Annotated in this window: 51 protein-coding genes; 15 read left to right on the forward strand and 36 right to left on the reverse strand. The window is 31.7% G+C overall.

Going from position 1 to position 55,300, the window contains the following annotated elements; all coding sequences use genetic code 11:
* Positions 1-112: 112 nt before the first annotated feature.
* The 4 genes from FOF46_RS20570 to FOF46_RS20585 all read left to right on the forward strand — a co-directional run bounded on the left by FOF46_RS20570 (position 113) and on the right by FOF46_RS20585 (position 2,949).
* Positions 113-490, forward strand: coding sequence for a hypothetical protein (locus FOF46_RS20570; protein WP_143917740.1), 378 nt, complete (start codon positions 113-115; stop codon positions 488-490).
* Positions 480-980 (forward strand): hypothetical protein, encoded by a 501-nt coding sequence (locus FOF46_RS20575; RefSeq protein WP_143917741.1) that lies wholly within the window; start codon positions 480-482, stop codon positions 978-980. The genes FOF46_RS20570 and FOF46_RS20575 overlap by 11 nt, the downstream gene beginning before the upstream one ends.
* On the forward strand, positions 968-1,873 hold the full coding sequence (locus FOF46_RS20580; RefSeq protein ID WP_143917742.1) for a tail fiber protein: 906 nt from the start codon (positions 968-970) through the stop codon (positions 1,871-1,873). The genes FOF46_RS20575 and FOF46_RS20580 overlap by 13 nt, the downstream gene beginning before the upstream one ends.
* Positions 1,874-2,124: 251 nt before the next feature.
* Positions 2,125-2,949, forward strand: a complete 825-nt coding sequence (locus FOF46_RS20585) for a DNA adenine methylase (protein WP_244299686.1) — start codon at positions 2,125-2,127, stop codon at positions 2,947-2,949.
* A gap of 415 nt (positions 2,950-3,364) precedes the next feature.
* On the opposite strand, the gene FOF46_RS20590 is transcribed toward FOF46_RS20585, so the two are convergent.
* The 3 genes from FOF46_RS20590 to FOF46_RS20600 form a co-directional block, all read right to left on the reverse strand.
* Positions 3,365-3,925 carry a TlpA family protein disulfide reductase gene (locus FOF46_RS20590; protein WP_143917743.1) on the reverse strand — a complete coding sequence of 187 codons (561 nt, stop codon included), beginning with the start codon at positions 3,923-3,925 and terminating at the stop codon, positions 3,365-3,367.
* A 266-nt stretch (positions 3,926-4,191) separates the two neighbouring features.
* On the reverse strand, positions 4,192-5,610 hold the full coding sequence (locus FOF46_RS20595; RefSeq protein WP_143917744.1) for a hypothetical protein: 1,419 nt from the start codon (positions 5,608-5,610) through the stop codon (positions 4,192-4,194).
* Between the two features lie 72 nt (positions 5,611-5,682).
* Complete coding sequence (locus FOF46_RS20600) at positions 5,683-6,351, reverse strand: Crp/Fnr family transcriptional regulator (protein WP_109438078.1); 669 nt, start codon at positions 6,349-6,351, stop codon at positions 5,683-5,685.
* A 213-nt stretch (positions 6,352-6,564) separates the two neighbouring features.
* Here FOF46_RS20600 and FOF46_RS20605 point away from each other — a divergent pair, with 213 nt between their 5' ends.
* The gene (locus tag FOF46_RS20605) at positions 6,565-6,747 is read left to right on the forward strand and encodes a hypothetical protein (protein ID WP_143917745.1); all 183 of its coding nucleotides are present in this window, start codon (positions 6,565-6,567) and stop codon (positions 6,745-6,747) included.
* A gap of 131 nt (positions 6,748-6,878) precedes the next feature.
* Here FOF46_RS20605 and FOF46_RS20610 read toward each other — a convergent pair whose 3' ends face one another.
* The 7 genes from FOF46_RS20610 to FOF46_RS20640 all read right to left on the reverse strand — a co-directional run bounded on the left by FOF46_RS20610 (position 6,879) and on the right by FOF46_RS20640 (position 18,713).
* Positions 6,879-9,146 (reverse strand): aconitate hydratase, encoded by a 2,268-nt coding sequence (locus FOF46_RS20610; protein WP_143917746.1) that lies wholly within the window; start codon positions 9,144-9,146, stop codon positions 6,879-6,881.
* 204 nt (positions 9,147-9,350) lie between these two features.
* Positions 9,351-12,128 (reverse strand): bifunctional aconitate hydratase 2/2-methylisocitrate dehydratase, encoded by a 2,778-nt coding sequence (locus FOF46_RS20615; protein ID WP_143917747.1) that lies wholly within the window; start codon positions 12,126-12,128, stop codon positions 9,351-9,353.
* A gap of 628 nt (positions 12,129-12,756) precedes the next feature.
* Positions 12,757-13,188, reverse strand: coding sequence for a hypothetical protein (locus FOF46_RS20620; protein WP_143917748.1), 432 nt, complete (start codon positions 13,186-13,188; stop codon positions 12,757-12,759).
* A 187-nt stretch (positions 13,189-13,375) separates the two neighbouring features.
* A complete protein-coding gene (locus tag FOF46_RS20625) occupies positions 13,376-14,332 on the reverse strand; it encodes an AAA family ATPase (protein WP_109438073.1) in 957 nt (318 codons plus the stop codon).
* Position 14,333: 1 nt separating this feature from the next.
* Complete coding sequence (locus FOF46_RS20630) at positions 14,334-15,812, reverse strand: peptidylprolyl isomerase (RefSeq protein ID WP_244299688.1); 1,479 nt, start codon at positions 15,810-15,812, stop codon at positions 14,334-14,336.
* The gene (locus tag FOF46_RS20635) at positions 15,805-16,653 is read right to left on the reverse strand and encodes a peptidyl-prolyl cis-trans isomerase (RefSeq protein ID WP_143917750.1); all 849 of its coding nucleotides are present in this window, start codon (positions 16,651-16,653) and stop codon (positions 15,805-15,807) included. Before FOF46_RS20635 ends, FOF46_RS20630 begins: the two co-directional genes overlap by 8 nt.
* A 104-nt stretch (positions 16,654-16,757) precedes the next feature.
* Positions 16,758-18,713, reverse strand: a complete 1,956-nt coding sequence (locus FOF46_RS20640) for a peptidylprolyl isomerase (protein ID WP_143917751.1) — start codon at positions 18,711-18,713, stop codon at positions 16,758-16,760.
* Positions 18,714-18,881: 168 nt separating this feature from the next.
* On the opposite strand from FOF46_RS20640, the gene FOF46_RS20645 reads away from it, so the two are divergent.
* The 4 genes from FOF46_RS20645 to FOF46_RS20660 all read left to right on the forward strand — a co-directional run bounded on the left by FOF46_RS20645 (position 18,882) and on the right by FOF46_RS20660 (position 20,660).
* On the forward strand, positions 18,882-19,334 hold the full coding sequence (locus FOF46_RS20645; protein WP_143917752.1) for an SRPBCC family protein: 453 nt from the start codon (positions 18,882-18,884) through the stop codon (positions 19,332-19,334).
* Positions 19,335-19,355: 21 nt separating this feature from the next.
* Positions 19,356-19,784, forward strand: coding sequence for a GNAT family N-acetyltransferase (locus tag FOF46_RS20650; protein ID WP_143917753.1), 429 nt, complete (start codon positions 19,356-19,358; stop codon positions 19,782-19,784).
* Positions 19,785-19,813: 29 nt separating this feature from the next.
* Complete coding sequence (locus FOF46_RS20655; RefSeq protein ID WP_109438067.1) at positions 19,814-20,053, forward strand: hypothetical protein; 240 nt, start codon at positions 19,814-19,816, stop codon at positions 20,051-20,053.
* Positions 20,054-20,141: 88 nt separating this feature from the next.
* A complete protein-coding gene (locus FOF46_RS20660) occupies positions 20,142-20,660 on the forward strand; it encodes an OmpH/Skp family outer membrane protein (protein WP_109438066.1) in 519 nt (172 codons plus the stop codon).
* Positions 20,661-20,741: 81 nt separating this feature from the next.
* Here the strand turns inward: FOF46_RS20660 and guaB are convergent, their stop codons facing one another.
* The gene (guaB, locus tag FOF46_RS20665; protein WP_109438065.1) at positions 20,742-22,217 is read right to left on the reverse strand and encodes an IMP dehydrogenase; all 1,476 of its coding nucleotides are present in this window, start codon (positions 22,215-22,217) and stop codon (positions 20,742-20,744) included.
* 290 nt (positions 22,218-22,507) lie between these two features.
* Here guaB and FOF46_RS20670 point away from each other — a divergent pair, with 290 nt between their 5' ends.
* From FOF46_RS20670 to FOF46_RS20680, 3 genes are all read left to right on the forward strand, one after another.
* The gene (locus FOF46_RS20670) at positions 22,508-23,275 is read left to right on the forward strand and encodes a phosphatase PAP2 family protein (RefSeq protein WP_143917754.1); all 768 of its coding nucleotides are present in this window, start codon (positions 22,508-22,510) and stop codon (positions 23,273-23,275) included.
* 164 nt (positions 23,276-23,439) lie between these two features.
* On the forward strand, positions 23,440-23,775 hold the full coding sequence (locus FOF46_RS20675) for a hypothetical protein (protein WP_109438063.1): 336 nt from the start codon (positions 23,440-23,442) through the stop codon (positions 23,773-23,775).
* 379 nt (positions 23,776-24,154) lie between these two features.
* On the forward strand, positions 24,155-26,992 hold the full coding sequence (locus FOF46_RS20680) for a T9SS type A sorting domain-containing protein (protein ID WP_143917755.1): 2,838 nt from the start codon (positions 24,155-24,157) through the stop codon (positions 26,990-26,992).
* Between the two features lie 79 nt (positions 26,993-27,071).
* Here FOF46_RS20680 and FOF46_RS20685 read toward each other — a convergent pair whose 3' ends face one another.
* On the reverse strand, positions 27,072-27,722 hold the full coding sequence (locus FOF46_RS20685) for a hypothetical protein (RefSeq protein ID WP_143917756.1): 651 nt from the start codon (positions 27,720-27,722) through the stop codon (positions 27,072-27,074).
* 224 nt (positions 27,723-27,946) lie between these two features.
* On the opposite strand from FOF46_RS20685, the gene FOF46_RS20690 reads away from it, so the two are divergent.
* Positions 27,947-29,023, forward strand: coding sequence for an acyloxyacyl hydrolase (locus tag FOF46_RS20690; protein ID WP_109438060.1), 1,077 nt, complete (start codon positions 27,947-27,949; stop codon positions 29,021-29,023).
* A 238-nt stretch (positions 29,024-29,261) separates the two neighbouring features.
* On the opposite strand, the gene FOF46_RS20695 is transcribed toward FOF46_RS20690, so the two are convergent.
* The 4 genes from FOF46_RS20695 to FOF46_RS20710 form a co-directional block, all read right to left on the reverse strand.
* The gene (locus tag FOF46_RS20695; RefSeq protein ID WP_143917757.1) at positions 29,262-29,912 is read right to left on the reverse strand and encodes a PQLLE family protein; all 651 of its coding nucleotides are present in this window, start codon (positions 29,910-29,912) and stop codon (positions 29,262-29,264) included.
* A 285-nt stretch (positions 29,913-30,197) separates the two neighbouring features.
* Positions 30,198-32,837, reverse strand: a complete 2,640-nt coding sequence (locus tag FOF46_RS20700; protein WP_167571902.1) for a carboxypeptidase-like regulatory domain-containing protein — start codon at positions 32,835-32,837, stop codon at positions 30,198-30,200.
* Between the two features lie 108 nt (positions 32,838-32,945).
* Positions 32,946-33,713: a GLPGLI family protein gene (locus FOF46_RS20705; RefSeq protein ID WP_143917759.1), complete on the reverse strand. Its 768-nt coding sequence runs from the start codon at positions 33,711-33,713 to the stop codon at positions 32,946-32,948.
* Positions 33,714-33,949: 236 nt separating this feature from the next.
* Positions 33,950-34,144, reverse strand: a complete 195-nt coding sequence (locus FOF46_RS20710; protein ID WP_143917760.1) for a hypothetical protein — start codon at positions 34,142-34,144, stop codon at positions 33,950-33,952.
* 348 nt (positions 34,145-34,492) lie between these two features.
* Between FOF46_RS20710 and FOF46_RS20715 the strand changes: the two genes are divergently transcribed.
* Entirely contained in the window at positions 34,493-35,449 is a 957-nt protein-coding gene (locus tag FOF46_RS20715) for a sensor histidine kinase (protein ID WP_167571903.1), read from the forward strand.
* Entirely contained in the window at positions 35,449-36,162 is a 714-nt protein-coding gene (locus FOF46_RS20720; protein WP_143917762.1) for a LytR/AlgR family response regulator transcription factor, read from the forward strand. Before FOF46_RS20715 ends, FOF46_RS20720 begins: the two co-directional genes overlap by 1 nt.
* A gap of 104 nt (positions 36,163-36,266) precedes the next feature.
* Here the strand turns inward: FOF46_RS20720 and FOF46_RS20725 are convergent, their stop codons facing one another.
* The 20 genes from FOF46_RS20725 to FOF46_RS20820 form a co-directional block, all read right to left on the reverse strand.
* The gene (locus FOF46_RS20725) at positions 36,267-36,917 is read right to left on the reverse strand and encodes a DUF6624 domain-containing protein (RefSeq protein WP_143917763.1); all 651 of its coding nucleotides are present in this window, start codon (positions 36,915-36,917) and stop codon (positions 36,267-36,269) included.
* A gap of 82 nt (positions 36,918-36,999) precedes the next feature.
* The gene (locus tag FOF46_RS20730; protein WP_143917764.1) at positions 37,000-37,623 is read right to left on the reverse strand and encodes a DUF6624 domain-containing protein; all 624 of its coding nucleotides are present in this window, start codon (positions 37,621-37,623) and stop codon (positions 37,000-37,002) included.
* Positions 37,624-37,673: 50 nt separating this feature from the next.
* Entirely contained in the window at positions 37,674-38,972 is a 1,299-nt protein-coding gene (locus tag FOF46_RS20735) for a nuclear transport factor 2 family protein (RefSeq protein ID WP_143917765.1), read from the reverse strand.
* 50 nt (positions 38,973-39,022) lie between these two features.
* A complete protein-coding gene (locus FOF46_RS20740; RefSeq protein WP_143917766.1) occupies positions 39,023-39,934 on the reverse strand; it encodes a hypothetical protein in 912 nt (303 codons plus the stop codon).
* 365 nt (positions 39,935-40,299) lie between these two features.
* A complete protein-coding gene (locus tag FOF46_RS20745; RefSeq protein ID WP_143917767.1) occupies positions 40,300-40,773 on the reverse strand; it encodes a hypothetical protein in 474 nt (157 codons plus the stop codon).
* 354 nt (positions 40,774-41,127) lie between these two features.
* Positions 41,128-42,366, reverse strand: a complete 1,239-nt coding sequence (locus tag FOF46_RS20750; RefSeq protein ID WP_109438052.1) for a DUF3999 family protein — start codon at positions 42,364-42,366, stop codon at positions 41,128-41,130.
* A complete protein-coding gene (locus tag FOF46_RS20755; RefSeq protein WP_143917768.1) occupies positions 42,356-44,764 on the reverse strand; it encodes a DUF2339 domain-containing protein in 2,409 nt (802 codons plus the stop codon). The genes FOF46_RS20750 and FOF46_RS20755 overlap by 11 nt, the downstream gene beginning before the upstream one ends.
* Positions 44,765-45,078: 314 nt before the next feature.
* Positions 45,079-46,356 (reverse strand): RNA polymerase sigma factor, encoded by a 1,278-nt coding sequence (locus FOF46_RS20760; RefSeq protein ID WP_143917769.1) that lies wholly within the window; start codon positions 46,354-46,356, stop codon positions 45,079-45,081.
* 4 nt (positions 46,357-46,360) lie between these two features.
* A complete protein-coding gene (locus tag FOF46_RS20765) occupies positions 46,361-46,705 on the reverse strand; it encodes a YciI family protein (RefSeq protein WP_143917770.1) in 345 nt (114 codons plus the stop codon).
* A gap of 32 nt (positions 46,706-46,737) precedes the next feature.
* Positions 46,738-47,082 (reverse strand): YciI family protein, encoded by a 345-nt coding sequence (locus FOF46_RS20770; protein ID WP_109438048.1) that lies wholly within the window; start codon positions 47,080-47,082, stop codon positions 46,738-46,740.
* 492 nt (positions 47,083-47,574) lie between these two features.
* Positions 47,575-47,949: a hypothetical protein gene (locus tag FOF46_RS20775; RefSeq protein ID WP_143917771.1), complete on the reverse strand. Its 375-nt coding sequence runs from the start codon at positions 47,947-47,949 to the stop codon at positions 47,575-47,577.
* 132 nt (positions 47,950-48,081) lie between these two features.
* A complete protein-coding gene (locus FOF46_RS20780) occupies positions 48,082-48,465 on the reverse strand; it encodes a hypothetical protein (protein WP_143917772.1) in 384 nt (127 codons plus the stop codon).
* Positions 48,466-48,476: 11 nt separating this feature from the next.
* Positions 48,477-49,058, reverse strand: a complete 582-nt coding sequence (locus FOF46_RS20785; protein ID WP_143917773.1) for a DinB family protein — start codon at positions 49,056-49,058, stop codon at positions 48,477-48,479.
* Between the two features lie 30 nt (positions 49,059-49,088).
* Positions 49,089-49,976 (reverse strand): TolB-like translocation protein, encoded by an 888-nt coding sequence (locus FOF46_RS20790; protein WP_244299690.1) that lies wholly within the window; start codon positions 49,974-49,976, stop codon positions 49,089-49,091.
* Positions 49,976-50,542, reverse strand: coding sequence for a YdeI/OmpD-associated family protein (locus tag FOF46_RS20795; protein ID WP_143917774.1), 567 nt, complete (start codon positions 50,540-50,542; stop codon positions 49,976-49,978). Before FOF46_RS20795 ends, FOF46_RS20790 begins: the two co-directional genes overlap by 1 nt.
* A gap of 103 nt (positions 50,543-50,645) precedes the next feature.
* Positions 50,646-51,080 carry a nuclear transport factor 2 family protein gene (locus tag FOF46_RS20800; RefSeq protein ID WP_143917775.1) on the reverse strand — a complete coding sequence of 145 codons (435 nt, stop codon included), beginning with the start codon at positions 51,078-51,080 and terminating at the stop codon, positions 50,646-50,648.
* A 323-nt stretch (positions 51,081-51,403) separates the two neighbouring features.
* A complete protein-coding gene (locus FOF46_RS20805; protein WP_143917776.1) occupies positions 51,404-52,243 on the reverse strand; it encodes a bifunctional helix-turn-helix domain-containing protein/methylated-DNA--[protein]-cysteine S-methyltransferase in 840 nt (279 codons plus the stop codon).
* Between the two features lie 419 nt (positions 52,244-52,662).
* Positions 52,663-53,166: a ferritin gene (locus FOF46_RS20810; RefSeq protein WP_109438042.1), complete on the reverse strand. Its 504-nt coding sequence runs from the start codon at positions 53,164-53,166 to the stop codon at positions 52,663-52,665.
* Positions 53,167-53,437: 271 nt separating this feature from the next.
* Positions 53,438-54,304: an ion transporter gene (locus FOF46_RS20815; RefSeq protein ID WP_143917777.1), complete on the reverse strand. Its 867-nt coding sequence runs from the start codon at positions 54,302-54,304 to the stop codon at positions 53,438-53,440.
* A 113-nt stretch (positions 54,305-54,417) separates the two neighbouring features.
* On the reverse strand, positions 54,418-54,930 hold the full coding sequence (locus FOF46_RS20820) for a PAS domain-containing protein (RefSeq protein WP_109438040.1): 513 nt from the start codon (positions 54,928-54,930) through the stop codon (positions 54,418-54,420).
* Positions 54,931-55,300 lie beyond the last annotated feature (370 nt).

Genomic DNA, 55,300 nt, shown 5'->3' on the forward strand with positions numbered 1-55,300 from the left:
TACAAGTTATTTAATACACACACTTTTGGGGGTGGGTCAATTTAAACAAGAATAGGTGGGTCAGTTTAAATAGGATTTACTGGGTCAATATAATAGGAATAGGTGGGTCAGTTTGGCAAGAATTTCCACCTATATACAATACATTTCTTTACCTCATGATAACCTGAAACTGGTATTGGAAATCTGGTACGACCCACAACTGTTATGGCAAGATGGAAGCCGTAAAGATGGTACCGATAATACCCCGGTCATAACAGCAATAAATGAGTTTTTATACACCCTTGAATTTAACGGGGAATTGATACTTACCAAGCTTATCGATTATCTGCAAAATGTAGAAGGGGTGAAAATTCCTAAGTTACGCCAGGCATATTCCAAATATGGAAGTTTTGATTATCAGGTTATAGATGAAACTTACATCGCCAGAGCCGGGTATATGCGTTTGGATTTGGATACTACTCAAATAAACTACCTGCCCCGTGAACTTTGATAAAATATACATCATAGACTATAACAAACTTATCGTTTGGTTATTACCGACTTTTTTAAGACAACCTAAACGTTTTGCTTGGTTAGAAGTATTGATAACCCCTGTAAAGGTACTTCATGTTGACTTTTTAAAGTATCGTAAACAGGTAAATTATAAGTTAAGTCATAATTCACAGGTATGCTATTTGCAAAAAGTGTTGAACGATGCCTTTGATAACGAATTAAGACGTATTTATATTGAAAATGGGGTGTTTTTGAAAGCTTTATATGTATATACTCCTGAAGAGGAGTTACCTGTTTATATCGGTACAGAATACATATACAGCGATGAAGATTTAATTGGAGGACAGGACGATTTTATAGTAAATGTGCCTATCGATTTAAAACCATCTTCCACTATAGCTTTAGAGGGGATTTTAAGTGATATGAAAGGATTAATTAATGAATATAAACTAGCATCAAAAACATATAGTATAACATGGACAGAGTAGAACTATATAGTGGAGGGTTTCCCGTGACAACTACCACTTTTAATTTTTTACAAGAAGCTTATGGAAAGGCTATAAGTGCATTAACAGCATTAGGAGGTGAAACCTTTATTTTAGAAGGTGTCCAGGTAGTCGGTGATAATATTACCGATGGTACCATTGTATATAATGGTGAATACCTTCCGTTTTCAGGAGGGACGTTCAATGAGACGGTAAGTATATATGAGGATGTACAAGAAGTGGCCTATAACCAGGACAACGATAATGACGGTAATTTAGACCTGAAACGAGCATACGTTAAACGATATGCAAAATGCGGAACTGATGGCATAGAGTCCTTTAATTTTGATTTATTAAAAAGCTTTACACCACTTACAGGGTTATCCATGCCAATAGGCTCTATAATGATGTGGAGTGGTTCAGTTGCTAGTATTCCAAAAGGATGGGCGCTTTGCGATGGTGCAAATGGTACTCCTGACTTAAGAAATAGGTTTATAGTGGGCGCAGGAAGTTCTTATAATGTTGGTGCGAAAGGTGGGGCTGATCAGGTAACATTGACTCAAAGCCAAATGCCATCTCATAATCATACAGGGAATACTAATAATGCTGGAAATCACAGGCATACAGGATCAACCTACTCCGGAGGTAGTCACAGCCATTCTGTACCAAATGAAAATGGTGTAAATGGAGGATCAGGGGTGCATTTTAGAATAGAAGGACGTAACAGAGCTAGACAATCAGGAACAGTTGCAGGAAGTCACTCACACACTTTAAATATGAGTTATGCAGGCAATCACAACCATGCTTTTACAACTAACTCAAAAGGTGGTAATGCTGCTCATGAGAATAGACCACCATATTATGGATTGGCTTTTATAATGTTTAAAGGATTATAGCTTACTTAAGGGGATGGTAAAAAAGTCCTCCAGTTTTAAAAAATATCTCACCACTTTTTAAACCAAGCGCACCAAGCGACTGGAGGACTAAAGTCTTCTGGTTCCTTGGTGTGTTTGGTTTGTGGTGAGATGTAACAAAAATAGGGATATTAATTAAAAAAGTAGACAAAAAAATGAATTGATATTAAGTAAAAAAACAGAGGAAAACAAAAGGAATAATAATGGGAAAATGTAAACAAAAAATGACAAAGATGTACACAACGGCACCGTTGCCGTTTCAAGGGCAAAAACAAAATTTTATCAAGCAATTTAAAGAAGAACTTTCAAAACAAAGGGCTCCGGCCTTATATGTTGATTTGTTTGGAGGTAGTGGTTTATTAAGTAGAACAGCTAAAGACATACATCCTGAAGCAACAGTAGTTTATAATGATTACGACAATTTTAGAGAGCGATTACAGGCAATACCCAAAACAAATGAACTTTTGGCTGACATACGAGTATTAGTTGAAGGGATAGCTAATAAATCAAGGATTGATAATGATATTAAAACACAGATTATCGATCGTATTGCACAAGAGAAGGGATATATAGATTATATTACCATTTCCTCAAATGTGCTATTCAGTCAGAACTATGCGAATAGTATTGAAGCTTTAAAAAAGGAAAGTTTCTATAATAGAGTGCGTAAGTCAGATATTACCCTAGCGGATGATTATCTGGATGGATTAGAAATAGTAAGCATAGATTACAAACAATTATTTGAAATGTATAAAAACCATGAGCATGTAGTGTTTTTGGTTGACCCTCCTTATTTATCTACAGACTGTACAACATATAAAAACTATTGGAGGTTAAAGGATTACTTAGATGTTTTGAGAGTGCTTATAGGGCAAAAGTATTTTTACTTCACTTCAAACAAAAGTAGTATTGTAGAGCTTTGTGAGTGGATTGAAACCAATACAGGAGGCGTAAATCCATTTTATGAAGCAACCATTGTAGAACGTAAGACGAATATCAATCATCAATCAAGTTATACCGATATAATGCTCTTTAAATGGACTACCACGACAACATGATTTAAATAGTGTTTAAATGATATTTAAAAACCACTCTATATGAGTGGTTTTTTCATCAAAATAATCTATCAAAAAAGTTGCGTGCATTAGCGATTTTTTTTGCACTTTTGGTTTTGCCGATTATAAATATTAACTAAATGCACAACGGGTTTAATTATTATTATTTATTAAAAAATTTAATACTGAAACAAATATAGTAGACCTCGTCTTTTTACCTCCTCCCCATTTTCAGTGAATTTTACACCCCCGAAAATGGTATGAAAAATATCCTTTTTTTGAAATTAGCTAATCTAAAGAAAGAGCCTCAAGAATTTTCTAGGTTCAATATAAAAGGGCAAACATTACTTTAAAAAACACGAAATCTTCTTTTATCGAATAAAAAAGAAATTGATTAATGGGATAGGATTACTTATACTTATTCTAACAATAGTCTATCTATTGTTTCTCTTACTTTGGATGAATTCCAATTTGCAGCATTTGTTTTATCTATAACTATATCTCCCTTTTTACTAATAATATAGGTCTGAGGAATAGGATTATTTACAAATGGTTTTGGTAGTTCTGATAAAGATCTATACACAGGGAAATCATAATTTTTATTATTCATAAACTTATGAAGCTCGGGGTCGTCATCTGTAGTAACAAATAAAAACACAACCTTATCCTTATAATCGTTATAGAGTTTTTGCAAAGAAGGCATTTCAGCAATGCATGGTGGACACCATGTAGCCCAATAATTTATTAAAACAACTTTATCTTTGGCTGTATCAAAATTAATCGACGTTGTATTTACACCATGTAATTTCCAATTATAAGAAGCAACTTGTGTTCGTTTATCTACTTCAACAATTCCTGGACTAAAGGAGAAAATTCTAGTTAGAAATATCTGCATCATCCCTCTAGTATTTGGGATAAAAAACAATACCAATACGATAGCAAAAACGATGTTAGAAATGTTCTTTTTATTAAATTTCATATTCCAAAAATTATTCAATACATGTTTCGTCTTAAAAAACACTGCAACTTACAAAATTACACAAACAAAATTATGATACCCCAGAGATCTTAATAAGTTATAGTATCCACATACTTTATATTTAACTCAATTGTAAAACTAATAAAGCGCAATCTTAGATTGCGCTTTAAAAACTAACAAATAAACAACGAACTGTTATTTTATACCTTTATAAAAAAGGTTAAATCATTAAGTCCAATTGTATAACCGATTGTTTGTGTATTTTTTTAAGGGACAGGATTACGAGTAACTTCAATAGAATTTGAAAAATCGTAACATCCATCAAGACCACTAGTATTACTCATTGCTGTTAACCCTTGTAATCCATCTTCATAACGTAAATACCAGATAAAACAAGTTCCCACTCCTGCTGCATTAAAATCTACATTTTCTACATCTGCTATTGTTGATGGTAACCCAAGAATTACACCAGTATCATCAGTAATTACCCATGTTCCGTTTTTACCAGAAACATTAGTATTATCTAATGCAATACCGCTTACCATATCAGGTGTACCATCTACTGTAATGGTAAAAGGACCTCCAGTAATTGTTCCTCCATCAGGCTTATTACGCACCACTTCAACAGAGTTAGAAAAGTCAAATGTACCAACAAGGTCGCTAGTATTATTCATAGCTGCTAATCCTTGCAAACCATCTTCATAACGTAAATACCAGATAAAACATGTACCTCCACCTGCATCATCAAAATTTACATTTTCTACATCTGCCAATGTTGGTGGTAATCCGAGAATGTTACCCATATCATCAGTAATCACCCAAGTGCTATTAGCTCCAAATGCATTAGTATCATCTAACATAATACCGCTTACCATATCTGGCGTACCATCAACACAAAAAGTATAAGGTCCTCCTGATAGAGTCCCAGCATTTGTTACCTGGTTACGTACTACTTCAATAGAATTTGAAAAATCAAATGTTCCATTTAGATCACTGGTGTTATTCATAGCCGCTAATCCTTGTAAACCATCTTCATAACGTAAATACCAAATGAAACAAACTCCTGCTCCTGCTCCATCAAAATTCACACCTTCTACATCTGCTAGTGTTGGTGGTAACCCAAGAATTGTACCCATATCATCGGTAATCACCCAAGTACCGTTAGCTCCAAAAACATTAGAATCATCTAATTCGATACCACTTACCATATCTGCCTCTCCATCCACATTAAATTCGAATGGACCTCCCGAGATTCTTCCTGCATTCGTTACCTGATTACGAACTACTTCAATAGAATTCGAAAAATCAAAAGTTCCGTTTAGATCACTAGTATTACTCATAGCTTCTAATCCGTCCAATCCATCTTCATAACGTAAATACCAAATAAAACAAGTTCCTGTACCTGCGTCATCAAAATTTACTCCTTCTACCGCTGTTATATTTGGTGGTAATCCTAGAATAGTTCCTGCATCATCTGTAATTACCCAAGTACTATTAGATCCTGAAACATTTGTATCATCTAAAGATATACCTGTTACAAGATCAGGTTCTCCATCAACATCAAAGGAGAAAGGACCTCCTGAGATAGTTCCCGCGTTGACCACTATTGTATTGTCATCGTCATCACTACAAGAGACAGCTATAAAACCTACAGCTAACACCCCTATAATTAGTTTTTTTAACATTGCTTTGTTTTTATGATTATTAGACCATAAAAATATTAACAACTATACTTTTAAAATGTTAGCCATCTAACATTAGGCAACAATTTTTAATCGAATTTCTTTTCTATTAAAATCGATAATATTAGATTCTTTTAATTCGTTTAGAATGATATTTAAGGTAGGTCTTGATGTTCCTATCAAGTTTGCGATATCTTTTTGAGTGTAAGGATGTTCTATTACCATATCTCCTGTATCAGGACAGCAATGTCCATAATCCTCTTTAAGTTCGTTTAAGAATTCTAACAATCTTGTTTTAGTATCTTTAAAAAGAAGTAATTGCAATCTTCTTTCTAAACGTTTAAAACGCATACCAATAAATTTATAAATTCTAAGACTAAAAGATTGATTATCTCTCATAAGCCCGTGCATGGTTTCTACTCCAATAGGACAAATAGAAGTTGTATTATCCACAGATTGAGCAAATTCTGTTCTTATATTTTCTCCTAAAATAGCTTTTTCTCCAAAAATCTCTCCCTTAGTTAAGATTGCTTTTACGACTTCGCAACCATCTTCTGCATAATATCCTATCTTAACTTTTCCTTTTTCGATAAGATATACTTTATTAGCAGAATCTTCCTCAAAATAGATATAGTCATTCTTTCGATAAGCGTCAAAATCGTGGTCTTTTTTATACCTTTTAAATTTATGAGGACATAATACTTTGAAGAGGTTTGCATCCTCGAAAAACCAGACAGCACCCATGATGATTATGTTTTAAGATGTTAGTTATACACTTAAGTCGTAAAACGCTTAGCGTCCTTACATTATTATTTACACAACTTTATTTAAAGTTTTATAAACTATATCATATTAACATTACTCTAATAATTTCCTTTAGAAAAAGCATTATTTTAGTGTAAAGACACATTCCCTGAGTGTTTTATTTAAGTTCGGGGAGTATTACACAAAAACAATATGAAAAAAAAACTTTTAAATTTTGGAAAAAGCTTAAACAGAGCTCAACAAAGGAAAATTAACGGAGGCGGACCTTGCAGTGGTTATACAGGACCTATAGTAGTTTCTTGCAGTGAATATGAAGCACTTCCTCCAGAATACAAATTTTGCGTTATGGTTAGCGTAGAATGCTTTCCTATTTAATTAATCACCATTTTGAAGCACTACATTATTTCTTATTCAGAATAACTTAGAAATATATGATAGCTTAAAATAAAAACTCCTAAAATTTAAATTTTAGGAGTTTTTTTATTTAATAATTTATTTATCTCTTATTAATTTTGTTTCTTAATTAAGTTCAACGCAGATCCCTCTCTAAACCAATCTATTTGCGAATCATTATATGTATGATTAAGCATAATAGTATCACTAGAACCATCAGCATGGACAACTTCTAATGTTAATTGTTTACCAGGAGCAAATTGATCTAAATCTGTAAAGTTAAAAGTATCATCTTCTAAGATCAAATCGTAATCTGCCTCATTTGCAAACGTTAAACCTAACATTCCTTGTTTTTTAAGGTTTGTTTCATGAATACGTGCGAATGATTTCACAATTACTGCACGTACACCAAGGTGACGAGGTTCCATAGCGGCATGCTCACGTGATGATCCTTCTCCATAATTATGATCTCCTACAACTACAGTAGGTACTCCTGCAGCTTTATATGTTCTTTGCACATTAGGTACACCATCATATTCACCGTTTAACTGACTTTTTACAAAATTGGTCTTTTTATTGTATGCATTTACAGCTCCAATTAAACAGTTGTTCGATATATTATCTAAATGACCACGGTAACGTAACCAAGGACCTGCCATAGAGATATGATCTGTTGTACACTTACCAAATGCTTTAATTAACAGTTTAGCTCCTGTTATGTTTTTACCATCCCAAGGCTCAAAAGGAGTTAATAATTCTAAACGTTCTGAGTTTGGATCTACAGAAACTTCAACACCTGCCCCATCTTCTTCTGGAGCTATATATCCAGCATCTTCTACTTCAAAACCTTTTGGAGGTAACTCCCATCCAGTAGGCTCATCAAACATCACCTCTTGTCCATCTTCATTAATTAATTTATCTGTTAACGGATTAAAGTCCAAGCGTCCTGCAACGGCTATTGCCGCAGTTAACTCTGGAGATGCAACAAAAGCATGTGTATTTGGATTACCATCTGCTCGTTTTGCAAAATTTCTATTAAAAGAGTGGACAATACTATTCTTAGGTGCATTTTTAGGATCACTATACCTAGCCCATTGCCCGATACAAGGTCCACAAGCATTAGTAAAAATCTTGGCATCTAATTTTTCAAAAATATCTAACAACCCATCTCGCTCTGCGGTAAAACGTACTTGTTCAGAACCAGGGTTAATTCCTAATTCTGACTTCATTTTCAAGCCTTTATCAATTGCCTGCTGAGCAATAGAAGACGCTCTAGACAAATCTTCATAAGAAGAGTTTGTACAAGAACCTATTAATCCCCATTCTACTTTTAATGGCCAATCATTAGCTTTTGCTTTTTCGGTCATTGTATCACCAACTTCTGTAGATAAATCAGGAGTAAAAGGTCCATTTAATAATGGGCCTAATTCAGATAAGTTAATTTCAATTACCTGATCAAAATATTGTTCTGGATTTGCATATACTTCGGCATCACCAGTAAGGTGTTCCTTTACATCATTAGCTGCATCAGCGATATCACTACGATCTGTAGCTCTCAAATAACGCTCCATAGATTCATCATAACCAAATGTTGATGTAGTAGCTCCAATCTCGGCACCCATATTACAAATTGTACCTTTACCTGTACATGACATTGCAATGGCTCCAGGACCAAAATACTCTACAATAGCTCCTGTTCCTCCTTTTACAGTAAGAATTTCAGCTACTTTTAATATCACATCTTTTGGTGCTGTCCAACCTGATAACTTACCAGTTAATTTTACACCTATTAACTTAGGGAACTTTAATTCCCAAGGCATTCCAGCCATTACATCTACCGCATCTGCTCCACCAACTCCAATAGCAACCATACCTAGACCTCCTGCATTTACAGTATGAGAATCAGTTCCTATCATCATACCTCCTGGAAATGCATAATTCTCCAACACTACCTGATGAATAATACCTGCACCAGGTTTCCAAAATCCAATTCCATATTTATTTGATACAGACTCTAAGAAATTAAATACTTCACTACTCGTGTTTAATGCAGATTGCAAATCTTTATCAGCTCCTACTTTAGCTTGAATTAAATGATCACAATGTACGGTTGTTGGAACTGCAACTTTGTTTTTACCCGCTTGCATAAATTGAAGCAACGCCATCTGAGCTGTAGCATCCTGACAAGCAATACGATCGGGGGCAAAATCAACATAATCTTTACCTCTTACAAATGCGGTTTCTACTTTACCATCCCAAAGGTGGGCATATAAAATTTTCTCTGCTAATGTTAAAGGCTTACCAGTAACCTCACGTGCCGCATTTACATGATCAGCTGTTTGATTGTAGACCTTTTTTATCATTTCGATATCGAATGCCATAGGACAATTATTTTATTTATGTTATCTCTACGAATTTAACAAAAAAACAAATTGAAAACACCCAGAATGCTATTGATTATATCGATTATAAATAAGCAAAAAATTGATAGTACACTTATCACAAAAGAAACATGATTTATAAATAGAAGAAGCCCAAGTTTTCACTCAGGCTTTATTTTTATTTTTAAAAAAGTAACTTAATTACTAAACTACTAATTGTTTTTGTGAGGGTTTAAATTTAGTTAATATAATTCCATCAACAGCAGCTTCATACTCTTCCATAGTAGGCGTTCTGCCTAAAATAGCAGATAAAACCACAACTGGCGTAGAAGATAACAGAGATTCTCCTTTTTTATCATCAGCATCTCTAACAACTCTTCCTTGAAATAAACGTGTAGAAGTAGCCATCACCGTATCCCCTGGTTCTGCTTTTTCTTGGTTACCCATACACAGGTTACATCCAGGACGTTCTAAGTATAACATATTCTCATACTTTGTACGTGCCAACCCTTTTGGTGCACTATCATCGAACTCAAAACCTGAATATTTAACTAAAACATCCCAATCGCCTTCTGCTTTTAACTCATCCACAATATTGTATGTTGGAGGCGCTACAACTAAGGGAGCATTAAAGTTAACTTCACCCTGTTGAGCTTCAATGTTTTTTAACATTTGAGCTAAAATTTTCATATCTCCTTTATGGATCATACAAGATCCTACGAAACCTAAATCTACCTTCTTTGTTCCTCCATAGAAAGATAATGGTTGAATATTATCATGCGTATAACGCTTAGATACATCTTCATTATTCACATCTGGATCAGCTATCATTGGTTCCACAATCTTATCTAGATCAATGACAACTTCAGCATAATATTTAGCGTCTGCATCTGGTTTTAATGCCGGTTTAGTTCCTGTTTTAATTTCAGTGATACGGTTGTTTGCTTTATCAACTAACCCTTTAAGATCCAGCTTCGGATTATCCATCCCTTTATCAATCATAATCTGAATACGATCTCTAGAGATTTCTAATGACTCTATTAAAGTATCATCCTCAGAAATACAGATAGATGCTTTTGCTTTCATTTCGGCAGTCCAATCTGTAAATGTAAATGCTTGATCAGAAGTTAATGTACCAATATGCACTTCTATAATTTTTCCTTGGAAAACATTTTCACCTTCAAACTGATTTAACATCTGTTCCTGAGTAGCATGAACAACATCACGGAAATCCATGTAACTTTTCATATTGCCTTTAAAAGTTACTTTTACAGATTGTGGAATTGGCATCGTAGCCTCACCTGTAGCTAATGCTAAAGCAACTGTTCCAGAATCCGCTCCAAAGGCAACACCTTTTGCCATACGTGTATGCGAATCTCCACCAATGATTACATCCCAATCATCAACTGCTATATCATTTAATACTTTATGAATTACATCAGTCATTGCATGATATTTCCCTTCAGGATGACGCGCAGTAACTAATCCGAAGTCATTCATAAACTTCATTAATCTTGGAATATTAGCTTTAGACTTATCATCCCAAACTGAAGCTGTATGACATCCTGATTGATACCCTGCATCTACAATTGGAGAGATTACTGTAGCAGCCATCATCTCTAATTCTTGAGAAGTCATTAAACCAGTAGTGTCTTGAGAACCTACAATGTTTACTTCAACTCTAACGTTAGAACCAGCATGTAATGTTTTACCTGGAGTAGTTCCTACTGCATTTTTATTGAATATTTTTTCAACAGCAGTTAACCCTTGTCCTTCTATAGAGATTTCTTTTGATTCAGCATATACTTGAGGAACATCAATTCCTAAAGTTTTAGCGGCAAACGTTTGTAATTTTTTACCAAAAACGACGGCATAAGAACCTCCTGCCTTGATAAACTCCATTTTTTGAGGAGTCAACGCTGTTGAAATATCTTTTAATTCTTTATCTCCGTTATACAATTTCTTTGTCTTCGTATTTATGGTAAGTACTGTACCTGTATCAACGGAATATGTTTGCTTTAATACTGGTTCTCCATTTTCATCAACGACCGTGTTTCCATCAGCATCTTTTTGCTTCACCCAGTTTTTTAAATCAATACCAATACCACCTGTTACCCCAACTGTTGTTAAGAAAATTGGTGCAATACCATTTGTACCAGCTATTACTGGCGCTATATTAATAAATGGAACATATGGGCTAGATGAAATACCTGTCCATAATGCTACATTGTTTACACCTGACATTCGTGAAGATCCCACTCCCATGGTTCCTTTTTCTGCAATTAACATTACACGTTTATCAGGGTGTTGCTCTTTTAGCGCTAACAATTCATTTTGCATATCTTTATTGTGCTCAAACATACACTGACCATGTAATTCACGATCTGATCTTGAATGTGCATCTGCTCCCGGAGATAATAAATCTGTAGAAATATCACCTACTCCCGCGATATAGGTAACAACCTCTATTTCTTCATCAATCTCTGGTAATTTAGTAAAAAATTCTGCTTGAGCATAGCTTTCAATAATATCTTTAGCAACAACACTTCCTGCATCATAAGCCAGTTTCAAACGTTCTGTATCTGCCTCATAAAGAAAAACTTGCGTTTTTAAAACTTTAGCTGCTTCTTGAGAAACAGCCTCATCATTCCCCAAAGTCAAATCTAATAATACTTCTACTGAAGGACCACCTTTCATATGTGATAATTGCTCAAATGCAAAAGCAGGCGTAATCTCTTCAACAACAGATTCACCAAGAATAATTTCTTTTAAAAATTTAGCTTTTACACTAGCGGCACTTGTCGTCCCAGGTAAAGTATTATAAATAAAAAAACTAAGGGAATCTTCTCGATGTTCGTTATTCTTATCTTTGATTTGCGAAATAATTTCGCTTAATAACTCAGCTCCATCAATTGGCTTAGGGTGTAATCCCTGAGATTTTCTTTCTTCGATCTCCCTGATGTAATCCTTATAAGTGTTCATATAGTATAAAATAGAATTCTTCGAATGTCAAATGTGATTATTTAGATAGCACATAAATTTCCTTTTCTTGCCTCTTGAAATTACAACAATTCAATTTGTATAGTTGTCTCATGACAAATTATAAAATCAGTAGATAAATCTACATCATCCTTACAGCTTGTATATATTTTAATTGTTTTAGTTTTCAAAAGGTGTGAACATAAAACTTTTTCAACATATAATAACAGATATGTAAGACTTTACAAGTAATACATACTTCTTCTACAATTCAGGCATATACCATTTTTATCATATTGATATCGAATGCCATATCTTATTATTTTTAAGTATTGAAAAGTCCTGCGAAAATACGAATTTTAAAGGATTTTCTTAAATGAATAGTTCTAATCCTATCTTTTTACGTTTTTAAAAAAAATAGGGGGGTCATTTATCGAAATTCACAAATTAAATTTATGAATACTACAGAATCAATAAAATTTTATAAAAGAAAATACTTGCTCATTAAATCGATTTACGAAAACGTTATAGTTAACTCTTAAAAATTAATTAAAATAATAGCAAAATTGTCTATATATAAAAAATGAAGTCATATTACAACTTCATTTTTATCTACAAATATTAATTATCCTTATTTACGTCCTCTTCTTTTTTTACCTTTTCTTTTCCTTAATTCTTCATATTGTACCAATTGAGTTTCTGAAAGTGTTGCTTTAAATTTTTCATCCTCTATTTTCATCATCTCTTTATGATTTTTGGACAATTCTTTTTGTTCGGCACTTAAGGTAGAGTCCAAGGTTTTTTTTCTCTCTTTTCTAGAAATCTCACGATTTTTAACAATCGCAAGTTGTTCTTCGGTAAAGGTAGCTTTCATAGTATTTTTATGCTCCTTTCGTAATTTCTTTTTGATTTCTAATTGAGCCTTTTGATTTTCTGAGAGACTTTGATGAAACTCTTTTCTTAATTCTTTACGCTTTACATGTTCTTCATTTGATTGTGCAGAGATTGATGAAACTCCAATAAATACCGAAAACACCAAAGCATATATTACATAATTTTTCATTCTATTATTATCTTTTTATTAAACAATACATTTCTTTTGAACGTTCTATACATTAGACTTTCAAAAATAAAGAAGGTTTAATTTTGATCGACACAATAGTAATTAGTGAAGAGTCTGTAAATTTTATTCGTACAAGAGCAAAAACTTTATAAGTTTCTTATATTAAGATAATAATTATAGTAGTTTTTTAGAATAAGCTACTAATCACATCTTCTACAGTTACATTTTCAGCTTCAGCTTTATAATTCTTTATAATTCTATGGCGAAGAATTCCCATAGCAACTGCTTGCACATCTTCTATATCAGGAGAAAATTTACCTTTTACCGCAGCATTAGCCTTGGCAGCAAGAATAAGGTTTTGAGATGCTCTTGGCCCTGCTCCCCAATCAATATAATTTTTCACTAATTCTGTAGCTGTTTCTCCATTAGGTCTTGTTTTACCAACCATACCTACTGCATATTCGATTACATTATCTGCAACAGGTATTCTACGAATCAGATGTTGAAAATCAATAATTTCCTGTGCTTTAAATAACGAATTAACAGTATTAGTTTTATCTCCTGTGGTACTCTTTACTACATCTACTTCTTCCTGAAAACTTGGATATTTTAATTCTATTGCAAACATAAATCTATCCAATTGTGCTTCTGGCAAAGGATATGTCCCTTCTTGTTCTATAGGGTTCTGTGTTGCCAAAACAAAATAGGGTAAATCAAGTTTATAATGATGTCCTGCAACGGTTACAGCTCTTTCTTGCATAGCCTCTAATAGTGCAGCTTGAGTTTTAGGAGGAGTACGGTTTATCTCGTCTGCAAGAATAATGTTAGAAAAAATAGGACCTTTAATAAATTTAAAATGCCTTGTTTCATCTAAAATCTCACTACCTAATATATCACTAGGCATTAAATCCGGCGTAAATTGAATTCTTTTAAAATCTAATCCCAGAGCTTGTGAAATTGTATTTACCATGAGTGTTTTAGCCAAACCAGGCACACCGATAAGTAATGCATGCCCCCCAGAAAAAACTGAAAGAAGTATCTGATCGATAACCTTCTCCTGCCCAATAATTACTTTGGAAATTTCTTTTTTAAGTTCTGAATGTTTTTTTACTAAGGTTTCAATAGCTGCTACGTCGTCTGACATATTATTTTTCGTTTTTTAACCAGTTACCACTATACTCGCAGTCTCTGTACTCACCGTTTACTTTTATATAGGTATCCATGATTTTTTCACTCTGCCATTTACGAATAGCGTCAATTTGTTTTTTCCTCAACGCTAATTCTTGTATTTTTCGATAATCATTAGCATAATCTGCTATATGTTCATCATATCGGTTAAGTACTGTAATCAATTTAAACTTTTTTCTACCTTGACGATCCTGATCTGGAATAACCAAAGAGATGTCATTCGTTTTTAATTTGGATACTTGATCGTACAATATAGGGTCAATTTTGGTAAGTTCAAAATGAGTATCTCCTGTAGTTGGATTAAGTAGTTGTCCACCGTCTTCTCTAGTCTCTTTTTCATCACTGAATTTTCTAGCAGCTTCCTTAAATTCAATAGAACCAGAAACGATACTTGTACGAAGAGAATCTATTAATCTTTTAGCTTCGTCTACACTTGCTCTTGTTACATCAGGAACAAGAAGTATATGTCTTACATCTATTTCTTCTCCTCTTATTTTATCTACTTTTACAATATGCCATCCAAAATCTGTTTTAAAAGGTTCGCTTACTTCTTCTTCTTGTAAGCTAAAAGCAACATCTTTAAATTCTTTTGCAAAGTTTGTCTGGCGATCTAATGTATATTTACCACCTGTAGATTTAGATCCCGGATCTTGAGAATACAGTACCGCTTTGGTTGCAAAACTGCTCCCATTCTCAACAATATCTTCTCTAAACTGATTTAACCTATCGATCACCTTTTGTTCTTCCTCTTGAGGAATTTCTGGTTCTATAACAATTTGAGCTAGCTCGAGTTCGGTTCCAAAAAGCGGTCTTTCTTCTTCTGGAATATCATCAAAGAATTCTCTAATTTCTTCTGGTGTGATTTCAATATCTTCAATAATCTTAGCTCTCATCTGCTCTGATAACCTATTTGATTTGTTGATTTCAAAAAGTTCTTTCTTAAAATCTTCTAAGTTATCTTTTTTATAAAATCTTAATACTTTTTCTACAGTCCCCAACTCATTCGTCATATAGTTTAACTGTTGATCAACCATAGAATTAACTTCGGCATCTTTTACTACTATACTATCCTGAACGGCATGATGCGCATATAATTTTGTTTCAAACAAACTTCCGGCAAGCTCACAACGGCTTACATCCGAGGACGAAACTCCTTCACTAAGTAATTGTCTGTAAGCTATATCAACATCACTATCCAGAATCACATTTTCTCCAATCACTGCCGCTACACCATCTATTTTTACTCTTTGGAAAGATGGTTTTACAGTATCGATCTTTGGGTTAATACTATCATTAACAATAGCAGCGCTCTGGCCTGCGATGGTATCTTGTTTCACTATGGTATCCTGAGATACTTCTTCAATAATCTCTTGGGAATAAAGTTCTACTCCTACACCAATAATGAACATAACGCAAAGCGCGGTAGTTTTAATCATAGACTTCAAATTGTTTGTTCTCAACTGCATCTCTTGTAATATCTTTTTCTATTTTTTTAATCAGTTCCAGCTTTCTCCTATTCAGGATAATTTGCCGTATTGTAGGTTTTATATACTCTAATGGAGCTATTTCATTATGTTTTAAAACATCTTTTATTTTTACCATATATACCCCAGTAGAATCTCTAAGTTGTATATATTTTCCTTCTTTCAGAAATTTTGTCTTCTCCTGTTTTCTTAAAACTGGTATTTTACTAAACACCTGTTCTAGCTTTATCCAGACAGAATCATTTAAAGAATAGGATAGGTATTCATTTTTTTTTCCTCCTAATTCCTCTACATCCTCTTCATTAAAACGATTTAATTGTCGTTGCGTTGCAACAATATTTCCATAATCAGGTGGCAAATGTAAGTAACGTAATTTTACTAACTCCTCATTGAGATTAAAATTTTTCAAATTTTGATCATAATACGTCTCCAAATCCTGATTTGTTATATCCATATTGATCGCTTTATTAATAACAGCATTCTTATACGCATTGATATATAAAGTGCTTTTGTAACTTTCTACTAAATCATCAAATTCTTTTAATTCTTCTTCAGTAAGGTTTAGTTTAGCCTTATCAATAAATAATTGACGAGTTGCCCAGGTATTGATGTAATTATTGACAATATTTACACTGTCTGCTTCAGAAGTGTTTTTGGGCACTAGTGTTTTGATGTCCTCTTTATACAAATAGGTCTCATTTACTCTGGCTATTGCTTCTTTTTTAATTTGATTTTTAAAATTCTGGCAAGAAACAACTATTAATAACAATAGTATTAAGTTATAATATTTCACAAGTCTTAATCTTTTTATTTATCCAAAAACAATCCCAAAAATTGTAAAACCAATAATAATTTCGGTTTGAAGTAAATATTTAGAGGCTATTATATTTACTTTATTTATATAGATAATTCTTTTTTAGCCCTTTTTAATATTTTCTTATTGACTTTTACCGAGTATTTTGTTCTCAATTGATTAAGCCATAGTTCTTCTACATTTTCTTGAAAATCATTAATAACTTCGCCTTTGATTTCTTCAAATGTTTTGATTCTTGAAGGTAAGATTTCTTTTATCATAATCAAAGTCACAAAACTCTCTCCTTCTGTAATCATTATTTTCCCTTTTTCTGGAGACAAATCTTTAGGGAATGTATCCTCACCTTTTATGAATTCCTCTTCAGAAAAAATCACTAGAACAATATCATCCTTATTGATTTCTTTTTTGATTTCTTCTATTGATTTTTGAGCTTTTAACAACTTCTCTACTTTAGTTATAACTTCTGGTTTTGAAGAAGAAGCCTTGACTACCTTATACGTTTCATTCTGTGTATACTTATCTTTTTGAATCTCGTAAAATTTCTTAAGCCCAACAGAATCAGTCTTAGATACATTCCATATTTTAGATTCCATAAGATCAAAAAGTAAAAGTCCGTCACGATATTCTCCAATGACACTTGCAAAATCTGGATTATCTTCTTCAAGATGATTCTCATAATATTCTAGTAACGAAGAAGATTCAAATCGATCGTACATTTCTTCTAGAAAAACAGAAACATCTTGGTAACCAGCTACCCTGCCCTGATTATTCTGTAAGAATTTTGCAAAATCCATGTATGAAAATCCTTTTTCCTTTATCCTAAAAAATTGCTTCTCTAGATTCTTATCCTCAGGAATATTCCATTCTGTAGTAAGAAAAGTATCAGGAACAATTTTTTTGAAATACGAAACAGCCTCTTCATTTCTGTTGATGGCATACTTTTCTTTTAGTGAATTAATAAATGATGCGGTAACGAGTTTAGATCTGCTATCTCTCTTCACTTTTTTGGTAAGCTCTTCTTTTTGTTCTTCAAAAGTTTTTGGAGGATGTTTCTCTATTAACTGAATAATATGCCAACCATATTTTGTTTGTATTGGCTCAGAAATTTCATTTTTTTCTGTTAAACTAAATGCTGTTTTTTCAAATTTCTCAGAATTTAATGCTCCTTGTCCGAAACGTCGAATTTTACCCCCATTAATAGCTGTACTGGGATCATCACTATACTGTTTTGCCAAAGAAGCAAAAGAAATTCCTTGTTGAAGTTGCTGATTGATTTCCTGAACTCTACTCTTCGCTTCTTCTGCTGTTCTATTTCCATTAATAGCAACCATTATATGTGCCACTGTGACTTCTTCCCTTTTTTTCTCTCTACCATTAACTTTTACAATATGATATCCAAATTGTGTCCTAAATGGTTCAGAAACTTCACCGACCTTAGTTTTAAATGCTGCATCTTCAAATGGGTATACCATTCTAAAAGCAGAAAACCATCCCAAATCTCCACCATTTTTGATGGCAGATGGATCCTGGCTATAGGCTTTGGCTACAGCATCAAATGAATCTCCATTAATAATCTTATTTCTGGCTTCAATTATTTTTTCATAAGCTGCTATCGTATCTTTTTCTAATGCATTTGGTTTCACAGTGATCAATATATGGCTTGCATGTATTCGTTCCAATGATCGATCATATGCCTCTTTTATCAACGCATCAGACGTTTTGGTGTCTGTAAGGTATCCCTTTGCTAATTGCTTTCTATACCCATCTAATTCCTTTAAATAACTCTCTTTCTTATCTAAACCAAGTTTCTTTGCTTCCTTGAGTTTTAGTTTATAGTTTATAAAAAGATCTAAATATTCATCTACATTTTTTTGCGAATCGTCCTTAACAAGATCTATATTTTTTAGATATACCTTTTTAAATTCGGAAATATAAACCGGAGAATTATCTATAGTAAATAATACATCTTTGGGTTCCTGAGCATAAGTTAATGTTAAAAAAACACCTCCTAAAAAAAACAATAATGACTTTTTGCGCATGATTTGTGTATAATGAAGTCCTCAATCGGACAAAAATAATAATATTAAGACGTTTTACAAGCTTCTTTTCTAACGACATAAATACTGCTGTAGTATTAGCTTTTAAAATTTTTATGATCTACGTATATTGTATTCAAATTACACAACTAACAAACAATAAATCACACAATGGAATATACACTAGACATAGAGATCAAATTACCTAGAAATCAGGTGATTGAAAAATTTGACAATGAAGAAAACCTAAAATATTGGCAAAAAGGTTTTATAGGCATGGAACATCTTAGCGGTCAAAAAGGAAAAACGGGAGCTATTTCAAAATTAACGTACAAAATGGGTAAACGAGAAATAGAAATGATTGAAACAATTACCTTTCTTGATCTTCCTGAGGCGCTTCACCTTACATTTGATGCTAAAAATGTATATAATATTCAAGAAAATTATTTTGAAGAACTTTCTAATGGAAATACAAAATGGACTTCAAAAAATGAATTCAAATTTAGTGGTTTTATGAAGTTTATGGGATTTATCATGCCAAGTGCTTTTAAGAAACAGTCATATTCGTATATGCAGGATTTTAAATCTTTTGCTGAAGAAGGAAAAAGTGTACTCAACAATTAGTAATTCTAAAATTGATAAAGATTGATTGAAATTTTAAGTAAAAAAACTATAAACTCTTATATCTTAGAAGATATCCAAAAGTTATTTAGACAGTTAAGCCCTAATAAAGTACAAATCCCAATAAAAGACCTACTATCAGAAACAAACGACTCTCTAATTTTTGCTTGCTATACACTAAATAAAAAAATAGTCGGAATTGCTTCATTATGCTCTTACAAAGTAATTTCTGGACATAAAGGTTGGATTGAAGATGTGGTTGTAGATTTGGATTACAGAGGTCAGGGAATCGGTGAAAAGTTAATTCAAAAATTAATCAGTACTGGAAAAGAAAAAGGACTTACTGAAATTTATCTATTTACAGAAAATGAAAAAAAAGCAGCTATACGTTTATATTTGAAATTAGGATTTAAACAACGAAATAGCAAGCTCTACAATTTAAAGCTAACATAGGACTATAGTTAAAAAACTAAGAACACATTATGGAACGAAAACTGAAATTAATTTGGGATTTTAGGGGATCTACTGCAAGTAAGACTGCGCAACATCATGAAATTCATCTTAAAGAATATATTTCTTTAGAAAAGATATCTCTCAACATAACAGGTTGTCAAGAACTTAATGACATGCATAGTATAGCATATATGGTAGTAACAGATTCTGAGATGAAAACTGTTCGAGATGCATTAAAACCTCACCGCGGACAACTATATGAAGAATAGATTTTTAAAAAATATAATTCATGGCACGTATATTGTCTAAGACCTTATATATTTGCAAGAATTTTAAAATCAGAAAATAAAAAATAAGATGAAAAAAGTAATAACATTAATCTTAGTTTTGGTTGCTAGTTTTCAAATCAACGCCCAGGCTAAGACCGGAACAATAGACTCAGAATATATTCTTTCTCAAATGCCGGAACTTACAAAAGTTCAAGAGGATTTAAAAGCATATAATGGCAAAATAGAAGCAGAGTTAAAACTTAAGATTGATGAGTATCAAGCCAAAGTAAAAGATTATCAGGAAAAAGTTGCTTCTTTTACAGAGCCAATGAAAAAAACAAAACAAGACGAGATTATTACCTTAGAAAATGATATCGCAAAAATTCGTCAAAATGGGGCTAAACTTGTTCAATTAGAACAAAATAGATTATTACAGCCTTTATATGAGAAAATAGGAAAAGCTCTAGAAGAAATTGCTAAAGCAGAAAAATATACTCAAGTATTTACTATTACAAGTAGTGGCTTAGCATATATAGACTCTAATTATGATCTTACTAAAAAGGTAATGACAAAATTGGGAATCAAAATAGAAGAAGCAAAAAAATAATCTCAGGATTTTATTTATAAAAAAACGCATCAATAATTGATGCGTTTTTTTTATACTTTAAAGTAACGTATACCTAAAATTTTATCGTCTACTATAATTAGGAGCTTCTTTAGTTATTGTAACATCATGAGGATGACTTTCATGAATACCACTTGCTGTAATTTTAACAAAACGTCCTTTATCTTGTAATGTTGCAATATCTTTTGCTCCACAATACCCCATACCCGCTCGTAATCCGCCTATAAACTGATGGATACTTTCAATAAGATCCCCTTTATATGGCACTTGTCCTACAATTCCTTCCGGAACTAATTTTTTAATATCATCTTCAACATCTTGAAAATATCTATCTTTAGATCCTTTCTTCATAGCTTCTACAGAGCCCATACCACGATACGTCTTGTATTTTCTTCCTTCATAAATAACAGTTTCTCCAGGAGATTCTTTAGTACCTGCTAAGAGAGAACCTAGCATTACAGTATCAGCACCAGCGGCAATAGCCTTAGGGATATCTCCTGTGTATCTAATTCCTCCATCAGCGATTACAGGAACACCTGATCCTTTTATTGCATTAGCCACTTCTAGAACCGCGGAGAACTGTGGAAATCCTACACCAGCTACTACTCTAGTTGTACAAATAGACCCCGGCCCTATTCCAACTTTAACCGCATCAGCCCCTGCTTCTACCAAATATTTTGCCGCCTCAGCAGTAGCAATATTACCTACTATAACTTCTAATTTTGGAAACTTTTCTTTTACCTGCTTTAATACGGTTACTACTCCTTTAGTATGACCATGAGCAGTATCAATGACTACAGCATCCACACCAGATTTAACCAAGGCTTCTGCACGTTCAACAGCATCTCCTGTAACACCAATAGCTGCAGCAACACGCAGACGTCCAAATTCGTCCTTATTTGCCATTGGTTTAAGTGTTAGTTTGGTAATATCTCTAAATGTGATCAGACCTACTAAAGTATTCTCTTTATCTACTACTGGTAATTTTTCAATTTTATTGTTTTGTAGAATAACTTCTGCTTGTTGAAGTGATGTACCTTCTGCAACAGTAACTAGGTTTTCACTGGTCATCACTTCAGATATTGGGCGTTGATCATTCTTTTCGAAACGAAGATCCCTATTCGTAACAATACCAATCAACTTATTATTACCATCTATAATCGGGATTCCTCCAATACTATGCTCGCGCATATTATTCTTGGCATCAATTACTTTTGCATCTCTTGGTAGCGTTACTGGATCTATGATCATCCCGCTCTCTGCTCGTTTTACCTTACGAACTTTAATTGCCTGCTCCTCGATTGTCATATTTTTATGCAATACACCAATACCTCCTTCCTGAGCCATAGCAATAGCCATACGACTCTCTGTAACAGTATCCATCGCTGCAGAAACGATTGGAACATTAAGTATTATATTTTTTGTGAATTTAGTCCTGATACTTACTTCTCTAGGAAGAACTTCAGAGAATGCCGGAACTAAAAGAACGTCGTCATAGGTTAAACCTTCTCCAACGATTTTGGATTCGTGTGCTGTCATCGCAATTAAAATTTAATTGCGTGCAAATATACGTCTTTTTTAAAGAATACTAGGAGGATACAATTTTATTTTCATCTTTATAATTTTAAAAAAAAGAATGTATCATAATCATCAAATTATACATTCGATTAGAATGCAAAACGTATTCTTTTCGAAGTTCGTAACATTTGTTAATCATTTATTAACAAAATGTATTTTTTTAACATTTTTTTAATAAATATATAGTATATTTCATAAGGTATTTCTTGATATATCATTTCAAAAATTACCTACAGCCCCAAAAAAATACTATGAAAAAAATGCTTCCTCTAGCATTGATATTGTTATATATCAATGTTATAAATGCTCAGTTTACTGATGTACCGATTACAAGTACTCGTCTTGCTAACTTTGGCCAAATAGAACTTAACCAAGAAAATAGTTTATTTACCAAAAGAATTATTCCAATTACTCTTATTACGACAGGATTTCTTTTATCCACAAGTGATTTTGAAAAATCGCTTCAAACAGATTTAAGAAAAATGGTAGGCGATGATTTTTATTTAAATATAGATGATTATACCAGGTATGCTCCGGTTGTCCAATTATATAGCGCAGACATACTGGGAGTACGATCAAGAAATCATTGGTTTGATCAAACAAAAAATCTCATTCTATCTTCTATTATAAGCAATGGTACCACGGCATTATTAAAAAAAGAAGTTTATAAAAAAAGACCTGGGGATTCTACCAATTCTAACTCTTTCCCATCGGGTCATACAACCACGGCTTTTACAACAGCTACAGTATTATACGAAGAATTTAAGGATACTAATCCCCTTTTGGCGTATAGTGGGTATTTTTTTGCTATTACTACAGGAACTTTAAGAATGCTTAACAATATGCATTATCTATCTGATGTTCTGGTAGGAGCGGGAATAGGAATATTATCTGTAAAACTAGTTTATCATTTTGAACATCTTATCTCGTGGAATCCTTTTAAAAAATTAAATGGAATGACAGTAGCTCCGCAATTTTCAGGAAATTCTTTAGGGTTTTATCTTTCAAAATCATTTTAATTATTCAATTAACGTAAACATATTGCTCAATAGAAATCAAGTCAAAAAATGTATAGGGGCAATATCCCCTGTACAAATTCCGTGTTTTCCCTCTACCACAATAATAGTTTATAGACTACTTTTGAAGTAACAAATCATCTAACTCATTTTTAAAAACTTAAGTAATGCTAATTTCATATAAAGTAGAGCGTTTTAGTCTTCAAATTGTAAGCAATTATGCTGGCGGCGGCGGGTACCAAATGGGATTTGTATATCTCTACGGTGAGAACCAGGAATACCTTGGCTATCTTGGTATTATAAAAGACGGAAATACTTTACCACAAAATACAAAACATAACAATGGCAATTTGAATATATATTTTCATGAGGCCGAATTACAATCTATCCTTGAAACCCTTAGACATGAAAGTCCTGTAACGATTAAATTTAATACAAATTCAAAATGGGGGGCAATCGAAACGGGCAAAGAATCAGCAGGCAATGGGGAGCTTGCTGCATAAATAATCGAAAGATCTGAAAAAACACCGAGTACCATTGCTCTCAATTAACACATGGGCCAACCGTAAATGAGAGTTAAAAAAATAAATTGTGAAAAATGTAATTGGTTCACAATTCGGTAACAGTGGAAGTGTGTTAAATTAATGGCAACTACCGTTTTTTCAGATCTTTTCGATCTTATTCTATTCGATACCAATACACTGAATTGTTATATCGGTTTTTATTCACTTATTTTAGTCTAAAAGTATTTAGATACCACACTTAAATCGGAAGCTTATCAATCAAAATAAATGATTTTAGATATCTTTTCGTAATTTTACAACACCAAAAACACAATTATCTTATTTTCAATAATTTAACTCAACAACATTCAATTGTAAAATGAAAAAACAAACAACGTACTATCGCATAACAACACTAGTTTTTACATTTGTAGTATTCGGGTTGTTGTTACACTCTAGTTTATCCAAAGATGACAGAACATCTCATGAAAGTTTTATTGTAGATACTTACCAAAAGGCATATCTAGAAAAAGGTGAATTAAATAGCAAAAAGCCTGACAAACCTGATTATGCAGCTCTGCATGAATATCTTACTACTTTAGATCCCAATACCCGAAACGTACCTAAGGAACGTTTGTTAAAATCATATCAATTTACCAAAGCACAAGCACTTAAAAGTAAGTTGATAAAAAAGGATGGAAAGGATGATATACACTGGGAAAATGTACCAGCTAATATAGCAGGTAGAGTACGAAAAATTGTATTTGACCCCTCTGATGCTACTCATAAGAAAATTTGGGCAGGATCAGTTACAGGTGGACTTTGGTTTAATAATGATGCTACAGACCCTGCTTCTTCTTGGGAAAATGCTTCAGGGTTCTTTGAAAATCTTGCTGTAGGTGCTATTGCTTTTGATCCTGACAATAACGACATTATGTATGTTGGAACCGGTGAATCCTATACCGCTGTAAATATCTATAGAGAATCGTCTGGTAAGGGTACTGGTATATGGAAATCTACAGATCATGGTGAGACGTGGCAACTTATACCATCTAGCACAGATTTTGCTTATGTTAATGATATCTTGATAAGAAATGAAGCTGGTATCAATGTAGTATATGCGGCTGTTGTATCTGGGACTTATAAAGGTGAATTACAAGGATCTAATACTACGAACGGACTATATAGATCTATTGATGGAGGACAAACTTGGACTCAAGTATTACCAAATATTATTGGAGATACAACTCCTTATGCCCCATCAGATATAGAAGAAATAGCAGGCGGGAAATTACTTGTCGGTACGATGAGAAATACCGATGAAAATGGTGCTGGAGTGATATTAAGTTCTTTGGATGGTATAAACTGGACCATCAATGATTCTTTTGCTAATGACAAGTTTGATCCAATGAACAACATATATCCGGGAAGAATAAAATTTGCAGTTGCTCCTTCTAATTCTAATAGAGTATATGCAGTGATTAGTGGCGGATTTAAATTTCCTTCTGGTTTTATTAGAGATTCTAGTAGTCTTTGTATTCTTTTACAGTCTTTTGATGCTGGTGCAACCTGGTCAGAATTTGCAGGACCAAGTCCTAATTTAGGCTGGGGACGTTGGGGATCACTTACCTGGCATGCAATGGCCTTAGGGGTAGATGCTAATGATGAAAATACAATTATGCTTGGAGGGTTTAATTCTTTTAAATTAACGGGAACTGATACAGCTGACAATACAGAAACTACAGGATTAAAATGGCAATCTATGTCCTATTGGATACCCAATCAAGAGTTTTACCCTGAGTTTGTTCATGCCGATCATCATACTATCATGTATAGACCCGGTTCTTCTGATGAAGTATTTATTTCTACAGACGGAGGGGTATTTTATTCAAACGATATCACTTCTTCCAACGTAGCCGAAATTGGAAACCTTGCAAATGTATTTCCTTCTTTTGTTGAAGTCAATAAAGGATTAAATACTGTACAATATTACACTGTTGGAATTCACCCAAACAAAGGGTTTAATTCTTATTATGGTGGGACACAAGATAATGGTACTTTACGATATGATGGATCACCTATTGATGTAAACGATATGGTAAGTGGAGGTGATGGAGCATTTGCGTTTGTAGATATTAATGAGCCTAATATTGTGATAACTTCAGTGTATCACAACCAATATATTGTTTCTAGAGATGCAGGAGCAACTTCTGAGTTTGTAAATGCACTTAGTGGTACTTTTATTAATGCCGCGGATTATAATTCCATAACCAATACGCTTTTTGCAAATGGGATGGGGCTTGGTGGTGCAATAACCTCTACAGATAACCAGCATATTGATGAGCTTCTACGAATAGAGATAAAAGGAAGCGAAATTACTTCAAAATTTACACCTTTAAACACTGGATCCACTGTACCATATTCTAGTATAAAAGTGTCTCCATATGATAAAACACGTACTTCTACCTTATTTATCGGAACCCAATCGGGGAAACTCTTTAAAACTACAAATGCGCAAAGTGATACTCCAAGTACAATAGAAATTGGAAGCGACTTATTTCCTCCTGCTAATATATCCAGTATCGATTTAGGAGAAAATGAAGAGGAAATTTTAGTCACTTTTTCTAACTATGGGATTAGTTCTGTTTGGTACACTAACGATGGAGGAATTTCCTGGATTGAAAAAGAAAGTAATCTCCCTGATATGCCCATACGATGGGGACTTTTTAACCCTTTTAATAGTGATGAAGTATGGTTAGCTACTGAGATTGGGGTATGGTCTACCGACGATATAAAATCAGAAGATGTCGAATGGTTTCCTAAAAATGAGACTTTGGCCAATGTGAGAACCGACATGATTGCCATACGAAAATCTGATGCCAAAATTGTTGCTGCAACACATGGTCGCGGAATGTTTGAAGCTACCTTAAACACAAAAGAAACGCCTATCGAACCAACTCCTATTTTGGAAAAGGAAACTTTTATAATCTATCCTAATCCAACTCCCAATAGCTTTACAATTAATTCAACAGCCAAAGGCGCCGTCACATATCAAGGGGAAATATATAGCGTTGGAGGCAAAATCGTTGGAAGGTTTAACTATACTTCTGGAGAGGAAATAAATATTAGTATTAGTGGATACAGACCTGGAATTTACTTGGTTAATCTTGAAGGAAATGACGGTTCGCAAATAATTACTAAAATGGTAAAACAATAAAAAGAACATATAGTATAGTTTGATGTAAAAAACATAATCCCCGTTTAAAAGTGAGTATACTTTTGTAGTTTACTCGCTTTTATTGTTTTTTATGAGTTCTTAGAGCAATATCCATGGTCCACCAGTATTTTTTTGAATTCAAAAACCATAACGCTTTAAGTACATCAAATTGTCCATAATATTGCCACTCCCATGAAATAAAGGTTCGAAACAACATTCTTGAAGCAATATGTTTTTTGATTTGAGCAACCTCATTTGGATGAATTCCGTTTTTCTCTAGCTGCTGTAGTATTCTTTCCTTAAGTTCAACACTACATTCTGTATCCAGGAATTCTTCACATATCAATGACCAGTTATCCATTGGATTAGTTAAAATTATATTAGCTTGATCTTTAAGTTGGATACATTTTTCTTCATCCAAACCTAAGAGAAATACTATTTCATTTGTATTTATCCTTGCAGTAATTGGGAATGTATTGGTCCTTATTTCATTAATAACCGAAAAAGGTAACTTATCTTTATTTTTTAAATAACCGAACTTAAAATAGTAACCTTTCGGGAAATAAATATGATCTTTCTCTACAATACAATTAGCGGCTTCAATTCTTTTTTTATTTTGCAGTAATGACCAATATTGTATTTTATGTTTATTAAAATATAGAACGACTACGCATCCTAAAACTAAAATAAGACTACCCCATGTTAGAACTATATCATATTCTACATTCATAAGATTCATTATTAAGTCAAGTAATATCTAAATTTTTAATATTTTTTATAATATAGGTTATTTGTAAAAATCATCAATATTAACATTGATTATATTTATAAAAAACTAAGCAACCTTACAGCTAATAATGTCAAAATAAATCTATAGTATTAATAACTATTTGATTAAAAAAATAAGATAACTAATATTCAATATTATACGAATGGTAACGTATCTTTATATTGATGTATCGAATTATAGGATTATTAGTATTTTTTTGTTTATCTCAGGTGCTATTTGCACAGGTAAACTCTAAATTTTATGGTGTAAAATCTCACTATGGTTTTATTATTGCGCATACTCCAGATCTAAAACCGATTTCGCAAACTAATCCTTATGGATTTCAGATAGAAATGAGCAAACTACGAACAAGTGATAAGGCTTGGAAAACTTGTTTTTGTTATGGAAGAAGCGGATTTTCTTTTGCATATTTCAATTATGCTAATCCAGAAGTTTTAGGTAATTCTTATAATCTAAATTATTTTGTAGAACCCTATTTTATATATCGTGGACCTTTAAAACTTTCTTTAAGAGGATCAATAGGAGCAACATATCTGGATACTATTTTTGATGAAGAATCGAATCCCGACAATGTCCTTTTTAGTACACATTTTAGCTTTTATCTAGCTTTGTCCTTAACGCTTAATTATCATATCAATGATAAATATGCGATCAACCTATCTGGAAATTATAATCATATTTCTAACGGAGGACAAAAACAACCTAACAAAGGAATGAATTTCCCTACGCTTTCTATAGGAGTAGATCGAATAATTGATTATACCTCACCTCAACCAAAACCCGCAGAATTAAAACAATTTAGTCGTTCCTGGAGTTACTACTTAGGAGCATTCGCTAGCTTAAGATCTGCAGATCGCGAAGCTGAATCTACTAACCACCCTCTTTTTGGTATTTCTGCAGGTGCTTTAAAACCACTTTCTGGGATCAATGGTTTTAATCTTGGTACAGAATTTTGGTATGATTGGTCTGATCGTAAACAGGTGCAACAGCGTCAACTAGATGATTCTTCTTTTTCCTCTGCTGTTACAGCAGGGCATCATTTCTCGGTAGGGAATTTCTATTTCTTACAACAATTTGGATTTTATATAACTCGTCCTAGAAACATACAAGATAATTGGATGTATCAACGGTATTCACTTTGGTATCGTATTGCTAACCGGTGGACCATCGGAGCATCATTAATTGCTTATGGTCGTACTGCAGATCATATGGATGGTAGATTAATCTATATAATTAAATGAATTTTACTTACAATTTTAGCTTCCTGAAACACCTCATATTTTCACCTCATTATTTAATTTATAAAATAGAGTCATCGCTACAAAACAAAAAACGGAGTACGTTTAAAACATACTCCGTTTTTAAAAAGTGGTTTACGTTAAGCTATAATTACAATTATAACTCAGTGGCAAATATAGTTTTTTCTTAGATAATGAAATAAAATGATCACATATCGAAGAAGCAACTAGGCTTTACTGTTTAGCTTTTCCTTTTTCTTCCTAATGCCTCCATCAATTGTGGTTTATCTTCTAAAGCTATATTGGCAACAGCATAAAAATCGCGCATCCAGTCTTCCATTACAGCAAAAGCAGCATCTTTTTGTTTTGTAGCATCTTCTGACTCCCCTACTTCTCTCAAATAATTTGCTCTAGAATTTTCTATCTTTTGTATTTGTGCTCTACCTAAACCTAGATCTTCTCCAGTAATTTTGAAAGTAGCCAAACGCTCTAAAACATCCTGTTCTTTATTATTATAAAATCGACGTGCAGTTTCTATCCAGTTTGTATAGGCTTTTGGTGTTGCTCCAATAATACCAAGTTTTTTTAATGTTTCTGGTTCTTTACGAAATACCACTTTTGCTTTTTTACGATGTTTTCTATACAATACATCTAATTGTTCTTTTTCTGTTTTGAAAGCTGTTGATGCTTCTGTGGTTTCGTCGTCTTCTTGTTTCTTAAAATCATAAGCTTCGCGGGTTTTTGTAAGGAGTTGCTCTCCTTCGGATATCTTGTCGTTATTGTAGTTAAACTCTATCATTTCTGAAGCAATAACTGGTTGACTCTTTACATTTTCTAATGCTACCCGATATTGTTCTAATAACGCTGCTTCTGATTTCCTTGCATTGTTCATATTATTATGGTTTTAAAAGTTAAACATTTGTGTTTCTTTTTATTGGTTTTTTCTTCTTCATAGTGACTTTTGGTGTCCTCACTATGACTTTTAATCTCCTCACTATAACTCTTTTGCTCCTCATGATGACTTTTGGTTTCCTCACTATGACTTTTTGATTCCTCATAGTAACTTTTGACCTCCTCACTGCAACTCTTTGATCCCTCATTTGGTTGCATATGTTTACCATGATAATTCTTTTGTTAATTTATAATCTTCTTAAGAACAACGGCAATATGATCAGTATTATTTTAATCTATAATATGCTCCAAAGACCAGGTATCCTTCTAGCGTATTACTAATTCTACTTTCTGTATAATTGACGGTATTGATGTTTTCGGTAATTTCTGAAGTATCAACATTAAGAACGTTATTACCTTCTATTATAAATTTCCAATTATCATTTAGCGTATATGTTATACTTGGTTTTATATCTAAAATTTCTGTTTGCGTACGATCTGTTTTATAGATGGCGTATTCTCCTCCAAAACTCCAAAGTAATTTTTTATTAAAAAGAGTACCTGTAAAATACAAATATGGTTTGGTGGCAGATGATTTTGTTTCTATCTCATTAACTGTAGTTGTATACTTTGTGATTTCATACTCTACTCCTGCGCTATAATTTATTCCTTTTCTGAAGCGTGAATACACACCTATTTTTTGCTTAAACCTTGAGGTCTTGGCAATATTATCTTGCAAGCTAATTTGGTTTTCTTCCTGGTTAAATAACCAAGATGTATTTATAAATAAGTTTAATTTTAATTTACGAAAACGATTATCAGTATTAACTCCTAAAATTGTTCTATGCCTGTCATTGCCAATAATATTTTGTCTATTGATTACATTTTGCATGTCTAAAAAGGAACTGCTTGACAAAAACTCAGGAAAATAACTATAGTTGCCAAAAACAAAAAAGTTAGCCCCTGTACTGGCTTTAAAACTTGAAAACGACGCGGTAAGGGTATGAGAAGGAAAAATCTGATCTTGTTGTATCGCACTTGCAGAGGATAGTGTAAAGTAATTATTTACAATAGGTGAATCGTTTATAAATTTACTGGCAGGTAACTTTACATCGTAAGAATATCCTAAATCTAATCGTTTAGCAGCATTAATGGTATAATCTATAGAGAGTTTAGGCAAAAAAAGATATTCATCAAAAACTTCATCAAAGCGTTTAAAAAATAGATAGCGATATGCTACATCTGCTTTATATTTTAGTCTTCTGGAAATTCTTCCTCTATACATTAGTCCTATATAACTATCGGTTCTGTCGGTATCTACGATAGTATTAAAGTTGTTATCCTCGATAACATTATTTGCAAAATCATCTTTAGAAAATAATACGCCTTGATAGAAACCTAATTTAGTGTATTCGAACTTGGTAGAGGTTTGTAACTCATACCCAAATCGCTTTGTATCTTGATCTTGCTGTTGAGTTAATGCAAAATCATTGTTAAAATCTAAACCCAAAAAAGGTTGAGAAGACTTAATATCTATATCATTATCTAACTCTTGCATCTCTGCTAATCCAGACCATTTTAATAAAGTTTTATTGCTAATCTTTGTTACAAAAGATAGTTGTTGATCCAGTTTGTATCCAGAATTTTTATACTTCTGGAAGAATTCTGTATCGGTATCCCCTGTTCTATTATTAATCGATTGTTGATCATTAGCATTTTTTGGACTATAATTGATGGTATAGCTAAAAAAACTACGATCACTGGGTTGATACCCCATCTCGACTATCGAAGTGTTTAGAAAAAAATCACTATCTATTGCTCTGTTTTCTTCCTGAAAAATAGCTTCATCCTCAAAAAAGTTACGTTGTATCAAAAAACGTTGTTTTTGCACTGTATTACTAGATAAATTTAATAATGATACTTTAAAATTTTCTGTTGGTTTATAAATAAAACTTGCCGCCCCAAAGGTATTTTCTCTACGTGACACATCGATAGTAGGGTCAAAAAATTTAGGGGTTTCATTATCTTGTTGTATGGTCAGGCTACTAGAATTAAAATCTTCTTTGTCTGTTGTATTGGTAAGTTGTTCATACTCATAAGAGGTGATCGATTGTTTACCCAGATTGTTCCAATCCCCTATAAAACCAATTTTTAATCTTCCCCCAAGCCGGTATAGATTGGTATGCCCAAAAGCCTTATTTGCATACCCTCCTTGTACTTTTACATCTCCTGTAATCCTATTCTTAAATTTATCCTTAATACTAATATCGAGTGCCCGCATTTGTTTGTTATCAAATCCTCTAATATTACCAAAATCTTTAAATTTGTCCAGGTATCGTACCCCTTCTATCATTTCTGAGGTAATACTCTCTGCGGTTGTGCGATGTTGTTTTTTAAATAATTCTTCGCCATCAATTAATAATTTCTTTATGACTTTACCATTTACAGTAATTTGCCCACTGGGATTAAGTTTTACTCCTGGTAATTTATCCAATACATCTGCCAAACTGTTTTCTGTACCATCGGTCAGTTTTTGTAGGTTATAGGTAATTGTATCTGTATTAACCCTCATCACCTTAGGGTCAAACTTAAGAATAACCTCTCCTAGACTTTCTGTATCTTCTGTAAGTGTATAATTTTTGACTGTCTGTGCGTTATTTTCTAATATAGTAAGAGGTTCTTCTACAGGTAGATATCCTATATGAGTGATTTTTATAGTGTATAGTCCAGGTTTTTTGAGCTCTAAACTGTAGTACCCATTGGCATCTGTAATGGTATAGGAGAGTAATTTATTATTGATACTTGCTTGTACTGTTGCAAAGGAAACAACTTCTGTATTGGTATTGGTTATGGTTCCTTTTATTTTGTATTGTGCAGAAGCAATACCACAACATAAGAGTAAAAATATAATTAATGATATACGCATATCGTACATAAGATTATCTAAAAAAAAGAGTGCGTTAAGGGTCTAAAAGTACAAGAACTTTTTATGTCTAGCATAAAAAGTTCTTGTAGTATTTTGTATAATTAGGTATTAATTATTACCAAAACCAGAAATAGTGATCACCTTACCATCAGGAGTAGTCATTGTACGTGGTTTGTGCATCTCTTTTTTAAATTCTTTAAATTCTTTTGGGGTCATAATTTTACCTTTGGTGGTAGGTTCTACAATTTTGACATCCTTCTTTAATTTCTTTACAGATGTAGCTATCACTAGTACCCTATCATTAATTTGTAGTTGTAAAATCAAACCCGGTAATCCCCAATAGGTATCGGGTCCATCATTGATACCTATTTTGTCTGTAAACCATGCCAATACTTTATAACCATTCTCATTTATAGTTTTAGCCATTGTACAGGGATATCCTGAAATGACAGTTTTTTGATTTGTAATTTCCCATTCATATTTGAACAATTCTGATTTTACTAAAATATCTTCACCATATATCATAGGAGACCAATTGATATAGTTTTGCACTAATATATTATCTTTTTGGTTTTTATAGTAATCTACAGTTTCTACTTGATGGGTAGCAATCACATGTTCATTACTTTTTTCTTTATCTTCTACTTCAAATTCTTCTATAGAAGATCCACAAATAGATACTCCATTACTATATGTAAGTATTTGCTCTATTTTATGTTCATCTTCATTTTTATCTTTTTTATTATTGATCTTTTCAGCTATTTCTTGAAGATTTCCATGTATCCCAGAAAAAAAACGTTCATATTTGATTTCATAGGATTGCGCACATAATATTACCGGAAGTATTAAAAAAAAGAGATTGACATTTTTCTTCATTGTTAAATTATTAAATTCATAAAAGATATAATCTATTATATGTAAGTTTTGTGATAAAAAAGAGTTCTATATAGCTTGCCGCAATCAAAACAGACATTCTATATTCATTACTATTTTGTTTAAACCATTAATAATAGGCTACTTGAAAAATATTAAAAAACACAACAAGTTTGACCATTAGTTTTAACGTATCAAAGTATTTGTATCATAAATTCTTCAAATAGCCTAAAAGTTGTTTATTCTGGTACAACATCTACGCAACGACAATAAGTTCCACTTGGGCCACCATCATTAGGTGTATATGTTACACATCTTTCTAATTGACAAAAAGCATCTTCTTCATCAATTTTTACTTCTTTAGTAGATTCAGGAGTATTTGCAAATGCAAAAGTACCTAAAGCTAATAGCCCTAATACAACAAATTTTTTCATTTTAAAATGATTTATGATTAATACTAGTCAAACGTAGTTTGAAATAAATGTAAATAAAACTTGTGAAGTAAAATATTTTTAATTAATAGAATAATAAAAGCCTTACTAATTTTGCGGTTTAACCATATTTTATATTGTGGTTTCCCGTAAAAATAGATATTCATCGAGTAAAAAATGTAGTTGAGAGAAAATAATAGTCTAATCCCCTTACTTTTGCGATATTACAACTAGTATTTACCAAGAATCGCATTATGCTTTATACATACTATGATTACTAGCTTTTTTTTAAAAAACCGAATCTTAAAACATATTCTATTTTGGATATTCTATTTACTAATATGGGTATTAATGGATGTGATGTATGGTATTCCTTTCACTAAGGCTTTTTATAATTATTTAGGATGTCTTATAGAAATTCCATTCTATTATGTACATATGTACTATTTGTGGCCCAAGTATATCGGTAATAAACGTTACTTACCTTATTTTTTAATTTTCATTCCTCTTTTACTCATAAACGCACTATTGGTTAGACTATCTCAATACTATTTTATCTATCCTGTTTTGTTAAACGTATCTGATCTTCCTAATGATTATCTTTCATTTTCCAGAATATTAAGTTTAGCCAGATCCATATTATTATGGTTTGGTCCTCCAACCGCAATAAAAATTTTACGAGATTATTATGAAAATAAGATTAGATTAGAAAAAGTTCAAAACGAACAAAAAACTAGCGAATTAAACTTTCTAAGGTCTCAGGTTAATCCTCATTTTCTTTTTAATACCTTAAATAATCTATATTCATTATCATTAAAAGGGTCAAAAAAAACTCCAGAAGCTCTGCTACAATTATCGAATCTATTATCTTATACTTTATATGAAGGTGCAGAAGACAAGATTTCTTTAGAAAAAGAGATACAGCATCTTAATGATTACATCGAATTAGAAAAATTACGTTTCGGAAATCGACTTCATCTGAAAATGGAAATGGACGGTGATTTTAATAACATTATGATAACTCCCCTTATATTAATTCCTGTAGTTGAAAATGCTTTCAAACATTGTTCGCTAAATGAAAGAGGAGATGTTGATATATATATAAAAATAGCATTCGACAAAGGAGATTTATGTATTAAAACTATCAACCCTGTGGCTAATTCGAAAAAAGATAATACTAAGCATGGTATTGGAGTACAAAATTTATCTAAAAGATTAGAGATTATTTACCCTCAAAGGCATACCTTTAGATTAGAAGAGCGTAACCACAAATTCTATGTGGACCTTTGCATTCAATTATATAACTGATGAGTACTATAAAATGTATTATTATTGATGATGAACCTTTGGCTCAAGATGTAATTTCTGATTATATCAATAGATTAGATTTTTTATCAGAAGTTGGAAAGTTTGATGATGCGCTCTCTGCTATTGAATTTCTTAGTACAGAAACCATTGATCTAATTTTTCTAGACATACAAATGCCTATGCTAGATGGGATTAATTTTCTAAAAGCGATCTCTTCATCTCCTAAAGTTATTTTCACTACCGCCCATCGTCACTATGCGGTAGAAGGATTCGAACTTAATGCCATTGATTATCTTGTAAAACCAATTCCTTTTTATCGTTTTGTACAAGCTATCGAAAAAGTAAGACAACAGATTAATCATGTTCAAAAAACAAGTGATAGTACTGATGCTGCTTTCTTTAAAGTTGATAATAAAAAAATTAAGGTAAACTACACAGATATTTTATTTATCGAAAGTTTAAAAGATTATATCAAAGTGGTTCTAAAAGATAGATTTTTTGTTACATATCAAACACTTTCTGGAATGTTAGAATTATTGCCTTCTTCTCAATTTATACAGGTACATAAATCTTTTATAATTAATTTTCACCATGCAAAAGGAATCCAAGGAAACGTTATTGAAATAGAAGATAATATAATTCCAATCGGACGGATATATCGAGATGAAGCTCTAGAAAAAATCTATCAAACCGGAAAAAAGGTTTGGAAATAGAAAGAACTGGGACTTACTTATTATATTTTTCTGATACAGCTCAATATTAATATTCTGGCATTCATAAGTTAAATGAAGATTACTATTTGTTTCTTAGTATAATTTTATCTGTTCACCTTAAAATCAGCAGTTCTTTTGAGCTGTTTTTTAAGATCCCAATCTAATTTAAATCTAGTCTTCAAATGGGCTGCAAGTGGTCCTAATCCTACTGATTTCCTTCTTTCATCTACATTCATAGGATCTACTATTGGCCAAACATCAAAAACCTTGGTTTCTGGATAATACTTTACCTGACTACCATATATCTGAAGTTTTCCTTGTTTTGACGCTACCCTATCTTCTAGGTATGCTAAATTTCTAGGGTATACATCCCCTTTTTTCGCTGCTTCCCTCATGACTGGCAGATATTTTACCTGAGTATCTAAATCTGCATGTTGAATTACTAAAAAAAGTGTAGTATTACCCTGTTCGCCAATAATATCAGTTCCTAACCAACCATAAGTATCAATAATATTCATTACTTTGGGTAAAGTAATCATTTGATTTTTTAGAAATATTTTATTCTGTTTTTTGACTTCTTCTGATTCAAGCCCATATTTTTCCCTTAGTCTTCTAGCTTCATCTATAGGATCTTGATCTAAATGATAAATCGTATCTAACACCTTTATAAGATATTGATTATGCCGTTTTTCTTGACCAAATGATAAGGTTATAGTAAAAAAAACTGCTATAACTACTAGGTTTATTTTTTTCATAGTTTATACAATTTCATAAATCATTAGTTTTCAGCAAGGTTTTAGAAAAACCTATCCAGAAAAAAAATTTGAAACTGGTTACTTATTTCTTTTGAGGAACATTCCATTCAATACCTACTTGTTTAGCAAACTTCTGGATAGTTTTGAGTCCTAATTTTCTTCTTCTTTGATTAATGTATTCTGGTTGCTCTACTGTAAAAAAAGTTCCTTTCCCCTTCGAATCATACTTATATTGAGTACCATATATTTGTGGATCATCGGCATTGATCAACATCCTATCTACGAGTCTGGCATAATGCATAGGTTGTGATTCCTTTTTTAGAACAGATTCTTTTAACAAAGGAGAGTATTTTTCTTTTGATTCAACCGAACCATGCTGTAAAACTGCCCATATAGCAGTATTGGCCAACTTCCCTACTTGAGATATTCCTAACCAACCGTATTTTTCAATTATTTTAATCACTTGTATTTCCAGAACCTTATCTTGGGATTCGACAACTTCCCAGAAGTATTCCATTTCATTAGAATTTTCACCTAGTTTCTTTTCTGCCTCTATATAAATTCTTCTAAACGTTTGATCTTTCATAAAAAGGACTTCCAATTCATTTCTTAATGAATCTAATTCTTTCTTTTTTGTCTGCCCAATTTGACTATGAAGCGTATTAGATAAAATTCCTAAAACTGCTAACAAGATCATTTTTTTCATATTTCTGATAACTTCTATTATTTATATTAACTAATAAAACTTGTTTCTATTTACTCTTTCATTTTATACCTTCGGACATCTTTATGTTGCCATAGTAGATTTATAATCTGCCAATTATCATTTATATAAATCAGATGTAAATACTCGACCCAATTATCAGATATAAGTTTGACACTGGCAACATGATTATAAATATCCAGGATAATGACTTTGTTGTTTGGTTTTGGAGGAAATTTAACACCTGACTGATTCCATGATTCGGCAAATTTTACCATTTGTTTATAACTGGTCTCTCTTATTATTTGTTGTTTTTCTTTGGGATCATACCCTAATGTTCTTTTAGCTAAATCCTCATGAAACACACTTTTCATTAGGTCGGGTTTTAATTCCTGTAGAGCGATCAGGTACCCTAATGCTTTTTCTTTAATCTCCAAGGTATCTTTTTTACTAGCAGCAGAAGCCACTTCAACAATCCTATTCGATGGCAAATCCCGGGTATCTATTAAATTGTTATTTTCATCAAAAGTGGATCTTTTATTATTATTTCCGATGTTATCATAATCATTTTTTCCTATTGCAAATCCCCATTGGTTTTTTACTAACTTATCATTTTTATCATGATACGAATACTGAATATGATTTCCTATATCATCATATACATCTTGATATGAAGCCACTCCAACATCATTTTCTTGAATTTCTAATTGTTCATTAAGATTATAATTCCCTTTTGGAGCTCCATCTTTTTGGTATAAAATCCCTGTTATTCCAAAATCAAAGTAAGGTGAGATATTGACATGTCTATTTTTTAGGTTATATCTTTTTTCTATAACCATTTTTCTGTTTTTACTCCATTGATATCTCGCTATTTTCCAATTAGACTCCATTGGGTTATCATCGAGATCATAAAAATTTAATTTGTACTTAAACTTCTTTTTATCAAATGTATATTGCTCTTTATACACCTGTCTATCATTCATCATTCGATCTCCTTTTTTATCGAAAAAAATGCGGACTTCTGAAGTATCTGTATACCTAAAAACTGTTCTGTATGCCCCAATGGTTGACAAAGGATGTCTGCGCTGATCGTGATAGTGATAATTAATAATCTCTTTCAGTTGATTTACTTTGTTATATCTAAATACATAGTGCGATGTTTGTTGGGCTTCTTTAAAATTTATTTCATGAATCCCTCTTAATTCTACATGAGGTGATACATGGTTATATCTTAAATGTCTAAAATACTTTTCTTGTACATTTTGTTGAGCACTAGATTTAGGAAAATGCAATACCGTTAGTGATAGAACTGAAATTATTAAAAGGAGGTTGTTTTGCAATACTTTTTTCATAAATATTTTTTTTAGTATTTCTATATGCTGGTACTTCTTAATTTATTCGATCAATATGCCCTATCTAACCAATGTATTAAATTAAGCAACAGTTGATAGTTTTCACCAGCTTCCACAGAATTCATTCCAACCTTAATCCTTTCTCTACCCGCAATTTGTGCAGTAAACATGGCTGCTTCTCCAAATACGGCTATTCTACCTTTTCCATATTCTAAAACCGCTCCCTGAGATAAATTCTCTGCAGAAATCTTAGGCGTTTTTTCATTAAAAACCCACATAGTATCAGTTATAAATACAGTATATTCCTTTTTTAAATTTAAAATTGAAATAGCTTCTTTAGGTGTTTCAAATCCTTGACCAGTAAAAGTTCTTATGTGATTTACCTGCTCTTTAGCAGTTCTACCATTTGTTATCATGTTATGACTAAGCATTTTATTTTTCCTAGAAAAATCAAAAATGCCTCTAACATCAGGATCCATTACAAAGCTGTCATAAAATTTAAAACCAAACGCTTTTGCCAGATTAGCAGAGGCACCAGCAAAAGGCATATGATCTGCAATCAAAAAAAGAGAGCCTCCGTTTTTGACCCATTCTTTTACATTATGTATCTCATTTGTCGAAAAAGCACTTTCTGTAGGAGCTACAAAAGGCGGCCTGCTGTTCTCTGATAAAGCATTAGAAATCACTAATATCTTAAGGTTTTTTAGCTTATCTTTTTTGAATTCTCCTTCAAAACTAGCTACTCTATATCCATCTTTCGACAATAGTTTTGCAAAGGGTAAAAACCTATTATTCTTCGTGTGAAAATTACGATGACCTTGATCTATATGTATCATAGTACCAGAGTTTTTTGGATACATTTTTGCTGGTATTTCAGGGTTATAAATAGTATCTGGTATTTGTTGAGAAAATATATGATTCATAGCTAAAAGACTAATTATAAGCATGATGTTCCTGTTCATTATTTTTTGATTTTTAACTTTTTAACTGACAAAAGAATCAATTATACCAAATGAATTATTAATGATTTAAACTATATTGGTTGTTTTAATGTTTATTGGGTATTACCTGATGAAACCATATGACTCTTATTAACAGTGATTAATTATGTTCTATGTATCAAGGTAATACAATCATATTCTTGTAGCTAAATATTTTTGCTGAACGACATGATCATATCTCTAAGTTATATGTCATTCTCGACATCCTGTAAAAAGGTAAGTATTTGTATTTGATCGAAGTAATAATGTCGTTTAGAGAAAACTAAGATGTACGCTCATTAGGAAAAGAAAATCATGTCTTGTTTGGATACTAATCTCTTGTTAATTTAGGATTCTAAATGTTTTCCATAGGTGCAATCCTTTACTAATGCTTTTGAATAACTTGTCTTGGCGTTGATATCCATAACTAAGTATTTTTTTTTCTTTATAGAGATAATTGCACATTCTTTTTCCCAATGCACCCTGATATCTTTTTTCTTTAGATTTTTGATATAGCTATATTTATTGGCAAATGTTGCCGGTAATGGCGCGTCTCTTCTTCCTTTTGTAATTTCATACGGATGAATATCAGAAGACAATGGATCGACTACAGCGCATAAAAAACCATCAAAATCAATACTTTCTTTATCTGGATTTAATAAATATGCCCAAACTGCATATGCTTCTTCTTCTATCATTAATATCCTACCTGAGGTAGTATGAGTAGATGTTAAAAATATTCTACTATCATCATGTACTAGATTTTCTTGCTGATTTTTAGAAAACAAAACATTAAATATGGATAATAATTGAGCCATCATTACAACTATTCTTTACAAACTTACACTTAGATATTTAAGGATATATTCTTAATTCTGGTTGATTAAACCCTATAACCTCAAACTTTCATTCATCTTATTCTATTGATCAATTTCTTATTTTACTTATTTTGAAATAGTAATTATCTTACTATATCAAAGTATTCTGTAAAACAAATACAATATTGTTTAATAGATAAAACAATACATATTGGCGACCTAAAAATTTATTGAGGGTGTGAGATTGCTAACATAAATAATAATTTTAAAAATTACTTACGGGTTTCCATAAGCACATTAAAAAATCGTATTTCTAATAGTATAGATGAATTAAAGAATACGTTTTGTCAAATAGTATTATTTACTTTTTTTGATCATGGATAGTGTAAACCCTCCTAGTAGTAAAATGACAATCAACATTATAGCCCACAACCATATTTTATTAGTAAATAAAGGTTCTACTCCTGATGATTCTTCATAATTGATGGTCTGAGCTACTCCTGGAGATATAGTTGTTATTCCTTCTGGTAATTTAGTGGTGACATAATTGAGATCATAAAAGGGTTTTTCTACTTTATTATTTCCGTAAACCAAATAATATGCAGCAGAATCGGTGAAACGTGTTACTAGCTCATGTTGGTATCCTTTCACCTTTACTTTGCTAATTTTTAGTGGTTGATTATCATGGTTATCAACTACAATTCTAAGTTTTTGTGCAATAGTACTTTTGTTTACAAAACCATTACTTTCGATTGAGTTGAGTATTCCTCTATTGAGTTCGCGATATCGAAATATCCATTCTCCTTTAGGGTTTTGAATACTATCTGTAACATATCGGATAGATATTGGTCGATAGTAATCAAAAGTATCTTGTACCTCAACATAAATGTAGCTTACAGGTACCTTTTTCTGTAGTTTTACATCTATAATTGTTTGCTTGGTATCCTTTGGATTCTGGATATTAAAATTTGTTATTTCATAATTACGATAGCTTGCTTCTTTCTTTTCATATTTAATAACTTCAGAAGACTGTAAAATTGGTTTTTGGTTACTTTTTACTAATATTCTAAAATATTTATACTGTGCTTTAGGAAATTGTAGCGTAGTAAACTTATAATTAGTAAGCTCATTTTTAATAGAAAGTATACGATAATCTTCAGTAATTGTAAACCATTCTTTACGATCTTGACTTCCTTCGAGTGTAACAAGCCAATCAAAATTAGATTTCTTAAAATTAAGAGTTATCTGATTGATAGATCGTTTTGTAGGAACTTCCATAGTAATATATGACCCTTTATCATTATAGGTTGTGTTTAAAATGGTAAACGGGATTCTCTCTCTTGATACTTTTTCATTTTTTAATCTCAAAATATAAGGAGCTTCTATAGTATCATTTTTAGAAGTAATTCCAAAAACTCTAACGTCTGAAAGATCGGGAGAAACTTTACTAAACACCTCATCAGGTAAAGCTATAGAATGCCAAACATCTTTAACGCCGGTCAATTTACTCTTATAAGAGTAATCTTGCATTTGTGCATATGTAATAGAACATCCTAATAAAATCGTATATATAAAAACCTTAATGTTATTCTTCATCTGATTGTTGTGTATTAATATCGGTCTCATCTGTAATAATGTGTTTGTATTTATTATACAAGAATGAAATTACCAAAAGAAGTATCCCCAAAGACAAGAACACGACAGTCTTTGCAATAGTGCCTAAATGCGAAATATCATAGAAGAATAGTTTTATAAGTGTAATTCCAAAAAGTATGATCGCCAGGACACGTAAATATTTTTTTCTTTTCCAGATTCCTAAAACTATAAGTAGCAAGGCATATACTCCCCATAGAATACTTAATCCTAACTTATATGTTCCTGCATAATTTGCAAGATCGAGCCAGTGAACTAATTCACTACTTACTATCCAAAGTAACGTACCATGTAATATTATCTCAAAAGCAATTTTAAAAGTCCTATCCAGAAATTTTTGACGTACATAGGTATAGAAAGTATATAAAAACACTCCTATAAATAAAAATGACACATATCGTATTCCTTGATAAGACCATAGTCCAACACTAAATTCTGTATCTTTTAACTCGAGATAAGCCATTCTAAATTCGCTTAATACATACAACCCTCTGGTTAAAAAAACAAAGAGCGCAAGCATCATAAATCCAATAGTAATATATCCAAAAATATTATTTTTGATTTTTTTAATATTTACAAAAGATAACAAGACAAGGAAAAACAGGGTATAGTTAATTAGCCATATAGATCCAAAGTTTCTAATATTTGATACTATAGTGTACTCATAAGTATTACTATCTTGTGAAAAAAGTAATTGTTGTGTCTCCAAACGAGCTTGATTCCAATAATTATCTATTTCTATCCAGAATGAAAAATAACTTGTACATATCAATAATAATGCAAGTCCTATGGTAAGCATTGTATATAACCAGGATTGTTTAGGCCAAGGGAAAGAAAGTTTTTCTTTACGATGAGTCCAATAGATAAATCCGAAAGATAAAACACACAATACCGATGTCATTAAATAGATATTAAGACCCGGTGTTAATGCTGTTTCAGACGTAGGTTCATATCTATAGTATCCCATTGACCAATCGTGAATAAGGCTAAAAAAAGTTAATCCCCATAATGGATAGGATAAAATTTCATAAATAGGCACTTTTTTAGTACGCCCTATCCAAAACAATAATGCAGCCTCACCTGCCCATAATAATGTCACCCAATTTCCATCTAATTGTACAGGAAAAGCTATTGTAATAAAAATAAGCACCATTCCTGACACAAAATAAAACAGGTTACGGTCAGCCAACTTTAATCTGTAAATAATAACACTAACTACAAAATGAACTACTGCATTTCCTAAGGTAAAAACTCCAAGTAATTGTTCTCCTGTCTCATGGTCTTTTAACATTGAAAAACCAATGCCATAAAAAACAAATGAATTACTTAATTGTAAAATAACATCGCTAGTCCGAAAGCTTTCTTTTTTTCTCAGTTTATATATGAGGAACATCAGATAAAATGTTATAAAAAAGATAAATAAAAATAATAAACCAAGCGTAAAATGTTCCTCAATATCATATTGTCCGACATACCATGTAAAGAAAATAATCCAGGTAAGGAAAAAGGATGAGAACGATAAAGCTTTCCAGTACTTTTTTATCGCTATAGCTAGTATCCCCGCATTAATTATAGCCATATAACTAAAAAGTATTACCACTCTGCCAGAACCATCACTTAACAAAAATGGAACAGCATACGCTCCTACCAATCCTATATGAGCAATAATCTGTTTATTATAATGTAATGCTGTTACTACGGTAAATGCGGTAAATAGTAACATAAGTACAAACGTAAGTGTTTGCGGAATGAGACCATATAGATTATACGCTAAAAAAGTTATAAAATACATAATAGCCATCGCACCACTCACCAATACAGCACTAAAGTTTTTGTACTTTTTCTTAAGCTTCATACCAACTCCTAAAAGCCCTACTCCCATTAAATATCCCAATACAATTCTGGTTAATGGGCTTATTAGATCATGCTCTATGGAATATTTACCACCTATTGCCACACCAATTATGATAACTATTATACCAATCTTATTGATAAGGTTTTCTCCGATAAATTTTTCCAGATTAGATTTCTTTTTTGGAGTATTGACCTTCGATACTGGGTTTGATAAAGGTTTTGTTGTTGCTTGTACTGCTGCTGCTTCCTTAATGGTATCGACAACAGGGATTTTTTCTTCTTTTACCTCATCGACTACTTCTATGACTTGTGAAACCTCGGGTACAATTTCTGTTTCTACCTCGTTTTGCTGCTCTAAGGATGAAGTTTTTAATTGATAGATCTCATCTTTGAGATTTTGTATTTGTGTTGAGAAATCTTGTTGTCTTTTTAGTAAGATCTCAAGTTTTTCCAGAAGTTGATGTATCTGATCTTGATTGTCTCCCATATTATTGTATTCTCATTTACCAAATACCCCGTTGTCACAAAACAGGCATAGGTTGATTAGTTATTTAGTTACTTTATACCATTGACAATGATAATCACATAAAACTTGTCCTATTGAATCTATATTATCAAAAGTAAAATATCGCATTTAAAAGCTTACAAATATCTATGACATTTCCTATTTATACTACCCGGTTTCCCGTGAAACCTAATAATTAATCTTATATAAAGTATCAAAACAGGTACTATATCATCCTGAAAAGGTATAAAGATTTTCTGAAACAATCGAATTATAGTTTTAAATCCTGATCATTTTCAATTTAAAATATGTGCAATTTTATCTTTTAGAAATTGTTTTTCTGGTTTTGATTGAGTGAGTTGTACTGCTTTTTGATAATGCTCTATAGCTTTGGTATTATTTCCTAAACGTTGTTGAATTTCTCCTAATGTAGCGTGATATACATAATATTTTTTAAGCATTGTATTGTTTTCGACATTTTTGAGAGCAATTAAGGCTTCTTTAGGCCCTTTCAGTTCTAAAATAACTAAGCACTGGTTTAAAAATACAATAGGATCATTTCCTATCTTCAACAAAAGTTTATAATACTCAAGTATTTTATTCCAATCTGTATCTTTATATTCTTTAGCATTACAATGCTCATATGCGATTGCTGCTTCCAAATGATACGTGGTTAATCCTTCTCCAAAAGCAGCTTTATTTAGATATTTCTGTCCCGAATTTATAAATTCTTTATCCCATTTGGATCGATCTTGTTTTGTAATTAAAATCAGTTCTCCTTTTTCTGTAAGCCGACTATTAATTCTAGCAGTATGAAAACACATAAGAGCCATTAAAGCATAAACTTCTGGTAACTGAGTTCTTTTTACAGATAATAATGACTTACAAAGTGACATTGCCTGGCTGATTAAATCTTTACGAATTAGTTGATCGTTATGTGTAGAGTTATATCCTTCATTAAACATCAAATAAATAGCACTTAATACTGTATGTGTTCTTAAAGAGATTTGTTCAGAAGCCGGGATTTTTGGTTTTATTTTATGTTTTCTAAAAAATTCTTTGGTACGATATAAACGCTTTGAAATAGTATCTTCACTTGTTAGAAAAGATTTTGCAACTTCTTTGGTACTAAATCCGCATAATGATTTTAAGATAAAGGTAATTTGATTCTCTTGAGAAATATCAGGATGGCAACATGCGTACATCATTCCCAGGAAATCATCTTTAATATGTTCCTCCTGCCAATAATTATTCATTGTCGTTGTAAGAGTGTATCCTGATGTTAAAAGTTGTTTCTGGGGATCTGAGAAATCAATAACACGACTATGCTTATTACGTCTTATGATATCAATAGCTTTATTTTTTGCAGTACGATATAACCATGCTCTTGGATTATCGGGCATTCCTCTATATTTCCATGTTTCCAAAGCCTTAACTAATGCATCTTGCACTACATCTTCTGCCATTTCGATGTTTTCAGTTCCAAATATTTTAATCAATACAGAAACCATCTTTCCAGACTCTTGTCTAAAAAGATGGTTTAACGTATGATCTATAGAGTTCTTTTTTTTCAAAAAACTATTCTAATGGGCTTATTTCACGAACCTCTACACTACACTTATATTCAAAACTCGGACATTCTTTGGCAATAAGAGCTGCCGATTCTAATGAATCTGCCTTAATAATCAAGTATCCTCCTACTAATTCTTTGCCTTCTGCAAATGGTCGATCAATTACTTTTTCACCTGCTTCTGTAAGTTTTTTTCCTTCATTCATTAGAGGTTGTCCTCCAATCAATTGATTCTTTTCTGCCAACCCTCCCATCCAACTTTGCCAATGTTCCATATGCTTTTGCATTTCTTCTGGAGAATTGGCATTATACTCTTCCTGTCCACCGCGGATAATAAACATAAACTCTTTCATAAGTTCGATTTTAATTGATTACTTCCTTTATTCTAGTTTTCTGGCCAAATTTCACGAACCTCTACTGCTTTATTGTCCCATTCAAATCCAGGACAACCCTTAGCTATTTCAGTAGCTTCATCTAATGAATCGGCTTTTATTCTAAGATATCCACCAACCAATTCTTTGCCTTCTGTTAAAGGACGGTCAATCACTTTTCCATCGTTCATAACGGTATTGCCATAATAATGTAAGCGCTCTCCACTAATAAATTTATCTTGTTGGGCAATCCCTTCGATCCATTGTTGCCAATGTTGCATGTGCTCTTGTTGCTCTTCTGGTGACTTTGTATTCCATACTTCGTCTCCTCCTCTAAAAAGGAACATAAATTCTTTCATGTGATTGTTTTTTTAATTGTTTATTTATTTTTCACACTACTATAACGAATTCACTTTTAATATTTGGACAGTTCAAATTTATTTTTTTAATCCCTTATTTTTATTTTATGGACATTAAGCAATTACATATCCTTTTGATCAAGATTGTCAGTAGCATAAAAGTTATTTGATTGACATGAATTTAATTATTAAAAATAAAGTATTCTCTTTTACATATTATCTTCTATTTTAAGAATAGAATATGTAGTTTAGAATACAAAAAAATACAATATAAAATGTATAAAATATAATTGTGGAAGGACCAGCTCTTAAGGATAAGAGCAAAACCTATGGCTTAAAATTTTATATCAAAAACATAGGTTTTGGCTATATTATTCATTTAGACACACACCTATAAGGGGCTAATTTTCAAACAGGTTATAACAACAATTACTATATATAAGTTCATATGAAACTTATACAAAAAGTATTAAAAAACAAAACTTCAATATATTATTGATTCATCGATTTATTGTATTTCACTCTTTTTTCATTAACAAGAAGAAAAAGGGCAGTCTCGGTAGCTTCGAAATAAATACATTTTTCATTTCCAATACAAACTTCACGGCTTTTTTCATTTACAGACCACTTATTTTCTTTTGTCTGATCTTTTGATTTTTCTGTAACTGTAAAATCAGATTTAAATATAAGAACTGTTTCTGGATTGTCCTCTTGAGTCCATGTCCCTATTAATCCATAACTTTTTTGGATTTCAAGAGTTTCTACAGTATTAACAGTTATATTATCTTGTTTTCCTGAAAAACTTGTAAGAGACATCGTTAATAGAAATACAGCAGAAATTACGGTGATAGATTGGGATCTTTTCATAATTTAAATTTTATTAAGGGTATAAATTTAAGTTTTTTTTTGGTAACCTTAGGTTTTTGGGCATTCTTGTATATCAAAAAAGAATATCAGAACTAATACTATATCTTATATAACAAAGTTTATACCAGTATTCTATTTCTTTGCTCTTATATACTGAAGTCTCATTTTATTTATTGTGAGGGTAAGTATATCTTGTTCTAACACATATTCTATACATACTTCTGAATCACTTGCTAAACTTGCTTTTAAACAGAGTTTTTTTTCTTTTATAGACCAATATCGTTCTAATGGTTCTCCTATAGATTTCTCTATGACAGCACCATTTGAGCGTAGATCAATATAGGTCTCGGGATCACCTTCCATCATCCATTTCCCTACCAATCCATCAGGATCATTACTATTTGGCGTTACATTTTCGCTTTTTAAGGTAGACTCTTGATAACCAGGGATATTTTTAAAACTTGTGAATATTGTTATAGAAAACAAAAGAATGATAAGGGCGTGCTTTGACTGCATAATTTTGGGTATTAAACAAGCCTAAATTTAACACTTTTTTTAATGTTATGCTTTATTTTTTTTGTTAAATACCTTTCTTTTATGATATTAATGTGGTGCAATTCATGTCCTGCTATATGATATCCTAATGCTCTCACGCTAGTTTTATTATTATTAGCGGTACCTATTCGTAATAATGCATCGTCAGAAAAGCCATTAAAGAGTGTTATTGTAGACATTCTAACTGCCTCATACTCCTGCATAATATTCTTTATCGTCCTTGTATAGGTATCAGCATATCGTGTATAGTCCTTCTCCTCAAATCCAGGCAGAGAGGTTTTATCATTTCTAGCAAAAGTAAGTGCCCTATATCCATAAATTCTTTCATCATCTATAATATGAACCAATACTTCTTTTATTGACCATTTATTCTCTGCATATTTATAATTCAATTCTTTTTCTGATAATGAAGCAACAAATTTCTTGATAGTATTAAAATTATCATATAACTGTGTCAAAAGATTTCCATCCTTTTTTATATGATCCATATACATTTCTGCATAAACAGGGTATTCCTTCTTAGAAGGGAATGCTATTATTTTATTTGTATACATAAACTTAATTATTTATTAACCATCAACACCTTATTCTTTTAAGGAATAAATTATTTTAGCATCTACCCAGTAAATATCTTTATTGCTGGTGTAGAAGAAATATTTTCCATCTCTACTTACAAAAGGGCACAATTCATGGCCATTGGTGTTTATTGAAGCTCCCATATTTTTTGATTCTGTCCAAGTACCATCGTTATTTTTAAAACTTATGTATAAATCACCTCGTCCTAGTCCCTCTTTTCGAGTAGCGCAAAAAATAATATAAGATTCATCAGGAGCTATAAATACATCTGCTTCATATGCATTTGTATTTATTGTTTCTGGTAACCTTACGGCTTTCTGAAAATGACCTGATACTCTTTCTGAGGCATAAATATCAAAATTATGATTCTCCTTACCAACTTTATTAGAACTAAAGTACATCGTGCCTGTTTTGGTAAAAGAAATATAATACTCGTTTTTATTAGTATTAATATTTTCTCCGGCATTTATGGGTTTTGACCATCCTGTTTTTTCTTTTTTGGAATACCAAATATCATGGTCTTTCCTCTCTCCAGTTCCATCTAAAGGCATATCTGATATATAATATAATTCATCTTCATTTGGAGATAAAAAAGGATCATTAAAACCATATATATCGTGAGAAATAATAGTTATTGGAGTTGTCCAGGAATCATTATCTAATCTTGAATATCTTATTTCAGAGTTTTCTCCTGTATCCACTCCATAGAAAAATTCAGTGCCATCTTTTGAAAAAACCGAACCAAACTCGTATTCATTTTCTTTAGAAATTATACCAGGAGCAAAAATTTCTGGAGTAGTAGAAGGCGGAGTCTGTTTTAGATATAAATGTGATTTTTGTGCTTCAACTTTACATGTAATACAAAGCATTACTATAATAAAAAATAAATGTCTCATCAATAATATTTTTTTATCCCACCAAAGCCTGCTATCAATTTACCCTGGGAGGTTTTGTTTATAAAATTTGTCAATCTTTTCTCAAATTCTTCAGGACGTTTCCTGGCTGAATCAATATAAGCAATACGAATCCTTCTATAGGATATAGATAATTTTTGATAATTACTCCAAGCTATATTATTTTTTTTGATTTTTTCCATAATATCTGTTGGAAATACAAAATCCTCTTGAAGTATTTTTTTACTAATTTCTTGTATTGAAGGGTGTAACATTTTTTGTTGAGTAAGCCAATATAATCGCTCTCTATTGGGTTGTGAATATATGCTATTGGCTTTTCTTGGTGTAAACCTTTGAGCAGTATGCTCATCATCTACTTTTTTAACAATACTATCTATCCATCCAAAACAGAGGGCTTCTTCAACTGCATCATTATATAGAATGCGTGGTTTTCCTGAAGATTTTTTAGGATATATCAACCAAATCTCATCCGCTTTCCTAAAGTTTTTCTGAAGCCAATTACGCCACTCATTTCTATCCACAAAATATACTTTTTCGAAATTTTTCATTAATCTCTGTATAGTTAATGAATCATTATTAAAACAAGGGGGTTAACAAAAGTACCATATACATCCAGAGGGTAACCAAATTTCATCATAATACTCTTTATTTTTATTTCTCAAATAAATCGTTTGGTTGAACAACATCCACTCTGTATACTTGACCATTCTTAAAGGTAAATATTTCTACAATATCCTGTCCCTCTCCTTCTACATCATCTAGCCATACTTTATCATGCATAATCACCTTATTATCAATCTCTAATAAATATTCTATTTTTGAACTTACTTTTGGATACCTCTTAAAATGTTTGGCTCTATTTTCTTGTAATACTTTCTTCCCTATTATCTTTTGTTTTCCATCCACATAAACTTGTACATCTTCAGCAAAATTATTTACATACTTTTCAGCATTTTTGTCATTAACAGCTTCAATCATTTTTTTTATAACCCTACTTTGTTCACCATCACTTAATTGATTATTTTTTGGAGTACAACCCAAACAAGATATTAGTACCAATACTCCAAAAAAGTTGATATTTTTCATTTTATAAGAAATTTAAATTATTTATAATGTATCACTTTTATCCCCTTTTATATTATTTTGGGGTAGTACTTACTATATGATTCTAATATAAAACAAGAGCGTAATCGGTCTAATTTAGAAAAAGATTTTTGATCATATTCATAAAAAAAACATAATCCTTTGATATGACAAATGTTACAAAGACCCAATGTATGAATTCAAATAAAATGAACAAGAGGTAGGGTATTATTGCTTTACATCGTTTTATAATAAAAATATGCCCATAACTTATCTATAACGTAAATGGTAGAAGAGGGGTATTCTTTAGTCGAATACTCCTTTTTTTATGAGTCCATTTTTACAGCTTCCCATCCAATAATAGCTGTTTTCCTCGTGCTTCCCCAATGATATTGCCCTAAATCTCCTGTAGATTGAATCACTCTATGGCATGGTATCAAAAATGCTATGGGGTTATTACCGATTGCAGTTCCAACAGCTCTGGATGCTTTAGGATTACCTATGTGATTAGCAATCGCTCCATATGTAGTTAATCCACCTTTAGGTATTTTAAGTAGTGTTTCCCAAACTTTTAATTGAAAATCAGTTCCTTTAAGATGCAATTTTATCTGTTTTAATTCTTTCCAGTCTCTCGTAAAAATAAATAAAGCATCCTGTTGACATCTATCTACAATCTGAATAAAGCTTGCTTTAGGAAAACGTTTTTGTAACTCTTCAAAAGCATCTCTATTATCTGCAAATGCCATATGACAAATACCTTTTGAAGTAGATGCTACTAAAATTTTGCCAAACGGACTTTCTGCATAACTATAATTAATGACTAGATTTTCTCCTCCGTTTTTATATTCTCCCGGAGTCATTCCCTCAATTTTTACAAAAAGATCATGAAGTCTCCCTGTGCCAGAAAGCCCTGTTTGATAGGCGACATCAAATAAGGTAACTTGTTGATTTTTTAAAATTTGTTTAGCATATTCAACACTAGTATATTGTAAAAATTTTTTAGGACTTACCCCTACCCATTCTGTAAAAAGTCGTTGAAAGTGGAATGGACTCACATGTACGTTTTCAGCTATTTCATCTAAGTTGGGTTGATCTTTAAAATTTTGTTTGATATACGTTATTGCATCTGCGATACGATTATAATGAATTATCTTTTGCTCATTCATCTCTATCTGCTTTTAAAACAACATAAAATTACTATTCTTATCATTGTTACAAAACCCAGAACTTGCTCATTTATTCTTAAAAACAAAAAAAGCGAATGTATTTTACCAACACATTCGCTTTTTTAAGTCGATAATCAAATACAAAGAGTATTTATCAACTTGATATCTATATTCTTTTAAAGCTTAGGACATCGCTTACAGTTACTTTTTCCTTTCTTTTTATATTTCTTGCAACATTTCTTCTTTTTTCCCCCACATGCTATTTCACAATCTATAGCAGAGCAAGGAGAATATAATGATGGGATACTTGAATTTTGCACTATTTTAATTTTTATTAAATCTAAATAAAGTGCGAAAATAAATAAAAAAAAGACTTCTAAAAAGAAATCTTTAAATTATCTACTGTAACTTATTAACAATCACTTAGCTGTCTCTGGCGCCTGAAAAGTATTAATATCTCTATCAAATAAATAATGCCCTGATTTGTCATCACCGATGATCTTGAGTTTATCCAATAATGTTCTAGCAACTGCTTCTTCTTCTAATTGCTCTGCTACATACCATTGCATAAAATTGTGCACGTTATAATCCTTAAATTGCAAACATTCATATATTACATTATTAATTTTTGCAGTAACAAATTCTTCACTCTCTAAAAATGTTTCAAAAAGCTCCATTAATGATTTAAAATCATCTCTTGGTTGATCAATTGCCGGAATAATAGCATGACCACTTCGTTCATTAATAAATTTAACCAATTTGGTCATATGTACTCGTTCTTCTTCTGATTGCATATAAAAAAAATCTGCTATGCCATTATATCCACGGGTATCTGCCCAACTTGCCATAGAAAGGTATTGTGCAGAGGCTTTAGCCTCATATTTCACTTGATCATTTAGTAATTTTTCTATCTCTGGTATCATTTCTTAATGTTGTTTTTTAACCTAATAACTAAAGTACATAATTTATTACACTTAATAATGCTATAATAGTCCTCAGCACTTATTTAAATTCAGACTATTTAAGGAATCCATAGTACCATGAAGATCATTAGTTTTATCGATAAAAAAATAAAGTTTATACATATACAAACTAGCTCATTAAATACCAATGTTCATTTTTAATTAACAAAAAAGTAAAAAAGAGGGTATTTGATGAAGTTATTTTCTGGTTAAATTATTAAGTGCTTTATGATTATCTTTTTTCCTGTACTTTATATAATATCAAAAGTTCTTGTAATTCAGTTATTTTGCTTTCTATATCTTCAATATTAGTTGTTCCACCTCCTGATTCTTGCTGGTCTTCTAACAACATTTCTGCTTTTGCTTCATCCATACCATTCATGATTACTCCAATAAATAAATTCAAGAAAATCATGGTTCCAATTAAAACAAAAGACACAAAATAACTTATGGAAAGTGAAGATACTCCATGGGAGTTTACACATAAATCCATATTACCATCATATCCATAGTTTTCACAACCAAACATATTTATATACATTATATCTGTCCAATCTTCTAATGTAACTATTCTAAACAATGATAACATAGAGGTCTGTAAATCTTTAAAATGTATAGGGTCATTTTCTGAGAAAAAGAAAACACCAGCAACAGCATATATATAAAATAGGAGTCCTAATAAAATAGAAACATATCCCATAGAGGGAACACTTTTAAGAAGTGCGCTCACCAACATCTGTAGCTTTGGTAGTGCTTTAATAAGTTTTAAAACTCTTAATAAACGAAGTAAACGCAATATTGCTACAGAACTTCCACCAAAAGGAAGAAATGCAGCTGCAACAATAATGAAGTCAAAAATGTTCCAACCATCAGTAAAATACATCCATGGTTTTTTACCTTCGGCTATGATTTTAACCACAATTTCTATAATAAAAACACCTAGAATAATTTTATTTAATATTTCTAAAATTGCCTCATGTTTATTAGAGAAATCTGGATACGTTGCTATACCAACTAGAACCCCTGCAAATAAAATAGCAACAGTAACAGAATTTTGGAACCATTTACTTGCACTTACTTTTTTACATAATTTTACCATATGAATTAAATTTATTACTCTTCAAATAAAATGATCACAAGAGTAATAAAAAAAAGAAGAAAAGAAAACAATAGTTAATAAAATGAATTTTTCAAGTCTTAATAAAACACCATCTAAGCGGCCTTTTCAAAAGCAATGTAATTGATTAGTTTACCTCGTTTATCATGAACAGGAAAACCTTTTATCAAACACATATATGGTGTATTATCTTTTCTGTAATTCAATATAGATACTTCAAATGGAATACCACTATCTATCGCATCTCTAACCTCTGAAGATGTTTTTACACATGTATCGTTTCCTTGAAACATTTTAGGAGAATTGCCAATAACTTCTTCTGGTGAATATCCATTCATTTTTTCTATGTTCTGGGAAGCATAGACAATTTTGAGATTTGTATTTGTAATAACAATTACGGATTGTTCTTCTACAAACTCTTTATAATAATTACGTTCAAATTGCCAGTTTTTGGTAATTTTCTTTAACGTACCGATATCATCTTTAAAAAAACCAAGTGTTGTATGGTCCTCTCCATAAAATTCCCATGATAATAAAGGCAAAGTATAATTAGACATTTTCTTATAATATTCTGCCATCATATGGTCGTATACAGAAAATTCACTCATAACAACTACATTTTTTTCAAAAATATTGAATTAAAACAGGAATGGTAATTGAACAAAAGTTAATTCTTTGATTAAACAAAAGTTAATTTTTGTAGTGTAGAATTGCCATTTCACAAAACTAAGGCACAAAAAAACTATTTCTTATGGATAAGTAATCTTTGGATTGATATTAAAAACAACCTTGTTTAAGGATACTCTATTTATACGTTTATATCTCTATACATAAATGTATAAATAGAGTATAATAACCCGTTGTGCATTTAGAAAAAGTTGCGCAAACTGCTAAAAGGCAGTAAATTGTAGTTACGACACTATAATTCATATGCACAACTTTCAAGCAAATTACGATAAAATACTCAAGGTTTTAAAA

The organism is Aquimarina algiphila (assembly GCF_007489275.1).
GTDB classification, from domain to species: Bacteria; Bacteroidota; Bacteroidia; order Flavobacteriales; family Flavobacteriaceae; genus Aquimarina; species Aquimarina algiphila.

Excerpts from the sequence above, each read along its gene's own strand:
- FOF46_RS20580 (WP_143917742.1), top strand. The coding sequence starts at position 968 with ATGGACAGAGTAGAACTATATAGTGGAGGGTTTCCCGTGACAACTACC.
- FOF46_RS20585 (WP_244299686.1), top strand. The coding sequence starts at position 2,125 with ATGTACACAACGGCACCGTTGCCGTTTCAAGGGCAAAAACAAAATTTT.
- FOF46_RS20590 (WP_143917743.1), bottom strand. The coding sequence starts at position 3,925 with ATGAAATTTAATAAAAAGAACATTTCTAACATCGTTTTTGCTATCGTA.
- FOF46_RS20595 (WP_143917744.1), bottom strand. The coding sequence starts at position 5,610 with ATGTTAAAAAAACTAATTATAGGGGTGTTAGCTGTAGGTTTTATAGCT.
- FOF46_RS20600 (WP_109438078.1), bottom strand. The coding sequence starts at position 6,351 with ATGGGTGCTGTCTGGTTTTTCGAGGATGCAAACCTCTTCAAAGTATTA.
- FOF46_RS20605 (WP_143917745.1), top strand. The coding sequence starts at position 6,565 with ATGAAAAAAAAACTTTTAAATTTTGGAAAAAGCTTAAACAGAGCTCAA.
- FOF46_RS20610 (WP_143917746.1), bottom strand. The coding sequence starts at position 9,146 with ATGGCATTCGATATCGAAATGATAAAAAAGGTCTACAATCAAACAGCT.
- FOF46_RS20615 (WP_143917747.1), bottom strand. The coding sequence starts at position 12,128 with ATGAACACTTATAAGGATTACATCAGGGAGATCGAAGAAAGAAAATCT.
- FOF46_RS20620 (WP_143917748.1), bottom strand. The coding sequence starts at position 13,188 with ATGAAAAATTATGTAATATATGCTTTGGTGTTTTCGGTATTTATTGGA.
- FOF46_RS20625 (WP_109438073.1), bottom strand. The coding sequence starts at position 14,332 with ATGTCAGACGACGTAGCAGCTATTGAAACCTTAGTAAAAAAACATTCA.
- FOF46_RS20630 (WP_244299688.1), bottom strand. The coding sequence starts at position 15,812 with ATGATTAAAACTACCGCGCTTTGCGTTATGTTCATTATTGGTGTAGGA.
- FOF46_RS20640 (WP_143917751.1), bottom strand. The coding sequence starts at position 18,713 with ATGCGCAAAAAGTCATTATTGTTTTTTTTAGGAGGTGTTTTTTTAACA.
- FOF46_RS20645 (WP_143917752.1), top strand. The coding sequence starts at position 18,882 with ATGGAATATACACTAGACATAGAGATCAAATTACCTAGAAATCAGGTG.
- FOF46_RS20655 (WP_109438067.1), top strand. The coding sequence starts at position 19,814 with ATGGAACGAAAACTGAAATTAATTTGGGATTTTAGGGGATCTACTGCA.
- FOF46_RS20660 (WP_109438066.1), top strand. The coding sequence starts at position 20,142 with ATGAAAAAAGTAATAACATTAATCTTAGTTTTGGTTGCTAGTTTTCAA.
- guaB (WP_109438065.1), bottom strand. The coding sequence starts at position 22,217 with ATGACAGCACACGAATCCAAAATCGTTGGAGAAGGTTTAACCTATGAC.
- FOF46_RS20670 (WP_143917754.1), top strand. The coding sequence starts at position 22,508 with ATGAAAAAAATGCTTCCTCTAGCATTGATATTGTTATATATCAATGTT.
- FOF46_RS20675 (WP_109438063.1), top strand. The coding sequence starts at position 23,440 with ATGCTAATTTCATATAAAGTAGAGCGTTTTAGTCTTCAAATTGTAAGC.
- FOF46_RS20680 (WP_143917755.1), top strand. The coding sequence starts at position 24,155 with ATGAAAAAACAAACAACGTACTATCGCATAACAACACTAGTTTTTACA.
- FOF46_RS20685 (WP_143917756.1), bottom strand. The coding sequence starts at position 27,722 with ATGAATGTAGAATATGATATAGTTCTAACATGGGGTAGTCTTATTTTA.
- FOF46_RS20690 (WP_109438060.1), top strand. The coding sequence starts at position 27,947 with ATGTATCGAATTATAGGATTATTAGTATTTTTTTGTTTATCTCAGGTG.
- FOF46_RS20695 (WP_143917757.1), bottom strand. The coding sequence starts at position 29,912 with ATGAACAATGCAAGGAAATCAGAAGCAGCGTTATTAGAACAATATCGG.
- FOF46_RS20700 (WP_167571902.1), bottom strand. The coding sequence starts at position 32,837 with ATGCGTATATCATTAATTATATTTTTACTCTTATGTTGTGGTATTGCT.
- FOF46_RS20705 (WP_143917759.1), bottom strand. The coding sequence starts at position 33,713 with ATGAAGAAAAATGTCAATCTCTTTTTTTTAATACTTCCGGTAATATTA.
- FOF46_RS20710 (WP_143917760.1), bottom strand. The coding sequence starts at position 34,144 with ATGAAAAAATTTGTTGTATTAGGGCTATTAGCTTTAGGTACTTTTGCA.
- FOF46_RS20715 (WP_167571903.1), top strand. The coding sequence starts at position 34,493 with ATGGATGTGATGTATGGTATTCCTTTCACTAAGGCTTTTTATAATTAT.
- FOF46_RS20720 (WP_143917762.1), top strand. The coding sequence starts at position 35,449 with ATGAGTACTATAAAATGTATTATTATTGATGATGAACCTTTGGCTCAA.
- FOF46_RS20725 (WP_143917763.1), bottom strand. The coding sequence starts at position 36,917 with ATGAAAAAAATAAACCTAGTAGTTATAGCAGTTTTTTTTACTATAACC.
- FOF46_RS20730 (WP_143917764.1), bottom strand. The coding sequence starts at position 37,623 with ATGAAAAAAATGATCTTGTTAGCAGTTTTAGGAATTTTATCTAATACG.
- FOF46_RS20735 (WP_143917765.1), bottom strand. The coding sequence starts at position 38,972 with ATGAAAAAAGTATTGCAAAACAACCTCCTTTTAATAATTTCAGTTCTA.
- FOF46_RS20740 (WP_143917766.1), bottom strand. The coding sequence starts at position 39,934 with ATGAACAGGAACATCATGCTTATAATTAGTCTTTTAGCTATGAATCAT.
- FOF46_RS20745 (WP_143917767.1), bottom strand. The coding sequence starts at position 40,773 with ATGATGGCTCAATTATTATCCATATTTAATGTTTTGTTTTCTAAAAAT.
- FOF46_RS20750 (WP_109438052.1), bottom strand. The coding sequence starts at position 42,366 with ATGAAGAATAACATTAAGGTTTTTATATATACGATTTTATTAGGATGT.
- FOF46_RS20755 (WP_143917768.1), bottom strand. The coding sequence starts at position 44,764 with ATGGGAGACAATCAAGATCAGATACATCAACTTCTGGAAAAACTTGAG.
- FOF46_RS20765 (WP_143917770.1), bottom strand. The coding sequence starts at position 46,705 with ATGAAAGAGTTTATGTTTATTATCCGCGGTGGACAGGAAGAGTATAAT.
- FOF46_RS20770 (WP_109438048.1), bottom strand. The coding sequence starts at position 47,082 with ATGAAAGAATTTATGTTCCTTTTTAGAGGAGGAGACGAAGTATGGAAT.
- FOF46_RS20775 (WP_143917771.1), bottom strand. The coding sequence starts at position 47,949 with ATGAAAAGATCCCAATCTATCACCGTAATTTCTGCTGTATTTCTATTA.
- FOF46_RS20780 (WP_143917772.1), bottom strand. The coding sequence starts at position 48,465 with ATGCAGTCAAAGCACGCCCTTATCATTCTTTTGTTTTCTATAACAATA.
- FOF46_RS20785 (WP_143917773.1), bottom strand. The coding sequence starts at position 49,058 with ATGTATACAAATAAAATAATAGCATTCCCTTCTAAGAAGGAATACCCT.
- FOF46_RS20790 (WP_244299690.1), bottom strand. The coding sequence starts at position 49,976 with ATGAGACATTTATTTTTTATTATAGTAATGCTTTGTATTACATGTAAA.
- FOF46_RS20795 (WP_143917774.1), bottom strand. The coding sequence starts at position 50,542 with ATGAAAAATTTCGAAAAAGTATATTTTGTGGATAGAAATGAGTGGCGT.
- FOF46_RS20800 (WP_143917775.1), bottom strand. The coding sequence starts at position 51,080 with ATGAAAAATATCAACTTTTTTGGAGTATTGGTACTAATATCTTGTTTG.
- FOF46_RS20805 (WP_143917776.1), bottom strand. The coding sequence starts at position 52,243 with ATGAATGAGCAAAAGATAATTCATTATAATCGTATCGCAGATGCAATA.
- FOF46_RS20810 (WP_109438042.1), bottom strand. The coding sequence starts at position 53,166 with ATGATACCAGAGATAGAAAAATTACTAAATGATCAAGTGAAATATGAG.
- FOF46_RS20815 (WP_143917777.1), bottom strand. The coding sequence starts at position 54,304 with ATGGTAAAATTATGTAAAAAAGTAAGTGCAAGTAAATGGTTCCAAAAT.
- FOF46_RS20820 (WP_109438040.1), bottom strand. The coding sequence starts at position 54,930 with ATGAGTGAATTTTCTGTATACGACCATATGATGGCAGAATATTATAAG.